The 57,671-nt window shown below is 55.5% G+C and carries 52 protein-coding genes, 1 pseudogene and 1 riboswitch (1 of these 54 only partly in view); of the genes and pseudogenes, 31 read left to right on the top strand and 22 right to left on the bottom strand.

Going from position 1 to position 57,671, the window contains the following annotated elements; translation table 11 throughout:
- The 8 genes from AC2FLJ_RS13445 to AC2FLJ_RS13410 form a co-directional block, all read right to left on the bottom strand.
- Positions 1-559, bottom strand: the 5' portion of a protein-coding gene (locus AC2FLJ_RS13445) for an ABC transporter permease (RefSeq protein ID WP_108859642.1). Its footprint begins 362 nt before the window's first position; only the first 559 of its 921 coding nucleotides appear in the window; the start codon lies at positions 557-559; the stop codon falls past the left edge of the window.
- A gap of 11 nt (positions 560-570) precedes the next feature.
- A complete protein-coding gene (locus AC2FLJ_RS13440) occupies positions 571-1,683 on the bottom strand; it encodes an ABC transporter ATP-binding protein (protein ID WP_058276644.1) in 1,113 nt (370 codons plus the stop codon).
- A gap of 118 nt (positions 1,684-1,801) precedes the next feature.
- Positions 1,802-2,926, bottom strand: coding sequence for an extracellular solute-binding protein (locus AC2FLJ_RS13435; RefSeq protein ID WP_496706236.1), 1,125 nt, complete (start codon positions 2,924-2,926; stop codon positions 1,802-1,804).
- A gap of 457 nt (positions 2,927-3,383) precedes the next feature.
- Positions 3,384-4,466, bottom strand: coding sequence for an ABC transporter ATP-binding protein (locus AC2FLJ_RS13430; RefSeq protein ID WP_282151987.1), 1,083 nt, complete (start codon positions 4,464-4,466; stop codon positions 3,384-3,386).
- Positions 4,467-4,469: 3 nt separating this feature from the next.
- Positions 4,470-6,125: an alpha-glucosidase gene (locus tag AC2FLJ_RS13425; protein ID WP_496706234.1), complete on the bottom strand. Its 1,656-nt coding sequence runs from the start codon at positions 6,123-6,125 to the stop codon at positions 4,470-4,472.
- A 9-nt stretch (positions 6,126-6,134) separates the two neighbouring features.
- Entirely contained in the window at positions 6,135-7,283 is a 1,149-nt protein-coding gene (locus tag AC2FLJ_RS13420) for a carbohydrate ABC transporter permease (RefSeq protein ID WP_496706232.1), read from the bottom strand.
- Positions 7,284-7,287: 4 nt separating this feature from the next.
- Entirely contained in the window at positions 7,288-8,295 is a 1,008-nt protein-coding gene (locus AC2FLJ_RS13415; RefSeq protein WP_170418733.1) for a carbohydrate ABC transporter permease, read from the bottom strand.
- Between the two features lie 66 nt (positions 8,296-8,361).
- Complete coding sequence (locus tag AC2FLJ_RS13410; protein ID WP_058276650.1) at positions 8,362-9,630, bottom strand: ABC transporter substrate-binding protein; 1,269 nt, start codon at positions 9,628-9,630, stop codon at positions 8,362-8,364.
- 216 nt (positions 9,631-9,846) lie between these two features.
- Between AC2FLJ_RS13410 and AC2FLJ_RS13405 the strand changes: the two genes are divergently transcribed.
- The 7 genes and pseudogenes from AC2FLJ_RS13405 (at position 9,847) to AC2FLJ_RS13375 (ending at position 15,775) form a co-directional block, all read left to right on the top strand.
- Positions 9,847-10,878, top strand: coding sequence for a LacI family DNA-binding transcriptional regulator (locus AC2FLJ_RS13405; RefSeq protein ID WP_496706230.1), 1,032 nt, complete (start codon positions 9,847-9,849; stop codon positions 10,876-10,878).
- A 3-nt stretch (positions 10,879-10,881) separates the two neighbouring features.
- A pseudogene (locus tag AC2FLJ_RS13400) lies at positions 10,882-12,183 on the top strand (GH1 family beta-glucosidase); the annotation flags it as partial.
- Between the two features lie 21 nt (positions 12,184-12,204).
- Entirely contained in the window at positions 12,205-13,206 is a 1,002-nt protein-coding gene (locus AC2FLJ_RS13395; RefSeq protein ID WP_496706318.1) for a glucokinase, read from the top strand.
- 37 nt (positions 13,207-13,243) lie between these two features.
- Positions 13,244-14,170, top strand: a complete 927-nt coding sequence (locus AC2FLJ_RS13390; protein WP_496697972.1) for a carbohydrate kinase family protein — start codon at positions 13,244-13,246, stop codon at positions 14,168-14,170.
- A 17-nt stretch (positions 14,171-14,187) separates the two neighbouring features.
- The gene (locus tag AC2FLJ_RS13385) at positions 14,188-14,853 is read left to right on the top strand and encodes a D-lyxose/D-mannose family sugar isomerase (RefSeq protein ID WP_496706228.1); all 666 of its coding nucleotides are present in this window, start codon (positions 14,188-14,190) and stop codon (positions 14,851-14,853) included.
- A 165-nt stretch (positions 14,854-15,018) separates the two neighbouring features.
- Positions 15,019-15,294, top strand: coding sequence for a hypothetical protein (locus AC2FLJ_RS13380; protein ID WP_282151981.1), 276 nt, complete (start codon positions 15,019-15,021; stop codon positions 15,292-15,294).
- A 10-nt stretch (positions 15,295-15,304) separates the two neighbouring features.
- On the top strand, positions 15,305-15,775 hold the full coding sequence (locus AC2FLJ_RS13375; protein ID WP_496706226.1) for a phage holin family protein: 471 nt from the start codon (positions 15,305-15,307) through the stop codon (positions 15,773-15,775).
- A 6-nt stretch (positions 15,776-15,781) separates the two neighbouring features.
- Here AC2FLJ_RS13375 and AC2FLJ_RS13370 read toward each other — a convergent pair whose 3' ends face one another.
- Entirely contained in the window at positions 15,782-16,951 is a 1,170-nt protein-coding gene (locus tag AC2FLJ_RS13370) for an acetate/propionate family kinase (RefSeq protein WP_496706224.1), read from the bottom strand.
- On the bottom strand, positions 16,944-18,338 hold the full coding sequence (locus tag AC2FLJ_RS13365; protein WP_496706222.1) for a bifunctional enoyl-CoA hydratase/phosphate acetyltransferase: 1,395 nt from the start codon (positions 18,336-18,338) through the stop codon (positions 16,944-16,946). Before AC2FLJ_RS13365 ends, AC2FLJ_RS13370 begins: the two co-directional genes overlap by 8 nt.
- 193 nt (positions 18,339-18,531) lie before the next feature.
- A riboswitch (cobalamin riboswitch) is annotated at positions 18,532-18,737 on the top strand.
- A 101-nt stretch (positions 18,738-18,838) separates the two neighbouring features.
- Between AC2FLJ_RS13365 and AC2FLJ_RS13360 the strand changes: the two genes are divergently transcribed.
- From AC2FLJ_RS13360 to AC2FLJ_RS13300, 13 genes are all read left to right on the top strand, one after another.
- On the top strand, positions 18,839-19,195 hold the full coding sequence (locus AC2FLJ_RS13360; protein WP_496697979.1) for a DUF1636 family protein: 357 nt from the start codon (positions 18,839-18,841) through the stop codon (positions 19,193-19,195).
- Positions 19,192-19,977: an ABC transporter ATP-binding protein gene (locus tag AC2FLJ_RS13355; RefSeq protein ID WP_496706220.1), complete on the top strand. Its 786-nt coding sequence runs from the start codon at positions 19,192-19,194 to the stop codon at positions 19,975-19,977. Before AC2FLJ_RS13360 ends, AC2FLJ_RS13355 begins: the two co-directional genes overlap by 4 nt.
- Before the next feature lie 10 nt (positions 19,978-19,987).
- Complete coding sequence (locus tag AC2FLJ_RS13350; protein WP_496706218.1) at positions 19,988-20,938, top strand: ABC transporter substrate-binding protein; 951 nt, start codon at positions 19,988-19,990, stop codon at positions 20,936-20,938.
- A gap of 1 nt (position 20,939) precedes the next feature.
- Positions 20,940-21,953 carry a FecCD family ABC transporter permease gene (locus tag AC2FLJ_RS13345; protein WP_282119344.1) on the top strand — a complete coding sequence of 338 codons (1,014 nt, stop codon included), beginning with the start codon at positions 20,940-20,942 and terminating at the stop codon, positions 21,951-21,953.
- A gap of 101 nt (positions 21,954-22,054) precedes the next feature.
- On the top strand, positions 22,055-22,618 hold the full coding sequence (locus tag AC2FLJ_RS13340) for a ferredoxin-type protein NapF (RefSeq protein WP_496706216.1): 564 nt from the start codon (positions 22,055-22,057) through the stop codon (positions 22,616-22,618).
- Positions 22,615-22,908, top strand: coding sequence for a chaperone NapD (locus AC2FLJ_RS13335; RefSeq protein WP_058276663.1), 294 nt, complete (start codon positions 22,615-22,617; stop codon positions 22,906-22,908). The genes AC2FLJ_RS13340 and AC2FLJ_RS13335 overlap by 4 nt, the downstream gene beginning before the upstream one ends.
- Entirely contained in the window at positions 22,905-25,397 is a 2,493-nt protein-coding gene (gene napA, locus AC2FLJ_RS13330) for a nitrate reductase catalytic subunit NapA (protein WP_496706214.1), read from the top strand. The genes AC2FLJ_RS13335 and napA overlap by 4 nt, the downstream gene beginning before the upstream one ends.
- A gap of 27 nt (positions 25,398-25,424) precedes the next feature.
- Positions 25,425-26,243: a ferredoxin-type protein NapG gene (gene napG, locus AC2FLJ_RS13325; RefSeq protein ID WP_496706212.1), complete on the top strand. Its 819-nt coding sequence runs from the start codon at positions 25,425-25,427 to the stop codon at positions 26,241-26,243.
- Positions 26,240-27,157 (top strand): quinol dehydrogenase ferredoxin subunit NapH, encoded by a 918-nt coding sequence (gene napH / locus AC2FLJ_RS13320; protein WP_109311112.1) that lies wholly within the window; start codon positions 26,240-26,242, stop codon positions 27,155-27,157. Before napG ends, napH begins: the two co-directional genes overlap by 4 nt.
- A gap of 12 nt (positions 27,158-27,169) precedes the next feature.
- A complete protein-coding gene (locus tag AC2FLJ_RS13315; RefSeq protein WP_282119339.1) occupies positions 27,170-27,607 on the top strand; it encodes a nitrate reductase cytochrome c-type subunit in 438 nt (145 codons plus the stop codon).
- A gap of 29 nt (positions 27,608-27,636) precedes the next feature.
- Positions 27,637-28,338: a NapC/NirT family cytochrome c gene (locus tag AC2FLJ_RS13310; RefSeq protein WP_496697988.1), complete on the top strand. Its 702-nt coding sequence runs from the start codon at positions 27,637-27,639 to the stop codon at positions 28,336-28,338.
- 13 nt (positions 28,339-28,351) lie between these two features.
- Positions 28,352-28,609 (top strand): hypothetical protein, encoded by a 258-nt coding sequence (locus AC2FLJ_RS13305; protein ID WP_496697990.1) that lies wholly within the window; start codon positions 28,352-28,354, stop codon positions 28,607-28,609.
- Positions 28,610-28,803: 194 nt separating this feature from the next.
- Positions 28,804-31,191, top strand: coding sequence for a fatty acid cis/trans isomerase (locus tag AC2FLJ_RS13300; protein ID WP_496706209.1), 2,388 nt, complete (start codon positions 28,804-28,806; stop codon positions 31,189-31,191).
- A 316-nt stretch (positions 31,192-31,507) separates the two neighbouring features.
- Here the strand turns inward: AC2FLJ_RS13300 and AC2FLJ_RS13295 are convergent, their stop codons facing one another.
- Entirely contained in the window at positions 31,508-32,119 is a 612-nt protein-coding gene (locus AC2FLJ_RS13295) for a TetR/AcrR family transcriptional regulator (RefSeq protein WP_496706207.1), read from the bottom strand.
- A gap of 745 nt (positions 32,120-32,864) precedes the next feature.
- Between AC2FLJ_RS13295 and AC2FLJ_RS13290 the strand changes: the two genes are divergently transcribed.
- The 7 genes from AC2FLJ_RS13290 to AC2FLJ_RS13260 all read left to right on the top strand — a co-directional run bounded on the left by AC2FLJ_RS13290 (position 32,865) and on the right by AC2FLJ_RS13260 (position 40,563).
- The gene (locus AC2FLJ_RS13290; RefSeq protein ID WP_496706206.1) at positions 32,865-33,929 is read left to right on the top strand and encodes a hypothetical protein; all 1,065 of its coding nucleotides are present in this window, start codon (positions 32,865-32,867) and stop codon (positions 33,927-33,929) included.
- A gap of 208 nt (positions 33,930-34,137) precedes the next feature.
- On the top strand, positions 34,138-35,556 hold the full coding sequence (locus tag AC2FLJ_RS13285; RefSeq protein ID WP_496706205.1) for an MFS transporter: 1,419 nt from the start codon (positions 34,138-34,140) through the stop codon (positions 35,554-35,556).
- A 170-nt stretch (positions 35,557-35,726) separates the two neighbouring features.
- A complete protein-coding gene (locus tag AC2FLJ_RS13280) occupies positions 35,727-35,999 on the top strand; it encodes a hypothetical protein (RefSeq protein WP_496698000.1) in 273 nt (90 codons plus the stop codon).
- A gap of 18 nt (positions 36,000-36,017) precedes the next feature.
- Entirely contained in the window at positions 36,018-36,449 is a 432-nt protein-coding gene (locus tag AC2FLJ_RS13275; RefSeq protein WP_496698002.1) for a DUF2141 domain-containing protein, read from the top strand.
- Between the two features lie 166 nt (positions 36,450-36,615).
- Positions 36,616-38,388, top strand: a complete 1,773-nt coding sequence (locus tag AC2FLJ_RS13270; protein ID WP_496706202.1) for a DUF1800 family protein — start codon at positions 36,616-36,618, stop codon at positions 38,386-38,388.
- A gap of 4 nt (positions 38,389-38,392) precedes the next feature.
- Positions 38,393-39,775 carry a DUF1501 domain-containing protein gene (locus tag AC2FLJ_RS13265; RefSeq protein WP_496698005.1) on the top strand — a complete coding sequence of 461 codons (1,383 nt, stop codon included), beginning with the start codon at positions 38,393-38,395 and terminating at the stop codon, positions 39,773-39,775.
- Positions 39,776-39,972: 197 nt separating this feature from the next.
- Positions 39,973-40,563: a TetR/AcrR family transcriptional regulator gene (locus tag AC2FLJ_RS13260; RefSeq protein ID WP_058276671.1), complete on the top strand. Its 591-nt coding sequence runs from the start codon at positions 39,973-39,975 to the stop codon at positions 40,561-40,563.
- Between the two features lie 26 nt (positions 40,564-40,589).
- Here the strand turns inward: AC2FLJ_RS13260 and AC2FLJ_RS13255 are convergent, their stop codons facing one another.
- The 3 genes from AC2FLJ_RS13255 to AC2FLJ_RS13245 all read right to left on the bottom strand — a co-directional run bounded on the left by AC2FLJ_RS13255 (position 40,590) and on the right by AC2FLJ_RS13245 (position 43,758).
- Positions 40,590-41,651 carry a 2Fe-2S iron-sulfur cluster-binding protein gene (locus AC2FLJ_RS13255; RefSeq protein ID WP_496698007.1) on the bottom strand — a complete coding sequence of 354 codons (1,062 nt, stop codon included), beginning with the start codon at positions 41,649-41,651 and terminating at the stop codon, positions 40,590-40,592.
- An 83-nt stretch (positions 41,652-41,734) separates the two neighbouring features.
- Positions 41,735-42,610: an ABC transporter six-transmembrane domain-containing protein gene (locus AC2FLJ_RS13250; RefSeq protein WP_496706199.1), complete on the bottom strand. Its 876-nt coding sequence runs from the start codon at positions 42,608-42,610 to the stop codon at positions 41,735-41,737.
- The gene (locus AC2FLJ_RS13245; protein ID WP_496698010.1) at positions 42,607-43,758 is read right to left on the bottom strand and encodes an aromatic ring-hydroxylating oxygenase subunit alpha; all 1,152 of its coding nucleotides are present in this window, start codon (positions 43,756-43,758) and stop codon (positions 42,607-42,609) included. Before AC2FLJ_RS13245 ends, AC2FLJ_RS13250 begins: the two co-directional genes overlap by 4 nt.
- Before the next feature lie 326 nt (positions 43,759-44,084).
- On the opposite strand from AC2FLJ_RS13245, the gene AC2FLJ_RS13240 reads away from it, so the two are divergent.
- Positions 44,085-45,263, top strand: a complete 1,179-nt coding sequence (locus AC2FLJ_RS13240; RefSeq protein ID WP_496706196.1) for a patatin-like phospholipase family protein — start codon at positions 44,085-44,087, stop codon at positions 45,261-45,263.
- A gap of 108 nt (positions 45,264-45,371) precedes the next feature.
- Positions 45,372-46,283 carry a LysR family transcriptional regulator gene (locus tag AC2FLJ_RS13235; RefSeq protein WP_109311124.1) on the top strand — a complete coding sequence of 304 codons (912 nt, stop codon included), beginning with the start codon at positions 45,372-45,374 and terminating at the stop codon, positions 46,281-46,283.
- 28 nt (positions 46,284-46,311) lie between these two features.
- Here AC2FLJ_RS13235 and AC2FLJ_RS13230 read toward each other — a convergent pair whose 3' ends face one another.
- Positions 46,312-46,890 (bottom strand): TetR/AcrR family transcriptional regulator, encoded by a 579-nt coding sequence (locus AC2FLJ_RS13230; protein WP_496706194.1) that lies wholly within the window; start codon positions 46,888-46,890, stop codon positions 46,312-46,314.
- A gap of 193 nt (positions 46,891-47,083) precedes the next feature.
- Between AC2FLJ_RS13230 and AC2FLJ_RS13225 the strand changes: the two genes are divergently transcribed.
- Positions 47,084-48,271, top strand: a complete 1,188-nt coding sequence (locus AC2FLJ_RS13225) for an aromatic ring-hydroxylating oxygenase subunit alpha (RefSeq protein WP_496698016.1) — start codon at positions 47,084-47,086, stop codon at positions 48,269-48,271.
- A gap of 174 nt (positions 48,272-48,445) precedes the next feature.
- Here AC2FLJ_RS13225 and AC2FLJ_RS13220 read toward each other — a convergent pair whose 3' ends face one another.
- Positions 48,446-49,996, bottom strand: coding sequence for a class I adenylate-forming enzyme family protein (locus AC2FLJ_RS13220; RefSeq protein WP_496698018.1), 1,551 nt, complete (start codon positions 49,994-49,996; stop codon positions 48,446-48,448).
- A 104-nt stretch (positions 49,997-50,100) separates the two neighbouring features.
- Positions 50,101-50,598 carry a flavin reductase family protein gene (locus AC2FLJ_RS13215; RefSeq protein ID WP_109311127.1) on the bottom strand — a complete coding sequence of 166 codons (498 nt, stop codon included), beginning with the start codon at positions 50,596-50,598 and terminating at the stop codon, positions 50,101-50,103.
- Positions 50,599-50,784: 186 nt separating this feature from the next.
- On the opposite strand from AC2FLJ_RS13215, the gene AC2FLJ_RS13210 reads away from it, so the two are divergent.
- Positions 50,785-52,224: a coniferyl aldehyde dehydrogenase gene (locus AC2FLJ_RS13210; RefSeq protein WP_496706191.1), complete on the top strand. Its 1,440-nt coding sequence runs from the start codon at positions 50,785-50,787 to the stop codon at positions 52,222-52,224.
- Positions 52,225-52,335: 111 nt separating this feature from the next.
- Here AC2FLJ_RS13210 and AC2FLJ_RS13205 read toward each other — a convergent pair whose 3' ends face one another.
- The 5 genes from AC2FLJ_RS13205 to AC2FLJ_RS13185 form a co-directional block, all read right to left on the bottom strand.
- Entirely contained in the window at positions 52,336-53,037 is a 702-nt protein-coding gene (locus AC2FLJ_RS13205; protein WP_496706189.1) for an ABC transporter ATP-binding protein, read from the bottom strand.
- Complete coding sequence (locus AC2FLJ_RS13200; RefSeq protein ID WP_496698024.1) at positions 53,037-53,801, bottom strand: ABC transporter ATP-binding protein; 765 nt, start codon at positions 53,799-53,801, stop codon at positions 53,037-53,039. Before AC2FLJ_RS13200 ends, AC2FLJ_RS13205 begins: the two co-directional genes overlap by 1 nt.
- Entirely contained in the window at positions 53,798-55,084 is a 1,287-nt protein-coding gene (locus AC2FLJ_RS13195) for a branched-chain amino acid ABC transporter permease (RefSeq protein WP_496706187.1), read from the bottom strand. Before AC2FLJ_RS13195 ends, AC2FLJ_RS13200 begins: the two co-directional genes overlap by 4 nt.
- Positions 55,081-56,037 carry a branched-chain amino acid ABC transporter permease gene (locus AC2FLJ_RS13190; protein WP_109311132.1) on the bottom strand — a complete coding sequence of 319 codons (957 nt, stop codon included), beginning with the start codon at positions 56,035-56,037 and terminating at the stop codon, positions 55,081-55,083. Before AC2FLJ_RS13190 ends, AC2FLJ_RS13195 begins: the two co-directional genes overlap by 4 nt.
- A gap of 81 nt (positions 56,038-56,118) precedes the next feature.
- Positions 56,119-57,363, bottom strand: a complete 1,245-nt coding sequence (locus AC2FLJ_RS13185; RefSeq protein ID WP_496706185.1) for a branched-chain amino acid ABC transporter substrate-binding protein — start codon at positions 57,361-57,363, stop codon at positions 56,119-56,121.
- Between the last annotated feature and the right edge of the window lie 308 nt (positions 57,364-57,671).

Genomic DNA, 57,671 nt, shown 5'->3' with positions numbered 1-57,671 from the left:
TCAGCAGGATGTAAGCGTAACCCAGACCGGCATAGAGCGCGATGTCGTTGCGAATAAAGTCAAACGGCGTATCCCAGATGCCCAGCCCCACGAACAGGGTATTCAAAACACCGGTCTCACCAAAGATGATCCGCAGGGCAAAGGCACGTAAAATCTCGTTGATCCAGTATGGGATGATCAGCATGATCGCGAAGATGCGAATGTGGTTGCCCTTGGACTGGCCCAGATAATAGGCAATCGGATAGCAGAGGATCAGGTTGAAGACCGTCACACAGACTGCGGCCAGCAGTGTGCGAAAAAAGACCCTCAGGTCGACTGCATTATAGGACTGACTACCACCTTCGGGGCCATAGATCAGGTACTTGTAGTTCTCCAGCGTATAAACGTCCTTAGGCCCGCCAATCTCGGGCGGTGGCAGGTTCGGACGGAAGGAAAAATCCAGCATCGACAGCTGGGGCAGAATGATCAGGCCAATGGTCCAGAACAGGACAAGACCCAATATTGCGGCGCCCATGCCGATGCCGTTTCGGTTAAAGAATTCTTTCAGGAAGCCTGGCATAGTCGGCCCCCTTATTCTGCGGCCAATTCACCCGCCGGAACCAGAACCGCATTGCGGGTCTCATATTCCAACGTGATGTTTTGGCCTGTGTGGTCATCGAAGGATTGGCCGAGGTTTGGCAAGGACACCTTGATCTCTTTACCGCCGTCACCTTCGGTGAAGATGTTGAAGACGTTACCTTCGAATTCTTCGTGGTTCACCCGCGCGGTGACAAAGTGATCGCCTGACACACCATCGGCGGCGATCGCAAAAGCTTCGGGGCGAATGAACATCATGGCGTCATCACCCACTGCAAGCTTGCCTTGGTTGGCGGTCGAGATGCGTGCAACCAATTCACCAGACCGGTTCGTCGAAATCAGCGCTTCGTTCCCCATAATCTGTTTAATTTTGCCGCGAAATACGTTGTTTTCACCTACGAAAGAGGCCGCGAATGCAGTGTTGGGATCATTATAGATGGTCTTGCCATCGGCGATTTGATCGATCACGCCAGCCCGCATGACCGCGATATTGTCTGACATGGTCAGGGCTTCGCCCTGGTCGTGGGTGATATAGATGAAGGTGATGCCGACGCGCTTTTGAATCTCTCGCAGCTCGGTACGCATATGCTGGCGCAGTTTGAGGTCCAGCGCGGACAACGGTTCATCCAGCAAAAGTACATCCGGTTCTGCACATAGCGCGCGGGCGATGGCAACCCGTTGGCGCTGACCACCGGACAACTCGCTTGGCAACTTGTCACCCTGGTCGGGCAGTGCGATCATGTCCAGCAGCTCATCGGCACGCTTTCGGCGTTCTTTTGCGCTTGCGCCGCTGATCTCCAATGAGAAGGTGATATTTTCCCACACTTTCATCAGCGGGAACAAAGCGAGGTTCTGAAAAATAAGGGCGGTCGGGCGTTTGTTCGGGCCAATGCCCCGCATATCCTTGCCGCCGATCAGAACTTTGCCTTCGCTTGGTTCCAGAAAACCCGAAACTGCCCGAAGGATCGTTGTTTTGCCGCACCCCGAGGGCCCGAGAAACGAAAAGAAATCGCCCCCGTTGATGTTCACGTTTGCATCCCTCACGGCGACAAAATCACCGAAACGGATCCACAGGTTCTCAAGATCTACACCGACCCCTGCACTCATTTTTGGTATCTCCGTCAGGTACGGTCCGTGACCGCACCGAAATAGCGTCCGTCACGCCGTTGTGGCGCGCGGGTTGATAGCCCTCCGCACAGTGGCGGAGGGCACCTTGTCAAAGCAATCAGGCGCTTTTGAACTTGTTGACGAACTCGGTCCGAGTTTCGGCATACCACGGAGCCTCAGCAGGCCATGGGTTCAGGTTTGCCAGAGAGTCGCCCGGATAGGCCTCGGCGAAGTTCTTCTTGTAAGTGTCGCCCGCATATTGGTCGGCGCCCAGAACTGGCGAGTTGTAGCCGTGGCTGTCGATGGCGACACCAGCAGGCTTGGCCTGATAGGCGAAATCGATGAAGGCATAAACCTGGTCGATGTTCTGCGCCCCGGTCGGCATCGACATACCGTCGACCCATGCCATCGCACCTTCGACCGGAGCCTGATAGTGCACCGGCTCACCAGCTGATTTCAGCGCCAGCGGCGGACCATCCCAAGTCTGGCCGACAATAACGCCTTCGTTCAACAGGCCGTTTTTCTGGGTGTCTGCGTCGTTCCAGATCAGCTTGATCCGGTTCTTCCGCTCGACGCACCAGTCGGTGATCTGACCCCAGACCTTGCGCATGGTGTCTTCGTCGCCGTACGCGGCCCAGACAGAGCCAGGCTCCATCTCACCAGAGGCTTCCATATACAGACCCGCACCCAGCATCATCGAATGCGCGCGGCCCATGGTCTTGCCTGCGTTTGCTTCGGACCAGACGTCCCCATAGGACGGGGCATCTCCTTCGGGCAGCCACAGGTCGGTGCGGTAGGCAATACCTTCTGTACCCCAGATATGCGGCAGCCAGTGCACTCCGCTGTCACCAAAGTTCCAAGCGTCGGTGCCGATCTGCGCCATCGCAGGGTTCACCAGATCAATCGGAACCTTGTTCATGTCGAAGGGCTGCAACAGTTCCAGCGGCCCCCACTGCAGCGAGCGGTTGTTCGTCGGCGATACGATGTCAAAGCCTTGGCCTTTGGTGGCCTTCATCTTGTTGATGATTTCTTCGTTCGACCCGATACCGGTATAGTTCACCTTGATTCCGGTCAGAGTTTCAAACTCTTGCAGGAATGCGGGCGGCAGATAGTCCGACCACATCAAAATGTTGATTTCACCCGAAGATGCCAGCGCGCTTTTGCTGTAAAGCGGTGCTGCCAGTGCTGCTGCGCCCGCGCCTTTCAGGACCGAGCGTCTGGAAACGGTTTTCCGTTCAGCCATATTTTAGTTCTCCCGTTATTGGACTGTGTTGTTTTGTTATTATGGTTGCCACGCTAGAACTTTGCGGGGGCATTGTCAGGCCAAAAGTGACGGATTGGCAATTTCGTATGTCCAGATTGCGATTTAATCTAGCAAATATGGCTAGTTAACCCCTGGGTCCGCAGTCACATATTGAGACCGAAGCAGCCTATTTCTGCAACGTTTCTTAAGAAATTAACACAGTTGCCCGTCCGGTCCGGGACCAGATTTTGGGCCGCAATCCAATTGGGGAAAAGCGGGTTCTGTCATGCCAGACCGAAAGAACTCTCGTCAAAAACAGTCAAAAACTGCATGCATTTGGTAATGCACACAGACCTCGGGACTTACCACTGCGGGGCACAGACAACGTTCCAATCTGTGCAGTAAGTGGCATTCGCGCACTGTGCCGCACTTTTCGATCATCATGCGCCGCTCGCGGTCATTTCCTCATAGACAGGCCCTGGTGAAACAAGTGAACCTTGCCCGGATCTGCCGAAACGGCAACGGTTTGGCCCCGCATGTTTTTTTGGACCCCCGGCAGTTTTGCGATTGTGGGATCCTCCCCGTCTTTGGCGGCAAAATACAACAGCGTGACCTCGCCAAGGGCTTCGGTAAAGTCCACAATCCCTTCCATAATCGGATTGCTTTCAACGGGGTGAAAGTCTTCGGGACGCACTCCGATATTTACCTGTTTACCCTCGTCAGCTGCATCGGTTGGGATGCTGGTCACCGCGGTCCCACCACCATCCAGTTTTACGACGGTGCGCTCACCAGTCTGCGTGATGACACCCGGCAAAAGGTTCATTGCAGGTGAGCCAATAAATTGCGCGACAAACTCATTGTCAGGCGTTTCATACAGTTCGAGAGGGGTGCCGACCTGCGCGATCCCCTTGTTGGCCAGGACGACAATCCGGGTGGCCAATGTCATCGCCTCGACCTGATCGTGGGTGACGTAGACCATCGTGCTATCCGGCATCGCCTCTTTCAGGCGTGCGATTTCGATGCGGGTCGCGACGCGCAGCGCCGCATCAAGATTGGAAAGAGGCTCATCAAACAGATAAACTTTTGGGTCGCGCACGATCGCCCGGCCGATTGCAACCCGTTGCCGCTGACCACCGGAAAGGGCCTTAGGAAGTCGGTCCAGAAACGGTTCCAACTGTAGGATACGAGCTGCGCGGTCAACTGCTGCGTCGACCTCGTCCGATGGCATTTTGGCGATCTTCAATGCAAAAGCCATATTCTCGCGCACCGTCATGTGCGGATACAGGGCATAGCTTTGGAAAACCATCGCAATGCCCCTTTGCGCGGGCGGTACATCGTTCATCACCTGACCTTCGATCTCAAGCGTTCCGCCCGAAATCTTTTCTAATCCCGCAATCATGCGCAGCAACGTAGATTTTCCACAGCCAGAGGGCCCGACAAAAACGATCAGTTCACCGCGTTCGATGTCCAAGTTGATGTTTTTGAGCACATCGACGTTGCCATAGGTCTTTGCCACATCCGTGAGATTGAGTTCCGACATGGCTTACTCCTTTTCGCGCATCATCAAACAGAATTGAGCCGCGTCGAGGGTGATTGTCCCCGCCCCTTCGACGCCGCCCAACTCTTGCCCGATTGCCTGCCAGTTACCGTCGGGCAGTGTGATTTCCGCGCTGTCAGATCCAAGATTGAATGCGCAGAATATCTGTTGGACATTGTCCTCACGCAGGAAGGCAAGGATCGGTCCAGACTGCGCCATCTCGCGCTGTTGGCCTGACATCAATGCGGAATGCGCGTGGCGTAGCGCAATGGCACGGCGATAATGTTGCAGCATGGAGTTTGGGTCTTGCTCTAACCTGTCTACTGCACGCTCGGCCTGCGTTTGGCTGACGGGCAGCCAGGGGGCACCAGTACTGAAACCCGACTGTTCGTCCTGCGCTGCCCATACCATCGGGGTACGACAACCATCACGGCCCTTGAACTCCGGCCAGAATTCTATGCCGTAAGGGTCCTGCAGATGTTCAAACGGTACGTCCGCCTCGGGCAGACCAAGTTCTTCGCCCTGATACAGGCAAGACGATCCGCGCAGGCACATCATCAGCACCGCGTGCTGACGGATGGCCGCATCGTCCAGCGCCCACCGTGTCGCGTGGCGCTGGACATCATGGTTCGAAAATGCCCAGCAAGGCCATGCATCGCCAGCCTTTTCTTCCAACTGATCAAACACCTGCTTGGCGTACGCGGCGGTCAAAGCGCGTTTTTCGAGAAACTCAAAAGCATAACACATATGCATGCGTTTATCGCCGCTGGTGTACTCGCCCATGATCTCAAGACCGCGCTGCGCGTCGCCAACCTCGCCCAAACAAGCGCGGCCTTCGTATTCGTCCGTTAGTGCACGCAACCGCTCGAGGAAGGCGATGTTTTCCGGCTGGCTTTTGGAATGAAGGTGATCCTGATGGTTATAGGGGTTCACCATCGGCGCGATCGAGGCATTTCGCTGATCCATCGGCAGGCCAGGGTTGTCGCGCAGTTGTTTGTCGTGGAAATAGAAGTTGATCGTGTCCAGACGGAAACCATCAACGCCCAAGTCCAGCCAGAACCGTGCAACATCCAGCAATGCATCCTGCACGTCCGGGCAATGGAAGTTCAGATCCGGCTGCGACGTCAGAAAGTTGTGCAGATAATATTGCAGGCGTCGGGAATCCCACTGCCATGCGGACCCACCAAAAATCGACAGCCAGTTGTTTGGCGGCGTGCCGTCGGGCTTGGGATCAGCCCAAACATACCAATCGGACTTGGCATTTTCGCGATTGGATCGGCTCTCCTTGAACCATAGGTGCTGATCCGACGTGTGCGACAACACGAGGTCGATCATCACCTTCAGCCCAACTGAATGCGCCTGATCCAGGAGATACTTAAAGTCCTCCATGCTGCCAAACATCGGATCAACATCACGGTAGTCGCTGACATCGTATCCAAAGTCCTTCATCGGCGATTTGAAGAATGGCGAGATCCAGATGGCATCGACGCCAAGCGAAGCGATGTAACCAAGCCTTTGGGTGATACCCCTGAGGTCTCCGATACCATCGCCGTTGCTGTCTTGAAAGCTGCGCGGATAGATCTGGTATATCACTCCGCCCCGCCACCAATCGGCGGACGCTTTGGTTGCTTTATGTAGTTCTACGGTGTTCTGCACGTTCATCAGACGCCTCTACTTGACGGACCCGGCCAACAGACCGCGGACCAGATATTTTTGCATTGCGAAGAAAACAATCAGCGGGACGATGATCGAAACAAAGGCCGCTGTGGCAAGGATTTCCCAATTCCCACCGCGCGTGCCTAAAAGCTCAACGATGCGGTTGGTCATGACAGTGGTCTGTCCGGATGCGTCGATCAGGAACACCTTGGCGACCAGCAAGTCATTCCACGTCCAGAGAAACTGGAAGATCGCAAAAGACGCCAACGCTGGAAAGCTGAGCGGCAAGATCAACTTGATAAAGATCTGAAACTCGGTCGCGCCATCGACCCGCGCGTTTTCGATCAGATCGCGGGGCAGACCCGCCATGTAGTTACGCAAAAGATAAATCGCCAGCGGCAACCCGAACCCGGTGTGTGCCATCCAAACCCCCAGATATCCTTTGCCAATCCCGATATTTAGGTGGAATTTCAGCAACGGGATCAGGGCCAGTTGCAGCGGGACAACCAACAGGCCAACGACAGCCGCAATAATCAAAGCGCGCCCGGGGAAATCCATCCAAGCCAGCGCGTAGGCTGCAAAAGCCGCCACGAGAATCGGAATGATCGTTGCCGGTATCGTCACGGTCAACGTGTTGAAAAATGCGCGTCCCATACTGTCGGTGCTGTCTTCTGCCAGAAGAACCTTGTGATAATTGTCTAAAGTAAACTCAGGCGGCAATTCTGCAGTTACAAAAACACGCGATCCGCGGCTGCCGGTGAACTCGTCCGGGTTCTCCATGCGGTAATTCCCTGCGGCATCTACGGTGATTGTGCCGCCCTTTCGCAGCTCAGCTGTTTCGCCGGGGGCAAAGGCATCAATCGCGCGAGAGCTGATCCCCCATTTTGAGATTGTCGCCTTCGTCCCTTCGTCAAACAGATTGCCTTCGATCACGTACAGCCCGTTTTCGAGTACCTGGGTATCCGGGGCAGCGCTGCGCAGTGTCAGGTTCTGCTCGGACGGAAACAGCGACCGCCACCAGCCGCTGGTTGCGATTTGATCCGCTGTCCGAAAAGACGAGATCAAAAGACCCAGAGTTGGCACAACCCACAGCACCACCAAAAAGAGGACCGAGGCATGGACGACCCAGCGAAGGGCGGGTTTGGTTCCTGCAATATCGCTCATGACCCTACTCCATCTCTTTCCGCGCGTTGCGCACATTCCAGACAAGGATTGGAGCCACTAAGAGCATGATCACCATGGCCGAAGCCGACCCGACGCCCCAGTCGTTGGCGCGGAACAGCTTGTCATACATGTAGTTGGCCAAGACCTGCGTTTCCCACTGGCCATTGGTCATTGCAAAAACGATGTCAAAGACCTTGAGGACGGTGATCGTAATCGTGGTCCAGACGACAAGGATAGTGGTTTTGATCTGCGGCACTTTGATCCGGAAAAATATCTGAAACGGATTAGCCCCATCCAGAATTGCGGCCTCAATCGTTTCCTCGGGGATTCCGCGCAGGGCGGCCGATAGGATAACCATGGCAAAACCGGTTTGGATCCAGATGAGGACAACCATCAGCAAAAAGCTGTTCCAGAACGGTATCGTCAGCCACGTCTGCGGCTCGGTCCCGCCAAAGAAAATATAGAGCGCATTGAGCATGCCAATCTGATCTTGTTCAGCCGGACGAGTGTCATAGACCAGCTTCCAGATAACCGATGCGCCCACGAACGAGATCGCCATTGGCATAAAGATCAGCGACTTGGCGAGATTGCCCCAACGAATGCGGTCAGTCAGCTGTGCCACCAACAGGCCAAAGGCCGTCGACATTGCAGGCACAATGATCAGCCAGAACATGTTGTTGCGCATCGCTTCCCAAAACTTGGGCTCTTTGGCCATCTGGATATAGTTGTCCAGCCCAACCCATTTGTAGCCGCCGCCCGGGACACGATCAGTCAGTGACAGGCGCAGGGTTTCGACAACCGGATAGGCCAGATACAAGCCCAAAGCAGCCAGCGCTGGGAACAGAAACAACCAAGGCCGGATCATGTTCGCGCGGTTGATATTGCGGCCAGCATTCGGCCCCCGAGGCGGGAAAAGAACTCTGTCCAGAAACTGATTGGATAGATAGAAATAGCCCACGCAACCTGACACGCCGATGGCGATGGTCAGCAGGCCTTGAAATGCCGGATGCATGCCGCTCTCCCTTGCGACGATGGGTTCGGGCAACCCGACAGAGCGGGTTGCCCAATCTCAGACGCTTTAGTCCAGCGCGTCCCACGAGGACTGGATTTCGTCGGCGACGTCCTGGGCAGGTGTTCCGCCCGTATAGTCGACCATTCCAGTCCAGAAGGTGCCTGCACCCACGCCGCCCGGCATCAGGTCGGAGCCGTCAAACCGGAAGGTGGTGGCCCCCAGAAGAATGTCGTTCATCTTCTTCAGCGTTGGGTCTGAGAAGACCGAGGTATCGACGCCTTTGTGCGGCGTCAGGAACCCGGTCAGAGCCATCCAGGCTTCGTGCGCCTCGGGCGTTTCCAGGTATTTCATCAGCGCATGCGCGCCTGGGCTGTCATTGGTAATGGCCCAAACTGTGCCGGCCCCAAGGACCGGGCTGCCGAGGTCTTTGCCTTCATAGGCCGGGAAGTAGAAGAAGTCAGCATCCTCGCCCACAACCGTACCTTCGGGGAAGAAGGCGGGAATGAACGAGGCCTGACGGTGCATGTAACACTGCGGAGGCGAGCTGAACATGCCCTTCGGGCTGTCACGGAAGTCAGTCGTTGCAACCGCACCGGCTCCGCCGGCCACGTAATCATCGTTGCGCGCAAACGCTCCGAATTCTTCAATAGCGGCGACAACCTTAGGGTCGTTAAATTTCAATTCGTTGGCGACCCAGGCGTCATAATCTTCGGGCGGCAACGTGCGCAGCATCATGTCTTCAACCCAGTCAGTCGCTGGCCAACCGGTCGCTCCGCCGGACCCCAGCCCGATGCACCATGGCGTTTCGCCATCCGCAACGATCTGATCAGTCAGCGCCTTCAGCTCTTCCATTGTGGTCGGGATTTCATAGCCGGCGTCTTCAAAGTTCTCCGGCACAAACCAAACCAGCGATTTCACGTCGACCTTGTAGAAAAACCCATACAGATGGTCTTGCCCGTCCGGGCCCTGATAGGTTCCCAGATCCACCCACGACTGACCGGCCGCATAGTTGTCGCGAATCCAATCCGCAGTTCCTTCACTCAGGGGTGTCAGGAATCCCGCCTTGGCCATATCTGATGCCAGACCGGGTTGGGGAAACACTGCTACGTTGGGCGCCGATCCGGCTTCGGCATCAATTCTGATCTGCTGCTCAAAGCTGTCCGAGCCGACATAGCTGTACTCATGCCCGGTCGCTGCGGCAAAGCCGTCCAAAACCTTTTCGACATTTTCCTGATCAGGCCCCAGCCACGGACCGAACACGGTGACCTTGTCGGCATACGCCGCGCCCGCCATCAGGGCGAACGTGGCCGCGCCTGCATAAAGCGAGTGTTTCATGAAGTTTCCTCCCAACTTTGCTCGCGCCTTTGAGACTCATTTTCAAAGCGCTTTGGATGACGCACTTTATCCGCTAACATTCAATTTTTGTCAATAATCTGTTTACTGATGCCCATATTATTAATATTCAGGGCTGTGTCAGAAAGATATGGCAGTCGGGCGGGAAGCGCCTGCAAATCTGCAAATGATCAAATTTGAAGGCGCTTTGAGGCGAAGATGAATCTAAAGCAGCTCTCAGAAATCCTTGGTTTATCTCAAACCACTGTCAGTCGCGCGCTGAATGGTTACCCCGAGGTGAACGAGGATACGCGCCTGCGCGTCCAAGCCGCCGCTGCCAAGCACGGGTATCGGCCGAACAGCCGGGCCAAGGGATTGGCAACAGGGCGCTCGATGGTGATTGGGCACGTGATTCCCTCCTCATCCCAGCATGAAATGGTAAACCCGATTTTTGGTGATTTTGTCGCCGGTGCTGCACGCAAGTATTCGGATCATGGATATGACATGATGTTCACCAATGCAGATGACACCTCGATCGAGGAAGCTTATCGCAGTCTTTTCCAGCGTGGCGCGGTCGATGGTATTGTTTTGCAAGGCCCCAAAGTCAACGAGCATCGGATCGAGGTCCTGACCAGAATGGGCGTGCCCTTTATCGTTCATGGCAGATCGACCGGGGTAGACGTGCCCTATGACTGGATCGACGTGAACAACAAAAGTTCGTTCCTGCGCGCCACCCGGTTTCTGATCGACCTTGGGCATCGTCGCATTGCCCTGATCAACGGGCTTGAGGATATGGATTTCGCTCAACGTCGCCGCGACGGATATCTAGAAGCCTTGCATGAGGCAGGTCTGTCCCCCGACCCGGAATTGATGCGCAGCGCCGAGATGACCGAGGTTTATGGTCACCATGAAACCCGCGATATGCTTCGCCTGGATGACCCGCCTACGGCCATCCTGACAGCCTCCATGATTTCCGCGATTGGTGTGCGCCGTGCACTCAACGAAGCGGGGTTGAAGATGGGTATGGATGTCTCGGTCATCGCCCATGACGACGACTTATCTTACCTCAAGAACGGTCAGGACGTACCGATTTTCACCGCTACACGATCGTCTGTACGTAGGGCCGGAGAAATGGCGGCTGAAATGCTGATCGAACGTATCAAATCTCCGGAAGACCCGGTGAAAACTAGATTGCTGGAGGCCGAACTGGTAGTTGGCGGCTCAACCGGCCCCGCCCCAAACAGGTTCTGAAAAATGAAATATACACGCTCAGACTTCCCCAAAGATTTTCTCTTTGGTGTCGCAACCTCGGCTTATCAAATAGAAGGCCACGCACAGGGTGGCGCGGGGAAAACCCATTGGGATAGCTTTGCCGCTTCACCCGGAAACGTGGTGCGAAACGAGAATGGAGATCTGGCCTGTGACCACCTGAACCGTTTTCCACAGGATTTCGATCTGGTGCGGGACGCGGGTTTTGATTGCTACCGGTTCTCGACAAGCTGGGCGCGCGTTTTGCCTGAAGGGCGTGGCCCGGTAAATCAGGCAGGTCTGGATTATTACGACCGGCTTGCCGACGCCTTGTTGGAACGCGGCATTCGGCCCTGTGCGACCCTTTATCATTGGGAATTGCCTTCTCCGCTTGCTGATCTGGGCGGCTGGCGCAACCGGGATATCGCAAGCTGGTTTGCCGATTTCACCGAGGTCATCATGGGCCGCATCGGCGACCGTATGTACAGCGTCGCCCCAATCAATGAGCCATGGTGTGTCAGTTGGCTGAGCCATTTTGAAGGACATCACGCGCCTGGAATGCGCGACATCCGCGCCACGGCTCGCGCGATGCACCATGTTCTGCTGGCTCATGGTCGCGCGACCGAGGCGATGCGGGGCCTCGGGATGTCGAACCTGGGCGCTGTGTTCAATCTGGAATGGGCCGAGCCCGCTGATGCCAGCCCCGCCGCGCGCAAGGCGGCTGAGCTTTATGACGGGATCTACAACCGGTTTTTCCTAGGTGGTGTGTTCGAAAAAGCCTATCCGCAAAATGTTCTGGAGGGGTTGGAACCTCATCTTCCATCCGGCTGGCAAGACGACTTTGACACCATTGGTGCACCCGTCGATTGGTGCGGTCTGAACTACTATACCCGCAAACTGATCGCGCCTGCCGATACCGCATGGCCAAGCCTGGAAGAAGTACCCGGCCCGCTTCCCAAAACACAGATGGGGTGGGAGATTGAACCCGATGCCCTGACGCGCTTTCTGACCCGTACGGTGCGCGATTATACCGGCGACTTGCCGATTTATGTCACCGAAAACGGCATGGCGAGCCCGGAACGCCAGCAAGATGACGACCGCATTGACTACCTCAACAAACACCTTGGTGCCGTTCAAAACGCGCTGGACGACGGCGTTCCAGTCAGGGGCTATTTCATCTGGTCCTTGTTGGATAACTACGAGTGGTCCTTTGGCTATGAAAAGCGGTTCGGGTTGGTTGATGTAGATTTCAATACGCTCGAGCGGACGCCAAAAGCCTCGTACAACGCGCTGAAATCGGCCTTGTCCGGTGGGCCTGTTTCTCTGCCGATGGCTCAGCCTGCCGGAACAATGCACGAGCACTGGAATCTTGTCGCGGACATCGGTGGCACAAACACGCGACTGGGTGTCATCTCGAATGGGCAACTGACGGACCTTCGCAAATACCCAACCGGGTCGCTGCCAGAGCTTCTGGATGCTTTCCACAGCCTGCGCGACGAGATTGGCACCGACCCACGCGCCGTCGTCGCGGCCGGAGCAGGTCCGGTCAAAGACGGGACAATCCGCCTGACAAATGCGCATCTTGATTTGTCCGAAAGCGACATCGGCAAGGCAACAGGCGCGCAACACACCTTTGTTATCAATGACTTCACCGCGGCCGCCTGGTCGGTCGCCGAAATCACCGGTGACCATGTCGAGGTCCTGCAAGGGGCTGAGACACCGCCGGTCGGAACCCGGCTGGTTGTGGGCCCCGGCACTGGCCTAGGCGTAGGCGCATTGCTGTATTCCCAGGGGCGATACCATACCGCGTCGGGCGAAGGAGGCCATGTCGGACTGTCCCCACGCCACGAGGATGAGGTCGAAGTCTTCAAAGCGGCGCGCCATATTGCGCCCGAATGCTTCTTTGATGACAGCCTAGTGCTCGAAGCGGAAATGTTCCTTAGCGGAACCGGCCTTCCCATTCTGTACCAAGCCGCCAGCATGGCCGCTGGACAGTCCGATGCTCCAAGGCGCAGCGCCAAGGATATACTGCAGGACGCGCTGGCGGAATCCGACCCGATTGCGGTCAATACTGCGCATATGTTCAAAACCCACCTTGGGGCTATTATGGGCGATCTGGCTGTCGCCTACATGCCGACAGGAGGTGTTTTCCTTGTGGGTGGCGTCGCCGAGAAAAACCGGTGGCTGTTCAAGGATGCGTTCCGGGATGCCTTTAACGCCGGTGGGCGTTTCAGTGACTTGCGGCGTTCAATGAACCTGTATGTGTCCGAGCAAGATGAATTTGGCATTGTTGGCGCTAACAATTTCTGTAAAAGTGCGCTCGCGCGGTAAACTGGCCGCCTGACCTGATTACAGAAAGGACCACGGCATGATTTTGTGCTGCGGTGAAGCCCTGATCGACATGATCGCCGAGCCAACCGTTTCTGGGTCGCGCGGTTTCGTACCCCATTCCGGTGGTGCCGTCTTCAACACAGCCATTGCTTTGGGTCGGCTGGGCGCGCCGGCAGGTCTGTTGACAGGCTTATCGACAGATATGTTCGGACAGCAACTGGCAGACGCGCTGCAAGCCAGCCATGTGGAAGCAAGCCATTTGATCCGATCGGATCGCCCCACGACACTGGCCTTTGTGCAGCTAGTGGACGGCCATGCCACCTACAGCTTTGTCGACGAAAACTCGGCTGGGCGCATGTTGATGCCTGAGGACATGCCAAAACAGCTGCCTGCTGTATCCGCCTTGTATTTTGGTGGGATCAGTCTTGCTTGTGAACCCTGTGCGGACGCCTACGCGGCCCTGCTGGAGCGCCACGGATCAGACCGGGCAGTCATGTTGGACCCAAACATCCGACCCGGATTTATCAAGGATCAATCACGGTATCGTACACGATTGAACCGTATGATCGCTCAATCTGATATCGTGAAAGTCTCGGACGAAGATCTGGACTGGATAGTTCCAGGGCCTGAAACACTGGCCGAGAAAGTCCCACTACTCCTGCAAGCAGGACCTTCCGTAGTTATCGTAACACGCGGCAGTGATGGGGCGTCGGGATATCTGGTGGACGGGTCCGAAACTTCGGTGCCTGTCAAAGCGGTCGAGGTGGTCGATACGGTGGGTGCCGGTGACACGTTCAACGCCGGTGTCCTTGCTGAATTGGACCGAACAGGTCGATTGACCAAGTCCAATCTGCGGACGTTAGGCCAGGACAACTTGCGCGCGGCGTTAGCCAAAGGTGCAGACGTCGCCGCCATCACCGTTTCCCGCGCTGGCGCAAACCCGCCCTGGGCGCATGAACTTTGACCCCCTGAGGGACCGAGATGAAAAGATCAGATATCAACAACATCAAAACCGAAGCCGAGGCCTTCATTCGCTCGTTCGGGGCCGTCCTGCCCCCCTTTGCCAACTGGTCGCCGGAACAAATGCGCAGCGCACAGGCACAAGGCATCCGTGACCGCGGTCTCGGGTGGGACATCACCGACTATGGTCAAGGCCGTTTTGATGAGCTCGGCCTGTTCCTATTTACCCTGCGCAATGGCGATGTGCAGGATCTGAACAAAGGTCGCGGGATGCTTTATGCAGAGAAGCTTTTGGTTTCTCGGGACAAGCAACTCTCCCCGATGCATCGCCATATCATTAAGGCCGAAGACATCATCAACCGGGGCGGCGGCGATCTGGTCATGGAGATTTATGCCTCGGACCCGGACGGCGGTATAGACCGGGATAACCCGGTGGTTGTTCCCAGCGACAACTGCCCTGTCACCATCAAACCTGGTGAGTTGCTGCGGCTGAAACCCGGTCAGAGCGTAACCCTGATGCCGGGTATCTGGCATGCATTCTGGGCGGAACAGGGCGACTGCCTGATTGGCGAAGTGTCAACTGTCAACGATGACCGGACCGATAATGTATTCGAGGATCCCATTCCGCGCTTTGCAACGATTGAAGAAAACACAAAGCCCGATTTCTTGCTGGTATCAGACTATTGATAAACGGATAGCGCGTGCGCCGGCTTGATCACATCCGGGCCGGGTGCTGATCGCTGCATCGGGATAACACCCTTTCCCGAATTCAAAAAATCGAATTAACATGGCCCTCGACAAAGGAAAAAGTCGCGAGCCTGATTTTTGCGCGACCATCGAAGGACCCAAGTGATGGTAACCAAAGCACAGCTAGAAGCCGAAGTCGCAGAGTTGCGGCGTCAACTGGCCGAACAATCCAGCGCACGAGAAAGCATCTCAGATTCGAACAACGGCAAACAAGCTGATCCACACAAATCGATGACGGACGGAATTGTCGAAAGCCTGGATGAGTGGTCAACGCAATTAGAAGAAGTCATGACAGAGCTTGAGGAGTTTCCACATAAAAGGCCGATCCTATTCGCCCTTGGGATTTTCACACTTGGCTATCTTCTAGGCCGTTCCCGGTAGGAGCCCGAACATGAACCGCATTTCACGCAACATTTCGATCATCCTGCGAGCCGAGCGTCTTATTGCTCAAAGGCAACTGTCCGTCGCGGCGAAACGCACAGGCTTTTACGCTGCTGCCGGGTTAGCCGTTGGGCTTGCCGTAATCATGCTGAACGTCGCCGGGTTCTTTTGGCTGTCCGAGACCATGTCAAAGTCTCTGGCCGCGATCATAGTGGCCGGGGTGAACCTTGTTCTGGCCGTGATCCTCGCACTGGTCGCAAGTTCCATGACCGCCGAAAGTGACACTTCGGCTGCCGTCGAATTGCGGGATATGGCGCTGCACGACATCGAGGACGAAGTCCGGGACAACTTCGCCGAAGCGCGCAACACAATCGTCGGCCTAAAGCGCGATCCGATCGGGATGCTGTCACCCGATATTATCAGCACGGTTCTAGGCGTTCTGCTCAGATACGCGCGACGTGGAAAAAACAAACCGGATTAGAAGCGATCATGCCATTCTCGCCGCTGCACGCGCGATCACCATCTCTTCGTTTGTGGAAATAGCCAGAATACGCACCCGGCTGAAATCAGTGGACAGAACCGTAGCGTTGTCGGCATTTCGGTTCGGGTCCATATCAATCCCGATCCAGCGCATCCCTTCGCAAACCATCTGACGGATACGGGCGGCATTTTCACCGATGCCTCCGGTAAAGACCAAAGCGTCGATGCCTTCCAGTGCGGCAGACAAGGCGCCCAGTTCACGGCGGATGCGGAAGACATAATACTCAATCGCCTTGCGCGCGTCCGGAGTGTCAGCAGCCAACAGGGTGCGCATGTCCGAGGACATGCCGGACAGGCCAAGCAAGCCGGACTTTCGATAGAGAAGCTCAGCGATTTCGTCTGCCTCCATCCCTTCTTGCTGCATCATGTAAAGCACGACCCCCGGGTCCAATTGCCCGCTGCGGGTGCCCATGGGCAGACCGTCGAGCGCCGAAAATCCCATGGTCGAGGCCACGGCCCGGCCACCCGACACCGCACACATCGACGCGCCATTTCCCAAATGCGCAATGACGACGCGACCGTCGTACAAACCCGGCGCAATTTCTTTCAGCTTTTGCGAGACGTAGTCATAGCTCAGCCCGTGAAACCCGTATCTGCGAACGCCCTTTTCGTAGAATCTTTGAGGCAATGCGAAGGTATCATTCACCCAAGGGTGTGTCCTGTGAAACGCGGTATCGAAGCACGCAATCTGGGTGGTACCCGGAAAGGCTGCCGCGGCCGCCTTGATACCCGCAAGGCTGTAGGGTTGGTGCAAAGGCGCGAAGGGAATGAAACCGCTTAGCGTATCAAAGACGTGCTCGTCCACCACGACAGGTTCCGAATAGACTGGCCCGCCGTGAACGACGCGGTGGCCCACGGCCCGGACGTGAATGTCCGGCAGGTATTCGCGGGTAAGTTCAAGAAACGCGCTGATGGCCTCGTCATGTGTTTTGGCTCCAGACAACTGACGGTCGACAGACCGCCCCCCTGCTGATTGGGCCAACAAGCGCGGTGCATCCCCCAACCGCTCGATCTGACCGCGCCAGCGCATACTGGGACGTCGGTCCTCGACCAGTTCGTAAAGCGCGAATTTCAACGAGGACGACCCGGCATTCAGCGCCAAAACATGTTCAGCCATGGATTTTGCTTTCATTAGCAATTGCATGCAGCGCCGCGACAGCACAAGACGCCAGCCGCGAAGCATCATCATCTGCCCGAGATGTCAGGATAATCGGTGCCGCAGCACCTATCACAACGCCGGCAGCCTCGGCATGAGAGATATATGTCAGCTGTTTGGCTACCATGTTGCCGGCTTCGATATTCGGAACAACCAGAATGTCTGCGACCCCCGCGACTGGTGAGGTGATGCCTTTTGTCCGCGCCGCGTTCAGATCAACCGCGTTGTCCATGGCCAAAGGACCATCGACCAGCCCGCCGGTGATCTGCCCACGCTCGGCCATTTTCGACAACAGCGCGGCATCGACAGACGACGGTAAATGCGGGTTGATGGTTTCAACCGCTGATAAGACACCAACCTTGGGCATCTCGATGCCAATAGAATGCGCAAGATGGATGGCATTCTGAACAATGTCGGCCTTGGTTTCGAGATCCGGAGCGATATTCACCGCCGCATCAGTAACCATGATGGGCCGGGACATGCCCGGCACATCCATAACGAACACATGCGACAAGCGTCGCCCGGTCCTCAGGCCGTTTTCGCGGCGAAGAACGGCGCGTAACAAGACATCCGTGTGCAAATGACCCTTCATCAGCATCCGGGCCTTACCTTCAACGACAAGCCCGACCGCGCGTTGGGCAGCCACTTCGTGGTCTCGCGCTTCAATGATTTCAGCTCCGGACAAATCGGCCCCAAGCTGGGCGGCAGCGGCGGTGATTTTGTCCGGATCGCCAACCAAAATCGGAGTAATGATGCCGTTTTCCAACGCGAGTAATGCCCCGCCTAGCGAATTCGGCTCTTCCGGGGCGACGATCGCTGTGGGCATCGGGTCCAAAGGACGTACCCTTTCCAACAAAGCGTCGAAATGCCGGTGACGCTGAACGATCAGTCCCGGCACCTCGACCGAGTCGAAGGTCAAATGCCGCGACGGTGGCGTGACCTGTACGGTACCGCTCAGGATCAATGCGTTATCCCCGACCCGGCGCACCTCGGCGGAACAGGTCAGGTCGCCGTCTTCACGCTTTTCGGTAACAGCCACAAAGGCGGTCAGTTCTTCGCCCGCCATAACCGGAGCATGAAAACTCAGGTCCGCCCGACGTGTTTGCGTACCGGCCCCCGGTAAGATGTTTCCAATGACTGCAGCCACCAGACCCGCGGGCCACAAGGCGGGCGCGACAGCCTCGGGGTGTCCATCTCCATCTCCGTCATAGGCCGCCAGATTCAGCGGGTTGTGGTCACCCGAAGCCGAGGCAAACGCGTACAAGTCGTCCACGGTGCACAATCGGGTGACCTGCGCCTTGTCGCCTACTTTCAATTGAGAATAGGTTCTGTTTTCTTGAATTTTCATCTCGTCCGGCTTTGTTTTTGAATGCGTGTTCGTCGTTTCAAACATTGGATGTGCGGCCCCCCGGAACCAGAACATATCCACCTTTGCCCCTACATTTCTGCGACGCAGCGTAGTCAGATCGTTGGCAAATGACAAATGACCTCTGTGCGTGGGGCGCTGAGTATTATCGCTTGACCCAAAATCGGAACTCGGGCAAGCATCACCGCGATGGTTCCCTGTGGTTCGCCAAGGGATGAAAAGGGAATACGGTGAGGTAGCCAACAAGCGCCAAGTCCGTGACTGCCCCCGCAACTGTAAGCGGTGAGCGACGCCAAATACCCACTGACCCCAAATGGGTCGGGAAGGATGGCCAAGCCACGACCCGCAAGTCAGGAGACCTACCATCCGATGTTCAACCAACCCGGGGCGGGGCGTCCTGGAAGGAGGCTTTATGACACGTCTAAGACGTGATGGCATGATTGGTACCTTCTGTCCGCGCTTGGCAACAGGCGGAGTGGGCCATGTCGATCAGTCCTGATCATTTCCTTCTGATTTGCGAGACCTGCGAGGGTTCTGACCGGGCGGATTCATTGCGCGCTGCGCTTGCAAACAAGCTTCCATCCAGTTTTGACATCCAAAGCGTTTCCTGTATGGCCGGTTGCGGTCGTCCCACAACCGTCGGGTTTCAGGCATTAGACAAAGCGCAGTACCTTTTCGGTGACATCCAATCGGCTGAGGACGTGGATGCTTTGGCCGAATTTGCACATCAATACCATCGCATCGCGGATGGGTGGACCAACGCAACGCAGCGCCCGCCTGCCCTTCTTGAAAAGACTCTGGCGCGCCTGCCGCGGCTAAAAGTGGAGACAAGCGCATGACCTGCGGAGCTTTCCTTGAGGCGCGCGGGCTGGAATTTTACGCCCTGAACGGCGACGTACTGCTGCAAAACGTCAATTTCGAACTGAATGAAGGGGCAACTCTGGCAATTGCGGGCCCAAACGGTGCGGGCAAGACAACGTTGCTGAATCTTTTGTGCGGCGGTGAAGAGATTGTGCTGGGGGACGTTTTGGTAAAGGGGCGCAGTCTTCGGCAGCTTTCGGCGATGGACCGCGCCCGAATGATCGCCGTAGTCAGTCAGCAGGAATCGCCGGACGGGCGTTTGTTTCTGCGCGATTATGTGGCCCTTGGGCAAATCCCGATCCTTGCCGATCGGTCTGCCGCTGAACACGCCTTGGAATTGGACCGAATCCTGAAACTGACCGGACTCGTCGCCCTCGCCGACAAGCGGATGGCCGTGTTATCCGGCGGGGAACGCCAGCGTGCTCATATCGCAAGGGCGCTGGCGCAGAACCCGTCGTTGCTGTTTTTGGATGAGCCGACGAACCATCTGGATCCGGACGCCAAGGGACGCATGCTGTCGCTGGTCGCCGAGCTGGGCATTACGGTGGTCATGATCGTCCATGATCTGGTCATGATCCCGGAATTCGCGACCCATGTCGCGTTGATGAAATCCACGCGCCTGACCGGTTTCGGCCCGGTGCACGAAGTGCTGACACCCGAAAGGGTCCGTGAAACGTTTGGTGTCGATTTTCTTAGCTTTCAGCACGAAGGCCGCATGATCCCGGCACTGGATATCCGAAGAACCACTACCTCAAACTAGGAAAAACAACATGAACAAAACTCTCTGGTGCGCAGCACTGATCAGCGGCATTGCAAGTGCCGCAACAGCGCACGAGATCACCGTCGACAATTGCGGCGAGCCGATGGTGTTTGAAACTCAGCCCGAGCGGCTGGTCGTGCACGACATGAACATGACCGACATGGCCTTTGCGCTGGGTTTGCAGGACAAGATCGTGGGCCTGACGGGCATCACCGGCTGGTACAAAACCAGCCCCGAGTTTGACACCCTGCGCGGCGACATCCCGGAACTTGCGCCTAAGTATCCGACGGTTGAAAATCTGGTCGCTGTCGAACCCGACCTTTTCTTTGCGGGCTGGTACTATGGCATGAAGCCGGGCGGTGACGTGACCCCGGACACGCTTGCGCCGTTTGGCATCAAAACGATGATCCTGACCGAAAGCTGCGTACACCTGGATAAGGATCGCCCCGAAGCCAGTATGGACCTACTGTTCACTGACGTCCTTCGCTTGGGCAAAGTCATGCACGTTGAAGACAAGGCGGAAGAGCTGGTTTCCGGCTGGAAAGAGGAACTGTCCGCGATTGAGACACAGACAGCCGACCTGCCGAAACCCCGCGTTTTCTTGCTGGACGGCCCCGCCGATGCCCCGTTTACGGCTGGTAAGTTTGCCATTCCCGACGCGATGATTGCTGCCGCTGGCGGCGAGAACGTCACCCATGACATGGACACCAGCTGGGGTCGTTCTTCGTGGGAGGCTGTCGCCGCTTCGAACCCGGAATTCTTGGTTTTACTTGATTATCAGACCGGAAATGGCGCCGCGGATACGTTCAAGTTCCTGCAGGACCATCCCGTGATGTCACAGACGGACGCGGTCAAGAACGAACGCTGGATTGGTCTGCGCTACGAGGAACTGACACCCGGACCGGCAAATATCGAAGCAATTTCGAAAATGGCCAAAGCCATGCACCCGGGCCTGAACTGATATGGGCCGACTTGGCCTTACACTCTTGCTGGGGGCGGCTGTATTGGCCGCCCTTTTGCTGACCTCGACGGTCTACGGGACCACATCCATTCCGGCCTCTGACGCACTGGCCGGTGTCTTGTTGGGCACGGGAATGGTGGAAGGAGAAATGTCTCCGCTCCACCGCATCGTGTTTGACTTGCGCTTACCACGCGCACTGTTTGCCGCCGTGATCGGTGCCGGGCTGGGCATCGTCGGCGTTGTCCTGCAAACCACCACACGCAACGATCTGGCGGACCCGTTTCTGTTCGGCCTGTCCTCTGGCGCTGCAGCGGGGGCTGTCTTTGTCATTACCGTAACCGGAGATGTGCTGGGCTTTTGGACCCTGCCACTGGCCGCGTTTTTCGGAGGGCTTGTCGCATCAGGCATTGTACTGGCTTTGGTTCATGGGCTGCGCACAAGCGCGCCCGAAAAACTGATCCTCGCGGGGCTTGCGGTTTCGTTTTTGTTTTCCGCTATTACAAATTATCTGATTTTCGCGGGCGACAGCCGTGCGGCGCATTCTGTTATCTTCTGGATGCTTGGGGGTTTGGGTCTTGCCCGGTGGGAGACATTCCCGCTGGTCTGCGCAGGTTTAGCATTGATCCTCGCCTATGCAATGTACCGTAGCCGCTGGCTTGATGCACTGCTGACTGGTGATTTGACGGCCGCCACCCTGGGTGTGCCCGTTCAAGGCTTACGGTTCCGAATGTTCTTCGTCGCAGCTCTTGCAACCGCTGTATTTGTGTCCGTCGCGGGTGTGATCGGTTTTGTCGGCTTGATGGTTCCCCACATCGCACGCGGTATCGCGGGGCCTTTGCACAGCCAGCTCGTGCCTACCGCCGCCATTGTCGGAGCAGCTTTGCTTACAGGCTCGGATATCCTGAGCCGTCTGTTGCTTGCCCCGCAAGAGCTGCCTGTTGGGATTGTCACGACATCGCTGGGATCGGTTTTTGTTTTTCTTCTACTAATCCGAACCGCGCGCCCTCGCAGATGATCTCAAAGGGTCGCTTCGGCAAAAAAATTAAAGTTTCCTAAATGACTAATATTTAACAGGCCAAATGACCTAAATCAAAAAAGGCCCCCACAGATCACGGTATGCGATACACTCGATTACAGGAATCGAGTGTAGCCAGGTCGCATGCAATGCAACAAATGACCAGCCGACGCGCGTTTCTAAGCGCCAGGATTAGACCAGAGGACGGCAATATCGCCAGACCTCCGGGCTCGGTTGAGCTGTGCTTTGTTGAAACATGCAGCAAATGTGGTGATTGCGCAGATACTTGCCCCGAAGATGCAATCGTCATCGGGACAGATGGATACCCCCGGTTCCAGCCCACTGACACTCCCTGCACCTTCTGCAGCGACTGCGCCCGGATTTGCCCAACCGAAGCGTTAATGATTGACCGTTTGCCAGACTGGCCATGGCGCGCAGCGCTTAAAACTGACACCTGCCTATCTATGAACGGCGTCAGTTGCCGCATCTGTCAGGACAATTGCGAACAAAGCGCGATCCGTTTCAAACTGATGACCGGCGGCCGCGCAGAGCCGGTGCTTGACCTTGATACATGCAACGGCTGCGGGATTTGCCCAAGTTTATGTCCCGCAGATGCCATTGCGCTGAAACGCCAACCTCAACCACAAATGGAAACTACTCAATGAACATCTGCGGTTGTCTCGCCCATGTCGCACCTGATCACACGAGCGCAGCAGCGCGCGTGATGAAGGGCACGCCGGGTGTCGAAATTCACGCTGAAACGGAAGATGGCCGATTTGTTGTCGTCGTCGAAGACACTCCAACCCGTCTTGCATCCGAAACCATCATGGATCTGCACCAGATCCCAGGCGTCATCTCTTTAACCCTGACTTATCACCATTTCGAGGATCTCGCGGACGCCCATCCGCAGCCCGATGCCCCAAGCCCAACCACCAGCCGGAGGCCCACGCAATGACACATTCTGAATCCCGTCGGACTTTTCTCAAGGCCTCTGCGGCCGCAGCAACGGCGTCAGCCGCTGGTATTCCGCTGGCGGCCGGTCAAGCCAATGCCCAGGCCGGAGCGCCAGACATCCGGTGGGACAAGGCGGCTTGCCGGTTCTGTGGTACAGGCTGCTCTGTTCTGGTTGGCACCAAAGAAGGTCGTGTCGTTGCGACGCAAGGCGACCCCGACGCACCTGTGAACCGGGGGCTGAACTGTATCAAAGGCTATTTCCTGTCCAAGATTATGTACGGCAAGGATCGACTGACCACGCCTTTGCTGCGCAAGACCAACGGCGAATACGACAAAAACGGTGAGTTCGAGCCGGTCAGCTGGGACGAAGCGTTCGATGTCATGGCCGCAAAATGGAAAGAGGCGCTGGCCAAGAAAGGCCCGACCAGTGTCGGTATGTTTGGTTCCGGTCAATGGACGGTTTGGGAAGGCTATGCGGCCTCCAAACTTATGAAAGCCGGGTTCCGGTCAAACAACATCGACCCCAATGCGCGGCACTGCATGGCATCAGCCGTTGTGGGCTTTATGCGCACCTTCGGCATTGATGAGCCGATGGGGTGTTATGACGACTTTGAGCACGCGGACACCTTCGTGCTGTGGGGCTCGAACATGGCTGAGATGCACCCGATCCTGTGGTCGCGCCTGACAGACACGCGCCTGACCAAGCCGGGATGTGAGGTGCATGTGCTGTCCACTTTCGAACACCGCTCGTTCGAACTGGCGGACAACGGCATTGTTTTTGAACCGCAAACCGATTTGGCGATCCTGAACTACATCGCCAACTACATCATTCAAAATGGCGCGGTAAACGAAGACTTCGTGAAGAAACACGTTAACATCACCAAAACCGCCACCGATATCGGCTATGGCTTGCGCGACAGCAACGCGCTGCAGCAAGAAGCCGAAAATCCGAACTCGGGCAAAATGGAACCGATCAGCTTCGAAGAATACGCCGAAGCCGTCGCACCCTACACGTTGGAATACACTTCTGAACTTTCGGGTGTTCCCGCAGACAAGCTGGAGAAATTGGCCCAGCAATATGCCGACCCGAATCGTAAAGTGATGAGCTTGTGGACCATGGGCTTCAACCAGCACACCCGCGGGTCCTGGGTGAATTCGCTGATGTATAACGTGCACTTGCTGGTGGGCAAGATTTCCGAACCCGGCAACTCTCCCTTCTCGCTGACGGGTCAACCGTCGGCCTGTGGCACGGCGCGTGAAGTGGGGACCTTTGCCCACCGTCTGCCGGCGGACATGGTTGTTACGAATGATAAGCACCGTGAAATCTGTGAAACCGCATGGAACATCCCCGAGGGCACTATCCCGCCCAAGCCCGGCTTCCACGCCGTGTTGCAGCACCGCAAACTGAAGGACGGCGAACTGAATGCCTATTGGGTCCAGTGCAACAACAACATGCAAGCCGCGCCCAACATCAACGAAGAAGGCTATCCTGGTTACCGTAACCCGGAAAACTTCATCACAGTCTCGGATCCTTACCCAACTGTCACCGCAGTTTCGGCCGATTTGATCCTTCCCACGGCGATGTGGGTTGAGAAAGAAGGCGCCTATGGCAACGCCGAACGCCGTACGCAATTCTGGCGTCAGCAGGTGCAGGCACCGGGTGAGGCCAAGTCGGACCTGTGGCAGCTGATGGAATTCGCGAAACGTTTTACCATCGAAGAGGTCTGGGGCGAAGAGCTGCTGGCCAAGATGCCCGAGCATCGCGGCAAGACCATGTATGACGTGCTTTATGCCAACGGCAAGGTCGACCAGTTCCCGCTGTCGGAAACGGCGGAAGGGTTCCACAACGACGACGCCGAGCATTTCGGATTCTACGTTCAGAAAGGTCTGTTCGAAGAATATGCCGATTTCGGACGCGGCCACGCGCACGATCTCGCTCCGTTCGAGATGTATCACGAGGCCCGTGGCATGCGCTGGCCTGTCGTTGACGGCAAGGAAACACTCTATCGCTTCCGCGAAGGGTATGATCCGTATGTGCCGGAAGGCGCAGACGTTAAGTTCTACGGCTACGAGGACGGCAAGGCCAAAATCATCTTTGCCCCCTATGAGCCCGCCGCCGAGGTACCGGATGAGGAATTCGATCTGTGGCTATCCACCGGTCGTGTGCTGGAACACTGGCATTCGGGTTCGATGACCCGCCGCGTGCCCGAACTGCATCGCGCGTTTCCGTCAGCCGTTGTCTACATGCACCCGGAGGACGCCAAGGATCGCGGTCTGCGCCGTGGGCAAGAGATCGTACTCTCCACCCGCAGGGGCGAAGTAACCAGCCGGGTTGAAACGCGCGGCCGCAATAAGGTGCCACGCGGATTGGTCTTTATGCCATGGTTCGACGAGCATCAGCTGACCAACAAGCTGACGCTGGACGCAACCTGCCCGCTGTCGAAAGAGACCGACTACAAAAAATGCGCCTGTAAGGTCGAGCGCGCGTAACGGACAAGCGAGGCAAAGACCGTCCCCATGCCCTTTGAAGGTAAACCTCTTTCGCCGCAACGGCGTCGCTTCCTGCAGGATGCGGCGCGTGCGTCGGGTGGCTGCGTGGTCGCCGGGTCAATGTTGGCCTGGCTCGCCCGCGATGCCCGCGCGTTACCGGCCGAAGCGTTGCGCCCCCCCGGCTCGCTACCAGAAGAGGCGTTTCTGTCTGCATGCATTCGCTGCGGGCTTTGCGTGCGGGATTGCCCTTACGACACATTGAAACTGGCAGAATTGGGCGTGGATGCGGTTGCTACCGGGACTCCCTATTTCACAGCGCGGGATGTGCCTTGTGAAATGTGTGACGACATCCCTTGCGTGGCCGCCTGCCCCACCGGTGCATTGGATCCAGCCCTCGACAATATTGATGATGCCAAGATGGGCGTTGCCGTCCTTGTCGATCAGGAGAACTGCCTGAACTTCCTTGGCCTGCGCTGCGATGTCTGCTATCGCGTCTGCCCCGTGATTGATGAGGCAATCACGCTGGAAACGGCCCATAACGAACGTTCAGGCCACCACGCACTGTTCATCCCGACAGTTCATGCGGACCACTGCACAGGCTGCGGCATGTGCGAGAAAAGCTGTGTTCTGCCCGAGGCTGCGATCAAGGTCCTGCCTGCGCGCTTGGCCCGCGGCAGCAGTGCCGATCACTACCGCAAAGGCTGGGAAGAGAAAGAGGCCAAAGGCGGTCCCCTTGTTGAAGGCCTCATCGATCTGCCGGACCGACTGCCCGGACCGGGCACCGACAACCTTGCCGCACCGGGCGGGTTCGCACCAGCATACGATTTGCCGGGGGTCGGACAATGAGTGCACGCACACATATGCCGGCCGGAATGGAGGCCATCGAAGAAAAAGGTTGGGTGCGCGCCCACAAATACCTGCTGCTGCGCCGCGCAAGCCAGTTGCTCTTTCTGGCTGTGTTTCTTCTGGGACCGTGGTTCGGCATCTGGATCGTGCAAGGCACGCTCGCGGGTTCTTTGACGCTGGGCGTGCTACCGCTGACCGACCCATTTATCTTACTGCAAAGCGCGATCGCCGGGCATTGGCCGGAATTGACGGCCCTGATCGGCGGAGTGATCGTTCTCGCCGCTTACGCTCTGATTGGTGGGCGCGTCTATTGTTCATGGGTTTGTCCGATCAACCCAGTCACCGACGCAGCCAACTGGTTGCACAGACGTTTGGACCTGCCGAAAGGCTGGCAGCCCAAGCGCAGCACCCGCCTTTGGATATTGGCTACCGTCCTAATCGTCTCGGGCGCTACAGGCATGATCGCATGGGAGCTGGTCAACCCGATCACCATGCTGCATCGCGGGCTGATTTTTGGCGCGGGGTTCGTGTGGGCCATGATCATTGCCATCTTCGTGTTCGACCTGTTCGTTTCGCGCCACGGCTGGTGCGGTCACATCTGTCCGGTTGGCGCATTTTACGGCCTGATTGGTGCCAAAGGTTTGCTGCGGGTCAGCGCCTCAAATCGCGCAGCCTGCGATGATTGCATGGATTGCTATGCCGTTTGCCCAGAAAATCAGGTCATATCTCCTGCGCTGAAGGGTAAGTCGGGTTCCACACCACTGATCCTTTCCCCTGACTGCACCACCTGCGGTCGTTGCATCGACGTGTGCGCCGTCGACGTCTTCAAATTTACTCACCGGTTCGACGACAAGGTCGCCGCACCTACTGATCCAGTTCCCGCGCCCGATCCGCGCGCAGCCAGACCTATCTGAGGGAGTGCCAAGATGAACAAGCCAACCCGAACAGGCCTTATAGCCCTTATCCCCGTTTTACTCTTGGGCGGATTCGCCCTTGCGCAATCAGCTCAGGTAGAATCCCTGCGGGGTGCCGATGTGGATGAACTGATCCCTCTGGAACAGATCCACAAGAACGTCGAAGGGCGCATGCAGCGCAACTATCGCCAACAACCGCCGCTGATCCCGCACTCGGTCGAGCAATACCAGATCGACACGCGCACAAATCAGTGCTTGTCCTGCCACGACTGGACCAAAGCCGGCGAACGCAACGCCCCGACATTGTCGATGACACACTATCTGGATCGCGACGGCAACGAGTTGGATCACATCGCAGGCACACGTTATTTCTGCAACCAATGCCACGTACCGCAAGCAGACGCGCCGCCATTGGTTGACAACGTCTTTCAACCGTCCTCGGGCAATTAATCCAACGCAAGAATGAAAGGAGCACCAACATGGCAGACTCTCCTGAAAAACGCGGGTGGATTGGCCGCATCTGGAACTGGATCTGGACCCCGGCGGTTGCCTTTAGCTCGGGCTTTCTGATCCTTGCGGGTTTTCTGGCTGGGATCCTGTTCTGGGGCGGCTTCCACTGGACGCTTGAGCTGACGAATACCGAGGAGTTCTGTACCTCATGCCATACGATGGAGACTAATCTGGGCGAGTATCGTGAGACGATCCACTACAACAACCACTCCGGTGTGCGGGCCATCTGTTCCGATTGCCATGTGCCGCATGAATGGAACCACAAGATCAAAGCCAAGATCATGGCGGTCAAGGACGTCTATCACGAGCTGGCAGGCACGATCAGTACGCCCGAGAAATACGAAGAGCATCGTCTGAGCATGGCGACCGCCGTCTGGAAGAAGATGAAGGCCTCCGACAGTCGCGAATGCCGGAATTGCCACAACTTCGACTATATGGATTTCACGTTGCAGGAAACGCGCGCTGCCTCTGAGCACCAACGCGCCATTGATGAAAGCATGACCTGTATCGATTGCCACCAGGGCATCGCCCATAGCCTGCCACCCGGCTATCAGGAGCGGTATCAGGAAGTGACCGAAACTCTGGCCAGCAAAGCGCAGGGTTCGTTGCAACAACAGGCCGCAGCTGACGGCGATGACATCAAGTCATTCCTGAGTACTCGGGCAGACTGAAAAGGGACACGACATGCTGGAAATTCTGGGAACAATCGGGGCCAACGTCATCAGTCTGCCGGGTATCCTTGGGCTGGCCCTGGGAATGATGACTCGCCGCGTTTGGCTGGGCGCATTGATGGGGGGCATTGTCGGGGTGTTGGCAACCTTCGTATTCGCTCATGGTTCATTTGCCACGGTCGATACATTTGAGCTGTTGGTCGCAATTGGCATTGGCCTTTGCGCTGGTAGCGTGGGATCGGCCATACGCATCAAGGGTGCAACGGTCTGACATTATTGGCGAACTAAGCTCCTAATAAATTTACTTTGCCGCATGTGAAATTGCGGCAAACACGCCCAACGATGCCTCAACGTAAAAGTTCAGGAAACGCGACAAACGATATCAATTCAGTAGTATAACCCTGTTAAAGCCTTTGGGCTTGGCGTGATGGTCAATGAAAACAAACCATTCAGACGGGGGCATCTATGCTGCGAACATTACAAGATTGGTGTTTTTTCACCCGTGTTTTAGCGGCTTCGATTGCATTTTTGCTTGCTGATCAGGGTTTGGCCCAGTCAAACGCAGAAGCACCCGGCGCGACCATTGACGACAAGCTGGAAAATGCGGACTGGGCTAACGTGCAGGATATCCTGAACCACCGCTGCGTGGTGTGCCACAGCTGCTACGACGCACCCTGCCAACTCAAGCTGACATCCCCTGCCGGCCTTTTGCGTGGCGCCAGTAAAGAGGCGGTCTACCACTCCGAACGACTAAAAGATGCGCAACCAACACGGCTTGGCATCGACGCGCACACAATTCCCGGGTGGTGGGATCTTGGTTTTTTTCCCGTTCTTCCGTCATCCGAGGTGACCGGCACGGGCGGGTCGGTGTTAGAGCTCTCTCTTAACCTCGGCAGGCAAGCCCGTTTGACGGCTAACGCACCTGTCCCAACCCAACTTGGTTTGTCGATTGATCGCCCCTTGACCTGCCCTACAACGCAGGAATTCGACGCCTTCAGCACGGCAAACCCAAGGGCGGGAATGCCCTACGCCACAGCCCCACTGAGTGAGCAAGAATACCAAACCCTCATGTCATGGCTTAAAAATGGTGCGCCCTTGCCATCGGCCACACCACAAATCCCTCAGGACATTCAGGATCAGATCACAAATTGGGAGGCCTTTCTGAACGTGCCCGACCTGCGCCATCAATTGATGAGCAGATATGTATACGAACATCTGTTTCTGGCGCGTCTCCATTTTCCATCCGACAATCCAAGACAGTTTTTTCAGCTGGTGCGGTCCGCCAGCCCACCAGGATCAAAGATTGAGATCATCGCGACACGCCGTCCCTTCGATAGTCCCGGCCCAAGGCCGTTCTACTATCGCCTGCAGGCATTCGACGAAACGATCGTGCACAAAGATCATCTGGTCTATAGTTTTGGTATGGATCGTCTGGCGCGATACCAGCAGCTATTCCTTGATCCGGCCTGGTCCGTCACCGACTTGCCTGCGTACGGAGAAGACGAAGGCGGCAACCCCTTCAGCACCTTTGCCAACATACCGGCCCGCAGCCGTTATCAGTTTCTTTTGGACGACGCATTGTTTTATGTACGCAGCTTCATCCGCGGACCGGTCTGTCACGGCGAAACCGCTGTTGACGTGATTGAAGATCGGTTCTGGGTCAGTTTCCTTGATCCGGATGCCGATCTGTCCGTCACAGACCCCAGCTTTTTGGCGGACGGGGCGGCCTTTCTGGAATTGCCGGTGAGTACTGCAGATATAGGGTTCTTGGGGGACCTTCACGGAATGTCGCACGAAAACCAGATCAAATACCTTGAGTTTAGGGATGCCCGATATCGCAATAGCGCGGCGCACAAAAACGGGTTTGGATATGACGCAATCTGGGATGGCGAGGGCACCAATCCCCAGGCGCTGATTACCGTGTTTCGGCATTTCGACAATGCCTCTGCTATGACCGGGTTCCACGGCGGCATCCCCGAAACCGCATGGGTTATCGATTATCCGGTGTTCGAACGTATCTATTACGACTTGGTCGCCGGTTTTGATGTTTTCGGTCGCCTCGAACACCAGCTTTCAACCCGGTTATACATGGACGAACTGCGGATGGAGAGTGAGGATAATTTCCTGAACTTCATGCCGCGCGGTGACAGGCAAAGGATACACAAAACCTGGTACCAGGGGGCACTGGCCGAGCTACACACCTTTTGGCACCGGCGTCGTGTCGATGACAGTTTTCCGACTGGCATAGATTTTAAAACGGACACGCCTAAGCAAGAGTTCCTCCTGGAACTTCTAATTCGCGGCAACGGTCTTTGGGCTGTCGAGGACACGATCAACAGATGCAAAAGCGACGACTGTTCGAATGGGAGTTCAGAAGTTGTGGATAACTTGCGGGCACTCGCGGATCATACAGGCGATTGGGTCAGGTATCTGTCAGATGTTTCCCTGCTTTTGGTGGACAACGAAGATGGTTCCACGTCTCTCTATTCGCTGCTCCACGATAAGGCCCATTACAATGTGGCGTTCTTGTTTGAAGAAAAAGATCGCAGGAATCCGCGAGCCGACGTGCTGACCATCCTGCCGGGGGTGATCGGAAGCTATACGAACTTCTACTTTCGAGTTCAGGAAGCCCAGCTGGCGTCTTTTGTTACCGACCTCAAATCAGTGCGGTCGCAGACCGAATGGCTCGATTTCGTAACCACTTATGGGCTGCGCAGGACAAGCCCGGGGTTTTGGGCAACCAGCGATCAGGTGATGAATATGTTTCTGGCAAGCGACCCTATTCAGGCAGGCGTGCTGGACCTGAACCGGTATAAGGACCCTAGATCCGATAGCGATCCTGAAAACAACTAAGTCAGCCCGTTGAAACAGGAGCGCCTGATCATTCGCGCTCTATCAACTTGACGCAGAAAGAAAGCCTAATACCTAGGCCACGTCATCGGGCCAAACTGAAGTAGCGGTAAGCACTGAAAACACGGTTGATGCAGCATTTTTCAAAGCCAATGCGGCTTCGTTAGTTTTATTTTCACTAATGACATTATATTGCATGCAAGAGCTCCGTCAGCCCCAGATAATCGGCGGGAAACCTTGTCTGTAACCCGAGCGGAAACAGAACGAAATACACACCTCGGCAAGCGAATTGCGAGATGGCGGAATATTGGTCCGCAACTTACTTTTCACCCGTCAGGTAGCCTATAATGCGTTTTAAGTGCCGCGCGATGTCCTCGGCGGTGAGTGGCATCCCGGCAATGCTTTGCTGAATGTAATACCGGTAGGCGCCGTCCAGCATCACATAGATGTCCACACCACGCACATCATTGATCGCAAACTTCTTTCCAAGCTCGTCACAAATTGCGATATACCGGGCCTCGACGTCAGCTACTCGCGGCCTGAGCAAACCATCGAACATAGCCTGATTGCGGATATCATACCAAAGCCTGTGCAGATGCGCATAGTTGATGATCGAATGGGCAAACAGATCGATATAGGCGCTGCGCGCCTCGCGCGGGCTGAGTTCTGCATCAAGAATTTCGTTCAGCTGTGACGTGAACCGGTCGACCGACAGATCTACGCAATACAACAACAATCCCTCTTTTTCGGGAAAATAATACTGTATTTTGCCCAGCGATACGCCGGTAGAGGCCGCGATATCCCGCAAAGTGGTATTGGCATATCCAGCACGCGCAATTGTCGCAATCGCGTTCTCGGCAAGATCGCGTCGCTTCTGTTCTCGGTTCCTGTCGCGCTGCTTGGCCCGATTCTCTGTCAAATTTCGCGTCATCTGCCTTTCCTAGCGCAAATCCCGCAAAAGTGTGAGCGGAACCCTGGTGTTTGTGGGAACTGGATCAAAGCCCTGAAAATACAACGTTTGGCGCGAAATACTATTACAATTCTGACGTACAATACAAACGTATTGAAAAGTTGTCAGCTATGTGCAACAAATAACTGTCATAATCGACAAACAAATAACCAACAGGCAAGCAACAGGAGCAAATCCGTGACCTATCCAGAATACGTTCGGGTCGTTGGTAGGGTTCGCGCAGAACAGTTGTTCCGTAACGCGGCGCAGACCCAAGAGGAGCGTGCCAATCAAAACATCTAAACAACGAGGAGGTGTCAGCCCGGGGATACTCGCACCGCAATAATCAGATCAAAACCCGGCCTAAGACTGGGCTGCAATAAACGACAGGGACTATGAAAAATCGCGCAATCGGCTTGTTTGCCGAACCAATTGGTATTGCCTGCTGCAAAGCGGCCCACATCAGGGTCGAGGCATTGCATTCAACGGAAAACAACGTTCCGCCATCGCACCTAATTGCGACGGCCTCACGCTGCGCGCCTCCCTGCTGCACCACAAACAGTTTCACAGGCCGGAAGCGCAATCATTTGAAGACACGTCATTCGATGGTTGCACGACCATGCGCAAACCACGGCGCTTTCAACATGCCGCCGCGCCCTAGCGCCACGGTCACATCAGGTTCCCTCGGCACAATCAAAGACACAAAGCCGAGGAAAGGGAGGGAAGAATGAATAAAATTGCAACATTGGCATTGGGCGCGGGCTTGATTTCAAGCCCAGCATTTGCCGGCGGAATCGAGGGGTTTCCATCGGTAAACCGGTTCCTTTTTGAGCAGGGCCGTTATGTCGAAATCACCGGAGGATGGGCCGATTCAAAAACCGAAGGCACTGAGTTTGGACAGCCAACAGGTAACGTCACCCCCAGCATTAGCGGCCTGTCCCTGGCTTACAAACAGGATGTAGGCGACAAATGGGCAGTCGCAATCCACGGCTTCAACTCGGTCAACTATAAGCTACTGTACCCAACCGGTACCGGCGCTCCGTCAGCTGGCACCAACGTCCGGTATCGCGGCACTGAAGTCGCCTTGATGGCGCGGTACAAGTTCAATGAAAACTTCAGTGCCTTTGCCGGGGTTCGGTTCGAAAAGATTAACGATTTCAGCGGTGCGCTGATCAATCCCTCTCTCAGCTACTCGCTGGATTCCGAGGGTGACTTCAACCCCGGTTTCCTTGTGGGTGCCGCGTATGAGATCCCGGAGATCGCGTTTCGCGCCGACCTGACATACTACTCGGAAATCGATCACGATCTGGATGGTGTCGAACAGCTGCAACCCCTTTCGCCATCTGACGTGACGACGCAATTGAGCACCCCTCAGACAGTCGCGCTGAACGTGCAAAGTGCGATCAAGGGCCCTTGGGGTGCCTTTGGATCGATCCGCTGGAGGAACTGGGATGATGTCGCCGTAGAATCTCCGGTTCTTGGCGGTCCGCTTGCGGAATTTGCGGAAAACTCGGTCGACTACCAAATTGGCGTCGGCTATTTGCTGAACCCGAAATGGTACTTCTACGGCATTCTGTCCCGCTCGGAACCTGAAGGCGGTTTTGTTGGCTTTGACTACGAAGGCGGCGGCAAAGGTATCACGCTGGGTGCCGTTCACTCGATTGGTCAGACCCGAATTCTGGTTGATGTCACATATGGTACGCTTGGCGAAGTGAACGAACCTGACGCGGGCCTGCAGATCCGGGATGTTTCCGGCACCGCTGTACGTGTGAGCCTGTCGCATAACTTCTGATCAAGCACCCGACTGCGAACGCGGTCGGGACTTGCACTCCACTACGCGAATGGCCCCTGCTTGTTGCCTGTTGAATCGGCGGTCATTTGCTTCTCAAACGCGGTCGTTAGGCACCTTTTCTAACACCTTTGACAAAAAACGATCCTTGTGATCTGCTTTGAGTGATCGATCACTCACCGTTTTGCTGCAAGAAGATCCGGAGGAGAAAATGAACACCAGTACTGAAAGCCCACCGGTCAGCATGCAACTGTTTTACGGGGCGGGCGGCATAGCCAACGGCATCTTGTCGAACGGGCTGAGCTTTTTCCTGCTTATCTACTACAATCTGGTCATCGGCCTTCCGGCCGAGACGGTGGGGTTTGCGCTTTTCATTGCTCTGATGTTCGACGCTGTGTCCGATCCTGTTGTCGGTTACTTGTCGGATAACACGCGTTCTCGTGCCGGCAAGCGCCACCCGTTCATCTACGCGGCGATCATACCTGTCGCGCTCCTTTTCTGGTTAATTTGGAACCCACCTGCAGCACTGACCTCAGAGACCCAGCTGTTCTGGTTCCTGCTGATCACAACGATCCTTCTGCGGACGGCGATGACGTTGTTTGATGTACCACACAACGCGATGGTGCCAGAGTTGACCAAGGACTATGGCGGACGAACCATGTTGTCTGGCCTCAAGGTCTCGGTCACTTGGATTGCTGGTCAGATCATGGTCATCGCGATGTATGTGATCTGGTTGGTTCCGACTGACACGATGCCTTACGGCATCCTCAACCAGGCCGGCTATCAGGAAGCAGGCCTTGTCGGCGCAATCCTCATAGCGCTGGCTATCACTGTCACCGCCTTGGGCACGCGCAAATGGCAGAATAGAATGCTGGATATTTCGCATGTGGCGACTTACAGCATCTCAGGGTTCTTCAGACAGTTTTTCGCGGCGTTCAAGCTGCCCGCATTACTTGCCATATTTGTAAGCTCGGCCATTTTCGCTGTGGGCGCCGGGATCGGAGCAGCTTTGTGGACCTACCTGACCTCGTTCTTCTGGGAGCTGAACAATGACCAAATAGCTCTGATCCTGATGGCCAACCTGATCGGCGCTTTGATTGCGGGCGTAACCCTGAAACCCATCGCAGGATCCGGCGACAAAAAGTCGAGCGCGATCTACCTGTCGATCCTCTCGGCAATTGTGGGTGTTGCCCCTTACGTGCTGCGTGAAATCGGGTTCTTCCCTGCAAATGGCACCGAGCTTTTGATCTGGCTGCTGTTTGTTCACGGCATTCTGCAAATCATCCTGATTGTCTGGACCACGTCCCTGTTGACGTCGATGACCGCAGACGTCGTTGAATTGGGTATCAGCCAGAACGGCTTCCAGAACGAAGGGATCATCACATCGGTCATCACATTCGTGCTTAAGGCAGGGACGGCTGGCGGGTTAGCGATCTCAGGAATGTTTCTGGCATATGTTGGCTTTCCGGAATCGCCAGATCAATCGAACCTGACCCCCGAGGTCACCCGTGCACTGGGATGGAACTATGCCTGCCTTAGCCTCGTCATATACATGGCCTCGATTGTTGCCCTGATGTTCTACCGGTTGGACAAGGCGCAGTTCGACCAGCTTCAGGCAATCCATGACTAAACAGCTGGCAGGTCGCCCGCGTGGACGGAACTTCAACTGATCAGCAATGGCGGCAAGCCAGAATATTACACAGCCTCTTCAAAGCCACGCAGTTTTTTGAGGCATAGGTAACCCATCGTCGTGCCCACTTTGATGCGGGCACAAACCCCGAAAATAGATAGAGAAGTTCAATGCAATACCTCAAATCCCACCCCCTTTCTTGGATCATCTTCTTATGTTTGCTGTTGGCCACATGGTTTCAGGTCTACGCGATCTGGGGGTTGCTGTTCATGTGGTGGGCCGCCTCATCCTTCATGACCGGCCAGGCCTTTTTGATTGAAACAATCGACAGCCGAGAAAACCCGCCGCTTTTCTACGCCATCACGATCATGTGGTTCACCTTCGGGCTGCTTTACGTCGTGCAGGATCTCGCATGGCGTCTGTTTGGAATTTACATCGGTTAACTGTTCAGGAGAAACTCAATGACCAAAACTGCATTCATCGCTGGCCTTATGGCTCTTGCAGCATCTCAGGCGGCGGCCGGGGATATACAGATCGATATCTCTGGTGTCGATTCTAGACGCGGAGGCGTCCTTCACATCCTGGCCTTTGACGATAAGACCGCGTTCGACCAAAGCCAGATGGCGAAAATCGTAGGCTACGCGAAGATCCCCGCCTCAGGTAGCACAGTTTCCGGAACGCTCGAGAACCAGAAACCCGGACAGCTTGCGATCATGATACATCATGACCAGAACGACAACGGCCAGTTCGAGATGAAAGGGCCGATCCCGCAAGAAGGTTGGGCATATTCCAAGGGCGCAGGCGTCAGATCGTTGCCGGCGTTCGAAGACGCAGCGATTGAATACGATGGCAATACCTCATCGCTTGGTTTGAAAATGAATTACGCAAACTAAAGCTACCTTTCAAATTTGACCCCAACTGCCCCGGAAACGGGGCATTTTTTTTGCGGATATCGAATTCTTCGAGTTGAAACGGCGGGGCTAAGTTTTATTTTGTCTCAAATGACATCTTATGCCAATCCCAGTTACTGTCGTAAGATCTAAAGGACCGCCATCCACCATGAAGTCATCCTTGGAAGACACCAGTCAATTCTTGATGCAGGCCACGCTTGGGGCCGATCAGAGATTACTGCATCAGGTCAGCAAGACCGGCCCGGAACGCTGGTTGGATGATCAGCTAAACGCCTCGATCGGTAACAAAGGGCCGTTCGAAAAGTCCACTCGCAAGATTTGGAAGAGCTTCCGAAAGCGCCTAAAACGCGCGCATGGCGAATGGGCGATCAACGGCGACGGCAACAACCCCGCCCTACCCTATAAATGGTATTTCCACATGGCCTGGTGGAACCACACGCTGACGCAGCGCGACGACCTGTTGCGTCAGCGTGTTGCGCAGGCGCTGTCCGAGATTCTGGTTATTTCGGACGCATCTTCGCTGGAGCTGGATGCCATCGGGATGGCGAATTACTATGACCTGCTCTATAAGCACGCGTTCGGCAGTTATTCAGACCTTCTGTACGATGTGTCGATGCACCCGATGATGGGTATCTACCTGTCGCATATGACCAATCAAAAGGCGAACGAGGCCAAGAACATCCATCCGGATGAAAACTATGCGCGTGAGATCATGCAGCTGTTTTCCATTGGCTTGTTCGAACTGAACCCCGATGGCACGGAAAAACTGGATGCCAGTGGGGATCCGATCCCGACCTATGACAATCGCGACATCAAGGAACTGGCTCGGGTCTTCACCGGCTTGCTGCCCGCGGCCTATGAATACGAGTGGAACACATCGTTCTGGGAAGACAGCTATAATGGTTATCCAGTTCAGTTCGATGATGGGGTCGAAAAGGCCTATAAGACAGTGCCCTTCATTGACGCGACCAAACCGATGATCGTGGAAGAAGCCTTTCACGACCGTGGCGCAAAATCCCTGCTGAACGGTCGTCTGACCTTGCCCGGCGATCAGTCCGGCCCAAAAGAAATCCGTTCGACCATCGACCAACTGGTTGCCCACCCTTCGACCGCGCCGTTCATCGCAACCCATCTGATCAACCGGCTGGTCACCTCCAATCCCTCGCCCGCCTATGTCGAAGCGGTGTCGCAGGCATTTGGCCCAAACGGAGATCTGAAAAGCGCAGTTCGCACAATCCTGACCTACCCATTGACCAATGAGGTTGCCGCTAAACGTCTGCCGTCGGCATACAAATCCCCGACAAAAATAGTACAGTCCCAAAAGCTGAAATCGCCCCTGCATCGCGTCACGCAGGTTCTGATTGCGTTTGGAGCGCATAACCAGACCGGCAAGCTGTGGCTGCTGGGTGATGACATTCAAGAGGCGCTGCAGATGCATCCACTGTCCGCGCCCACTGTGTTCAATTTCTACAAACCCGATTTCACCCCTCATGGCGCATTGCAGAAGATGGGCCTTCGCGCTCCCGAGTTTGAGCTGCACACGGCCGCAACCTCGGTCGCTTATGTCAACAACATCTACTACTGGTTCTTTGGCGGCTATCTCCCGCTGGTTTCGACCCAGATCGGCGCGGGTCCCGAGCAGATGATGGTGATGGAGTTTGACCCCGATACGCTATGGGCCAATTCCAAGAACGCGCTGAGCTTCGATCTGAGCGAAGAGATCAAAATAGCAAAGAACCGAGGCCGTCATGATGAGCTGATAGATCGGATTTCGGTCCTATTGACCGGTCGGACTGATGCCGTAGTGCGCAAACGGATCAAGCAAGCCTATGTGCAGTATGCGGACAATCCCGAATGGGTGGTGCAGACCATCGCCTTCATGATTGCCGTTTCCCCAGAATTCACCGTGCAGGAGACCTGAGCCCATGCTGACCAAATCCTTTACGCGCCGGCAGTTTTTGGCCTCGACCGGTGTTGCCGCAACTGGCGCATTGATGGGTGCCGCCCTGCCCGGCTTGGCGCAAGCTGGGACGGGAATGATCAAGCCCGCCCGCAGGGCGCTTGTTTTTGTTATGCTGGATGGCGGCAATGACAGCTTCAACATGCTGGTACCAAAGGACAAAATCGCGCATGGCCAATACTCGGAAACGCGGGCGAATCTTGCCCTTTCGCGAGGTGAGCTGCTGGACTTGGATACGCCCAAAGATCGGCTGGGCCGCAGCTTTGGCCTGCACCCGTCGATGCCCGAAATGGCCGAGCTGTTCGATCAAAGGCGCCTCTCTTTTGTCGCCAATGTTGGGCCCTTGGTCGAACAGGTCCGGAAAGAGCAGTTCTATGACGGCTCGGCCGCACTCCCCCTAGGACTGTTGAGCCACGCAGACCAGTTCAAACATTGGCAAACCTCGCGCCCGGATCTGCGTGTGAATGTCGGATGGTTCGGGTTCTTTGCCGACGACCTGCAGCCCTCAAAGTCGGCGCACGAGATCGGAATGAACATCTCATTGGCCGGAAACAACATTGCGCAAAACGGCAAGATCGACTTGCCATATTCAATCACAGACAAAGGCAGCGTCGGTCTGTATGTGAAAGAAGAGAAGAGCCCACTCAACGATCTGCTTTTGGACAGTTTCAACCGAATGATGAACGCCGATCAAAACGGCGATCCCTTCCGCGCGACATATCTGAACCTGACCCGCGACGCGCAGTCCAAACACGAGACGTTCAAATCAGCGACCCGCGGGATCAAGATACCCCGGTCCTTCCCGTCTTCGGACCTTGCACAGCAATTGCGCATGGTCGCCAAAACGATTGCTGCCTCGGACCGGCTGGGTCACGAGCAGCAAACGTTTTTTGTGCGCTATATCGGCTGGGACCATCATGATGAACTGTTGGCGAACCATGCCCGTATGCTGCGCGTTTTGTCCGAAGCGTTGGGAGCGTTTCAGGCAACGCTTGACGATATGGGCTTGGCGGATCGTGTTGTGACGTTCACGGGATCAGATTTCGGCCGGACGCTGACGTCGAATGGCAACGGTACGGATCATGGTTGGGGGGGCAATACCCTCGTTATGGGAAATTCTGTCAAAGGTGGGCAGATTCTGGGGGACTACCCCGAACTTGGCCTAGCCAGCGACAACGCGCTTGATGTAGGCGACGGCGTTTTGATTCCAACGACCTCGACCGATCAACTTTATGCTGACCTGTCTCTTTGGTTTGGTGTGCAACCTTCGGCATTGAACACTCTGTTCCCAAATCTCAACAGATTTGCGGATGCGGCGGGCGGAGAAAGGCTTGGGCTTTTCGCCTAGACCCACCGCCCCAAACAGGTCGCCCCACCGGGAAGCTTGAACACTGCTTGCGTTTGATTATCGTCTGGAACGATGGGCACTAATGTAGAAAGCGCTGAAGAGTGGTAGACACTCTAAACTTAAATTGACTGTCAGTATTGACAGTCAATTTCAACTAAGATATCTCTAAAATTCCGTTTCTGTGTAAGGGTAATCGCATGGGTCGCCCCTCGGTACAAGATCAACGTAAAAAAGAAGTCCTCGATGCCTTTATGTCGTGCGTCGTTCGCTACGGCGTCGAAGGGGCCACACTTGAACATATCGCGGCACAAGCCGGGCTGAAGCGCCCACTGATCCGCCATCACCTTGGCAACCGCAAAGCCATGGTTCTGGCGCTAGGTGAGCATGTCGTCGAAACGTTCAGCAAACAGACCGAAACATTGCGCGTTGCGCTGGACGAACATCCCGATGTCCGCAATCTGATCGAGGCCCTGTTCAACTCTGACGGTGAGATGGATCCCCGGATAAACATTTGTTACCAGGCACTCGTCAACTCGATTGAGATCTACCCGGAGCTTCGCAAACCGTTGCTGGAATCGATGGAGGCTTTTTACAAGGTCGCGATAGATATTGTTCTTGCCTCACACCCAAAAGCCGACAAACAAGCCTGCGAGATCGTCGCACACGGAATCATAAACCTTTTTATCACCACGGATGCTTTCGTTCCGCTTAAACCGCCAAAAACATGGGGTTATTCGTCCTACTTCGCCGCGCTGAAACTGGCTGAAACATTGGAAGAAAAAACCTGACGGCGACGGCCAGGCCAACGGCCGGGTTAATCATAACTAACCGCAAGCTTGTCCGTCGTGGCAACCGCCTGGCAAGACAGGACCGCACCTTTCGCGATCTCATTATCATCCAAAGCGGTTCGCGCCCGCATATGAACTGCGCCCTTTTTCACCTGACACCGGCACGCGCCGCAGACCCCAGACTGGCAGGAATATGGCGGCTCCAACCCCGCCTGTTGAGCAGCTTGTAAGATCGTCTGACCGGATGCCATCTTAACCGATTGTCGCTGACCGTTCAGCGTTATGTCCACAACAGCATCAACGCCCTTGATACTGTCATCGGTCTCTTGAACGCCGCCGTAGCTTTCCATGTGAATCCGATTGGCAGGCACATCCAAAGACATAAGCGCGTCTCGAACCGCTTTGTTCATCCCGCCGGGACCACAGATGTAGTACTGGGCATTCTGGGCATAAGGCGGATTTTCTGTGGTCAGCGCCTCGATCGCATCCTTGTCGATGACACCCCGGCGCCAATAAGCGAAACTGGACCACATTGAGGGTTTGGACAAAAGGTGATGCACCGTCAGGCGTTCAGAAAAAGCCTGCTGGTATGCGGCAAACTCATCTTTGAACAGGATACTGTCTGCGTTCGCATTACCATAAGCCAGATGTGCAACCGACCAAGGTTCGGCCAAAAGCACGGACTGAAGCATGGAATGCAACGGGGTGATGCCACTGCCAGCCCCAAAGAAGTAGTGTGTGCGCCGTTCCTCCGGGTCTGTATCCAGACAAAAACAGCCAAATGGCGGCATGACGTCGATCACATCACCCTTTTGAACCGTATCGTTGATATGGTTGCTGACGAGTCCCTTTTTCACCCGTTTGACGGTGATACGCAGCGGATCCCCTGAGACGGGCGAAGACGAGATCGAATAACTTCTGCGCACCTCTTCACCTTTAATCCAAAAGCGAAGGGTCAGGTGCTGACCGGCACGCCAGGCAAAGTCTTGGGCCAGATGTGGCGGCACGTCGAACATGACGGATTTGGCCTGCCCGCCGATCTCGTTGCGCGTTTCAAGCACCTCAAGCGGGTGAAAATCTCTGGTCATTTAAGCCTCCGAAATTCGTGCCAAGCGAATGGGCGGGATGTGTGATGATACCCGAAATGGGCCGGGTGTTTGAATTGAACGGTTTAGGCATTGGCACCCTGTTTTGATGCTGGCGCGTTGATCCGCTCGGTAATCTCGGACAAGCGCGCGAGGCTTTGCAGGACCATCGGCAAAACCACGACCGATTGCACAAACTCGAACGAATAGGTGACAACCGAGAATATCTGCCCTTCCGTCGCCCCGCTTTGCGTCGCCGCAAACCACAGATTGAAGGCCAGCATACTGAGCAAGACAGCAAAAATCGCAGCGTAGACAAGTGCCTCGGAATCCGACAACCGAACCTCATGCGTGCGCAATCGAAACAAGTGTTGGCCGATCTTTTTCAGATCCATGCTTTGCAACGCAGTCACCTGTCTTTCTGACTGGTGGTTCAACAGCCCATTCAGGCGGAAGAAGCGACGCGAAAACAGGGTAAAGATGATCAGGATAATCACAGCAGCGGTCCCTGCGGCGGTGGCAAGTGCCCCGTGAAAGGACATCAGAATACCGACCGAGACCAGAACCTGCACAACTGCACCCATCGATTCAGGGGCCTCATTTTCCAGAAAATCAACCAACTCGCGGGCCATCAGAACACGCGCATTCAGCACCGAGACTTCGCGCCCCGCATCCCGTTCGGCCTGCGCCTTGCCCAATTCGACGCGGATCGTACCATAGGCCCGCGTGTCGTAAACACGCCGCAACGTCGACACAACCAGCAGCGCTGCCATCGCAACACCGAAATGGATGAACGACGTGTAGTCCCCATTCGACAGGCCGTCGATCGAATAGCCGATCAACAGGGGAAGGAAGATAAACAACCCCGTTGCAACCAAGGTCAGACCCCAGGTCGTTGCGATCTTTGTGCGGAAGACCCGCAGCAAGGTCGCAATCGACAACCGGTCGTCGGAGTTGATCATTCTTCTTGCAACCAATCGCGAACGACCCTTTGGTGTTGAACCACGGGGCTTTCCCCAACGGCGGCTGGACCGACCTCAAAATAGGGCGATGTCAGGGATTTCTGTTGCTGTTCACAGGCATAGATGTCCTCTTGCGTGAAATCGCCCGAGGCCATCGGATCGTTTTCATCATACGCATCATCACCGTCATATTTGCCTTTGATACCAAAATTGTTCCAGAAAGACGCCGACCGGGTGGCCTGTTTCGAAAACTCCCAGCCCGAGGCATTGGCAACACGCGTCCGGTTCAGAATCCGCGTCCTGTCCGGAGCAAGCGGGGTAATGATAAAGACGTTCCACACGTCCTCAGACGCGCCAATTCCAACCCCTGGAAACAGCATCGGCACCCATGCACCATTCTGATCTTCAGGAACGACCCGAGGCATCTGAAGCTTTTTGTTCTGATCTTTGGCGAACTCTTCGACCGGCGGTTCCCAAAAGATGTAGTGCGGCCCGTACCAACCATATTGCGCATTGGCGTGGTCATACATTTGTAGGGTGTTCGAATGAAGGTGGCTCAGATGGTAGACGTCGATGTAATTCTCGACAACGATCTTCCAATTGGCTTTGATTTCATAGGTGTTCGAGGTGTCCTCGTGTTCCACCAGCTCTTCTGGCACGTGTGGTCCAACCTTATCGTCCACGTCGCCAAACCATTTCATGATCGACCCTGCGTTCGGGTCGGGATGCACAAACAACATACCCTTCCAGATATCGACCGAAGCAGGTTTCAGGCCAAGGCAGGATTTGTCGACGGACTTATATTCGCGATGCTCATCCGGGACCGAGATCAGGTTGCCCTCAAGATCATAGGTCCAGTCGTGATAGGGGCAGGTCAGCGCTTTTTGGGTCTTTCCCACAGCGCGGATCAATTGGGTGCCCCGATGTCTGCAGATATTGTGGAAGGCCCGCAGCCTGCGATCCCTCCCCATGACGATGAACAAGTTGTTCAATCCCGCCTGAACCGAAAGATAATGGCCTGGCTCGGGCAAATCTTCCATAAAACCAGCAAAACGCCATGTTTTTGAGAATATCTCTCGCTGTTCTCGGTCGAACCACTCCTGCGATGTATACGCCTCTGCAGGTAACTCATGGTACATTTGCGGCATGCTGTCCCCTCCTAGGGCCGTCGTCTTCACGGTTGGCAAGCTAAACGTTTTGACCTCAGCAACAGTGGTTAACACATGCCCGATCTTACGGTGCTTTGAAACGAGATAGGCAAACAGCAAACGACTGTCAATGATGACAATTTAAAGAATGAAATCAGCCGAAACATGTAAGCAATTTTTTGCGATGTCCGCTGTTTCGATCGGTGTCATCTCGCATATTACCTAACGATACAATTGGATTAAGGCGCCTGCAGAGATTTGGCACTCAACAAAATATGCTTGGCAATATACAGAACGGCACCACTTTCAAAACAGACAATTCACCGATGCCCTCATTCAAGATTTGTGTCAATTTCGCCCTCGCGCTGATGCTAACCGCATGTGCCGGCAGCTATGATCGGACAGCACTTACGCCGACGCCCGAGAATTACGAGACCTTTCTGCCGGTTGGAATAACCCCGGACAGCCAGTATTTCGAGGATGATAGCCGCGACCCTCTGGCAACTCTCAATGCGGAAATGCGCAAGACGCTAGCACAGGTTCCAAGGGGGCAAGGTCTGAACATTCTTGCGCTGTCAGGCGGCGGCCAGCACGGCGCTTTTGGAGCCGGCGTTCTAAATGGTTGGACCGACAAGGGCACCCGCCCTTCCTTTGGTGTGGTCACCGGAATCTCCACCGGCGCGCTAATTGCGCCCTTCGCATTCCTCGGCCCGGATTATGACAGCCGCCTGAAGCGGTTCTACACCGAAACCGCGACCCGGGATGTCGTGCGATTAGACGTTTCGGGTACCGTCTTTGGGCGCGGTTTTCTGACCAAAGCAACGCCACTGAAAGCGGCAATCAAGCAAGAACTGACCGACGATCTGATCCGCGAGATCGCGGAGCAGCACAGATTGGGCCGCCAGCTTTTGATCGGCACCACCAACATCGACGCGGAACGTCCGGTGCTGTGGAACATCGGAGCTATGGCCCAAACCGACACACCGGGCGCACGGGAGCTGATCCGGGATGTAATTTTGGCCTCGGTCTCGATACCTGTCGTATTCCAACCAGTTACAATCAAGGTGACCAATGGCGAAGTTCAACGCGAAGAACTGCATGTGGATGGCGGTCTGACCCGCGAGATTTTTGCCTACCCATACGACTTGCAGATGCGTCAGCTATTGCGGGACGCTGGGCTGAGCAACCAAAAAAACCGCATTTGGTTAATCCACAACAAAACGCTGGAACCGAGTTTCGATCCCTTGCCCGGAAATGCAACCGCAGTGGCTAACCGCGCGTTCGAGATGCTGATCCGTTCGCAAAGCCTTGGCAATATCGAAAGCATCCTGACCCTCGCGAACCGGGACGGGTTTCAAGCCAATATCACCTATATCCCCAAGGAACTTCAAAGAAAGCCGCAGGAACCCTTCGACCCCGAATACATGACCGAACTGTTTGCGACCGGTTATTGGGCCGGACAGCATAAGGAAGGGTGGATCTATGATGCGCAGCAGTGGCAGTGACGAGGACTTAAGGCCCGGCCAATTACTGAAGCAGACAATCAACAAGATGTTTGAACAAAGCGCAAATAACTGCAAGATAACGGGGCAATTCATGAGCAGATCGCATAGATGGTAACGCCACGCCGCCTCTTCCCCTCAATTTCATCACTCCGCGCCCTTGAAGCGCTGGATCGCTTAGGCTCGGCTTCTGCGGTCGCTGATGAGCTTGTCCTGACCCAAAGTGCCGTCAGCCGGCAATTGCAAACATTGGAAGCCCAGCTAGGTGTCGATCTGATCCGTCGGGATCGCAAACGCCTGCTGCTGACGCCAGTTGCGCAGGAATATGTTGCCGAGGTTCGGCAAGGCCTGAACCAGATCGCTCAGGCCTCGCTAAAGCTGCACATGGCTCCTATTGGTGGCACCTTGAACCTTGCGATTTTGCCGACGTTCGGAATGCGGTGGCTAGTGCCCAGATTACCCGAATTTGCCCGAATGCACCCGGAAATAACCATCAACATGTCGACCCGCCTGCGTCCGTTCAGTTTCACCGCTGAACCCTTCGACGCGGCGCTGCATTTTGGAGAACCCGATTGGCCCGGCACGGATCGGCTGTTGCTGCGTGTGGAAAGTGTATTGCCGGTTTGCGCGCCATCCCTGCTGCCCAAAGGCGCGCCGCCATCACCGCGAGATCTGCTGAAACTACCATTGCTGCACATCCAGACCCGGCCCCACGCCTGGCAAGAATGGTTCAGTCATATGGGGACAAGCCATCCCGACGCATTGCCCGGAACGATTTACGATCAATACACAACGATCAATCAGGCGGCGGTTCACGGTCTTGGCGTTGCGTTATTGCCCAATTATTTGATCGAACAGGACCTCGCGACAGGCAAACTGATCGCAGCCTTCCCGGACGCGGTTGAGATGATGGGCGCCTACTATCTTGTTTGGCCGAAAACCAAGTCGGACGACCCGTCGCTGCGCAGCTTTCGTCACTGGCTGTCCACGCAGGCCCAAACCGAAGAGGGCCTGCCGCGCTGACGTCGTCGGATGCGACCCGACTTGGCAATCACAAAGTTTCCGTCAGCAATGAAGCCGCCCGCCTCAATTCGGTGCGCCAATTTGACGGCGCATCAAGTGCGGCCAGTGAATCGAGGGACAGGAAGATCGTTGAAATGCCCTGCGCCACGGCCTTCACCCGTTCTGGTGTGGCGTCGGGCGACACGCGAGCAAGGAACTTCTCAAGAACCGCCACAAAACGTGCCAGGACTTCCAGCAACGCCTCCGCAAGTCCGGGATGATCCCCGACTGATGCCGATAACCCCTGCCACGCAGCAGCAAGCCGCGGATCGATCTCTTCATCTTCGGCAAATAGGATTTCCAAGAACTGATCGCCTGTTTCGATCTGTGTAAGATGACAATCCAACTCCAATGTCAGATTGTTGAACGCGTCTGCGACATGCTGATTTAGCGCACCAATCATCTGGTCACGATTGCCAAGGTAGTGCCGTAACAAAGGTCGCTTCACACCCGCCTCGGCCGCGACACGCTCTTGAGTGGCGCCATCAAGCCCGTACCGGGCCACGCAGGTCATATAGGCATCAAGGATTTCTTCTGACCGTTGCGGTTTTAAGCTCGGGCGCGGCATAGCGTTTCCAGTCTCTTCATCAGGCTCAGGACAAGAGCCCTTGAAATCGTGATTATCCGCAGTTTTTGCGGCCAATTTCTTCCAAATCGTCAAAATTAGTGAACGATCACTTTGCATTGACTTATGCCGCGCTCAAGGTTACCTGTCAACGTTGACAATAATGAAAACTTAGCAGCCATTTGTGAGATCCTTCATGCAACAGCCAAACCAAATGCCAGAGGTCGCTACCCAGGAATTGCCACCCGAAGCCTACACATCAGATGAATGGCTGGCGCAGGAAAACAAGAAGCTGTTTTCGCGCAGCTGGGTGTTTGCTGGCGTCGAGTCAAAAGTTGCCAATGCGGGCGATTACATGACGACCAAGGCAGGGCACTTTACCCTGGTCGTAATCCGCGGAAACGACGGCGAACTGCGTGCGTTCCACAACATTTGCCGACATCGCGGAACCGAACTGTTGGACCACGGCTGCGGCAATGCGGGCAAGACGATCGTGTGCCCCTATCACTCGTGGACTTTTGGCCTGGATGGCGCGTTGCGTGGTATCCCCGACCAGCAAGCCTGTTTCCCTGACATTAACAAAAAAGAAAACGGCCTGCACAGGGCTTCGGTCGCGGTCTTCAAGGGCATTGTCTTTGTCAATCCCGAACCCGATCAGGACTTGTCAGAATGGCTCAGCGGATTGGAAGATGTCGTCTGGCCGCACGACATCACCAGCCCTGAACTGATATCTTACGGTGAACTTGTAACCTATGAAATGCAGTGCAACTGGAAAGTGTTCTTCGAGAACGCCATCGACGGATACCACCTGGCCTATCTGCACAAGAACACACTGGGCGGCCCAACTCAGGACAAGAACATCTGGGACCCTTATGGCGACAATCAGGTTTGGTACTCGACTGAAAACGAAACCGTGCGTTCGCGTGTTCCGAATTTCGTGTCAACGCGAATGGACAAATGGAACGCGAAGAAAATCCCGCATGCTGAGAAAGAAGGCTATGGCGGCGTCTACATGTTGTTCCCGACAACCCTGATCGTGGCAAGCCCGTGGTCCTACTCGATATCCGTGATGGAACCTGTAAGCGCCGGTGTGACACGGTTGCATGCTTATGTCTGGGCCGCAAAATCATGGATGTCGAGCCGCGGTTCCGTCAAGGATATCCCCGGCTATGACAAAGTATCCGGCATGATCAAAAGCTCGCACTGGAAAGTGCATCCGCTGGAAACGCAGGACTTCCAGACCGAGGATGTATATGTCGTCGAGAAAATGCAGCGTGCGATGATGTCGCCCAAATACACGGTCGGCAAAATGGCCTCTGGTCCGGGGGCTGAATCTCCGCTGACCTACTTTCAGAGATCGGTTCTGCGCCACATGGAAGCGTAGGTACACGCGGCAAGCGACAGAGATTTCACTGGGTCACTTTCTCAACCGGATGGCCTGCTTCATTTGAGGTGGGCCATTGAAACGACGAGGCTTGACCGCATTTCAACGATCAAGCCTCACACTGTTTTTCGAACTTTCATTTCCTGACCAAGAGCATTCGGTCAGGAACGGTGCTTATGCCGCACCGCTTTGGTCGTCGCGACTGCAAATCTCGATGATCTCGCGTTTTTGAATTTTACCTGTCGGGCCTTTGGGCAATGCATCCCAAATCTCGATATCTTTCGGGATCTTGAAGTTGGCAATCTTACCCCGGCAGTACTCACGCAGTGCCGCGCCGCTAACAGCGGTATCCGAGTTCAGGGTGACAACGGCATGAATCCGATCCCCCCATTTTGGATCGGGCAAGCCGAACACACTGACTTCGTCGATTGCATCATGTTCAGCCAGACAGTTTTCGACCTCGATCGGGAACACGTTATAGCCGCCGGACTTGATACGGAACTTTGCCCGGTCCTTGAGATGCACGTAACCCTCTGCATCGATCACTGCGATATCCCCGGTATGCAACCAACCATCGCGGACAGTTTCCGAATACTCCACCGCTTGGTTCCAATAGCCAGGTATCACATAGGGCGAGTGTATCAGCAGCTCACCCGCCTCACCGCTGGGAAGATCATCGCCCTGCTCATCCACAACACGGACGTCCACGTAGTAAAGTGGTCGACCCGCGCTTTCCAGACAGTTGTGCCCGTCTTTCAAGGCGCGTTCGTGATCGGTTGCGGTCAGCATCATACCCATGCCCATCAGCTCGGTCGTGCCAAACATCTGCAGGAATTTGCACCCGAAAGCCTTGAGCGCATCCCGCACCGTCGCAGGTGGAATTGGCGCAGACCCATACCCCAACTGCCGGATCGACGAGCAATTGTATCGCGTGATCAGCCCGGAAGACAGCAGGTCATTCAGCATCGTTGGCACCAGAACGCAGATCGTCGCCTGCTCGCGGTCAATAAGCTTAAGCGCCGTTTCGGCATTCCATTCGCCGACAATAGCGCATTTGGTGCCGTGGAACATGTTACGCAGCAGGTGAATGATCGGAACGCCCGATGCCGGCATCGCGTGCAGCCAGACATCATCCGGACCCGCACCTTCCGTCAGAGCGATTACACCCATCGACTCGATCATCAACGCGTGAGGATAGATCGCACCTTTCGGCAAACCGGTTGAACCGGTGGTGTAGCAGATCATCAATTGCTCATACGGGGTATGGATGAAGGCTCCGCGATCAGATGCTGATGCGATCAGGGTTTCATAATCCCGCTCCAGCGTATGCTGCGCACCAACTCCCACCAGCACCGGCTGGCGTTTGCTGAAGGTCAGTGCCTCTTGGGCGATTGCAACTTTCGTGTCCTGCACGATCAGAACATCCAAGCCTGCGTCGTCAATCAGCGCGCCAATCTCGCGCGGGGCAAGGCGATAGTTCAGACCCACTCGAATCGCACCGGCCTTGGCGCAAGCGCCTATGGTTTCCGCAACCTCGATGCAGTCAGGCAGGATCACCCCGACCCTGTCACCCTTGCGGACATCCAGCGGCCGCAACGCATGCGCCAGCGCATCTGTTCGCTGGCCTAACTCGCGCCAACTGCAACGGCGGTCCAGTTCCACATAAGCATCTTGATCCCCAAAGCGGTCTGCGTTTCGGTCGATCAGCTGTCCAAGCGTCGGCATTGGTGTCTCCTCCCGGGCATCACGGCAATTCTTAAGTTACGTGATTGTCGTTTTTGGTGGTGTGGGGCGTGCGAGGTCAGGTGAAAATTCACTTTGACCCTACATCAGCCTTCCAGCGGTGTGAGTTTGTGAAATCCCTTGCGCCCATAAATAAGCGCCGACTTTTCCGGGTTCAGGTGAACTTCTTTCACCATACCGAAGAACACCGCATGTGTCTTCGTGTTTGCCCAGTTGTCGACCACGCATTCAAAGGACACGACGGACTCTTTCAAAACAGGCAGACCCAGATCTCCTTTGATCCATGTCCCGGCTGCCTGGAACTGTTGTTCCTTGTCCATTTTCGACGAAAAGGCACCGACAACCTCGGTCATGTCATCAGGTATGAGGTTTACGGCAAACTTTCGGCTGTCCATGACGACGCCATATGTTCGCGCTGTTCGGTTGATGCAAACCAACAAAGCTGGCGGATCGGCAGTTAGCGAACATACCGCCGTCGCCGCCATTCCAGCGCGCGAATCTTCGAATTCTGAAGTGATGATGGTCGTTGAGGCCGCCAGCAACTGCATGCCGGTCTTGAACCTGTCTTCTGTGGTCAGGGTCATACTGCGCTCTTGCTAATTAGTGAACGATCACTTACCTTCCACATCACCGGATAAATGTCAACGCAGACTTCGCAGCCCGGCGACAAAAAAACGAAACCCGACCCTTGTGACCAATGGGACAGAACGGGCACACAGACCAACGGGAAGGCGGTTGCGCACCGCAAAACCAACCGCAGGAGACGCGTATTGGACCAGCATAGACCCAACCCCGCCGAGAGCCTCGCGACGCTTTTGGAGACACAAAAAGCCCATCAGGCCGAAAATGGCGCGCCAAACGCGGCTGAACGTACGGATCGCATCACGCGGTTAATCGACCTGGTACTGGATAATCGCGATGCCATGATTGACGCGATCTCAGCCGATTTTGGCAATCGGTCACAACATGAAACGATCGCGGCAGACATCGTTGGCACGGTAAAACAGTTAAAATTCGCGCGGGACAACCTTGATCGCTGGATGCGCCCTGAGAAGGCAAAAATCGAGTTTCCCCTGGGATTGCTGGGCGCGCGCGGTCGCATCCATTATCAACCCCTGGGTGTCATTGCTATTGTCAGCCCCTGGAACTTTCCGATCTATCTGGCCATCGGCCCAATGGCCGAAGCCTTTGCGGCAGGCAACTCGGTCATGCTGAAACCGTCAGAGTTCACACCCCGCACATCCGACCTTTTGAAGTCGCTGATAGAAGCAAACTTCGCCCCGCACGAAGCCGTGGTTGTGACCGGAGGCGTCGACGTCGCACAGGCGTTCACTGCCCTTCCTTTTGACCACCTGCTGTTTACCGGCGCCAGCAGCATTGGCCCGCACGTCCTTCGCGCAGCAGCTGAACATATGGTGCCGACAACACTGGAGCTTGGTGGCAAGAACCCCGCCATCATCGCCCCCAGCGCAGACATGAACCTTGCGGTCGCCCGGATTGCAGCGGGCAAAGGATTCAATGCGGGTCAGGTTTGCCTGGCACCGGACTATGTCTTGGTCCCACGCGCAAAGATGGAAGAATTCGCCACCCAGCTTGCGGCAAAACTTGCCGAGGCCTTCCCGACCCTGTCCGGCAACCCGGATGTCACCCATATCGTGACCGACCGCCAATTCGACCGGCTCAAGGGCCTTGTGGAGCAGGCACGCTCGGCAGGGGCGCGAGTCGTTCAGGTCAATCCCGCCAACGAAGATCTCTCAGCCACGAATGAGAAAATTCTGCCCCCGACACTGATCGTCGACGCCGATCCGGCGCTGGACGTCATGCAGGACGAAATATTTGGGCCGATCCTTCCCATCCTGCCTTACGACTCGTTGGATCAGGCCATTAGCTTTGCCAACACCCGTCCGCGCCCTCTAGCGGCTTACGTATTTGCTAAAGACGCGGGCGAGCAGGAGCAGGTGATGGAAGGCACCATTTCCGGCGGAGCGTGCATCAACGAGACCATCATGCATTCGACCCAGAACACCCTGCCCTTTGGCGGTGTCGGAAACAGTGGCATGGGCGCTTATCACGGCCTGCATGGCTTCCAACGGTTCAGCCACGCAAAAGCTATTTTCAAGCAGATCAATATGGATGGCGTCTTCAAGGCTCTTCGCCCGCCCTATGGCGAGAAGTTCTTTAAGACAATGGCGCCGTTCCTGAAAAAATAATCTGGTGCACCAAAAAAGAAGGGAGCTCTGCATTTGCGGAGTTCCCGTCAGTCGTTTTGCGGTAATGCCGGCAGCGCGGCTTGTTATAAGCAAGATGCCTGCGGCGATACCTCAGACCTCCAGCCATTCCTTCCGGATTTCGTCATTTTCGCGCAATGCCTGCGGGGTGCCTTCGTAAACCATGTGCCCGTGACCCATGACGTAAACCCGGTTGGTCACACGCAAAGCGATGGTCAGCTTTTGCTCGACCAACAGGATCGAGACGCCACGCTCGGCAATCTGCAGCAGCAGATCCCCCACTTGCTCAACAATCTTCGGGGCCAGACCTTCGGTCGGCTCGTCGATCATGATGAAATCGGGGTTGCCCATCAAAGCGCGGCAGATGGTCAGCATTTGCTTTTCGCCGCCCGACATGACCGAGGCATCCACATCCGCACGATTGCGCAGGTTCGGAAACATCTCGAACATGTCCTCGATACGCCAGCGGCCATCGCCGTCCTTTTGGCCGGGTTTCAGCCCCAGCATCAGGTTCTGGCGAGTTGTGAGACCGGGAAAGATATCCCGATTTTCAGGCACATAACCAATCCCGGCCTTGGCAATCTCAAAGCTCTTGCGGCCAGCGATCTCCTGGCCGCGGAACTGGATCGACCCGTGCGGGGCGACCTCGCCCATGATGGCCTTGCAGGTGGTAGACCGCCCAACCCCGTTCCGCCCCAACAGCGATACGATTTCGCCCTCGCCCACCTTAAGGTTAACACCCTGAAGAATGTGGCTCTTGCCGTAATAGGCGTGCAAGTCGGTGACCTGAAGCATTACACAGCCTCCTCTTCCAAACTTGCGCCCAGATAGGCTTCTTTCACTTTCGCCGATGCGCGTACAACATCCGGCGTGTCGGATTCGATCACTTCGCCATAAACAAGGACCGAGATCTTGTCCGCCAAATCAAAAATCACGCCCATGTCGTGCTCGACAATCAAAAGCGTCTTGTCCTCGGTCACGTTGCGGATCAGGTCGACGATCAGGTCGGTTTCCGAATGGCTCATCCCGGCGCAGGGTTCGTCCAGCAGTATGATATCCGCCCCGCCTGCGATCGTGATCCCGATCTCAAGCGCGCGCTGCTCGGCATATGCCAGCGTGCCAGCCAGTTCATTCCGGCGCGAACTCAGATTGATCTGCGTCAGAATACCGTCAGCCTTTTCGGTAACGTCCAGCTGGCGGCCAATCATGTGCCAAAAAGAATACCGATACCCCATTGTCCACAACAACCCACACCGAATGTTTTCGAACACGGTCATGTTGGGAAATATGTTGGTGATCTGGAAAGATCGGCTGAGGCCGCGGCGGTTGATCTCGAAGGGCTTCAATCCGGTGACATCTTCGCCGTGCAGAAACACTCCGCCCGAGGTCGGCGCGAACCGCCCGGTGATCAGGTTGAACAGGGTCGATTTCCCGGCCCCGTTCGGCCCGATGACCGCGTGGCGTTCACCCTTGGCGATCTGCAGGTTCACGCCTTGGATAATCTTGGCCAGACCAAAGCTCTTCTCGAGGTTTTTTAGCTCAATAGCAGGAGCGCTCATGCCCGATCCTCCGCATGGTTCGCATTGTCCCAGGCTTCACGGGTTTCCGGCAAAACGCGCGACACTAGGAAGAGGGAGATTGCGGCGATGATTGTTGCAAACGCTACGGCCTGATAGCCGCCACTATCAAAGGCAATGCCATAGAGATGCATCTCGTGATCGCCACCGTATCCGTGGCGCTTGTGGAAAAGGATTTCCAAAATGGCGGCCAGGGACAAGACACTCGTGATCGTAGGGATTGCCACTTTGAGATACGGCTTGATCAGCAATTTCAGTTTACCCAAGGCGAGCGGGCGTCGATGCATCGCGATCAACCCGGCAAAACCAGACGGGAAGAACATCACACAGGCCACGAACAAAATGCCCAGATACAACGCCCATAATTCGGTATGCAGGCCAAGAACCGTTTGCAGCAAGGTGAACACGACCGCCCCGATAATCGGCCCGACAAAGAAGCCAGCACCACCAATGAAGGTGATCAGCAGGATCGAGCCGGACGTCGCAAGGTTCAGGTTTTCCTCGGTCAGAATCTCAAAGTTGATCGCGAACAACGACCCGGCAACACCGGCAAAAAAGCCCGAAGCACAGAAGGAAATCCAGCGAACGTTGCGCTGGGAATACCCCAGAAACTCGGCGCGTTCTTCGTTGTCGCGCACAGCGTTGGCAATCCGCCCGATCGGCGTGCGCGAGAACAGATACATCAGCAGCGCTGCCACCAACAGCCACACGACCGTAAGGTAATAAACCTCTTGCTGTGTAAGGAATTCATACCCGAACACTGGCGGACCCATGGTCCGGTCGCCCGAGATGCCTTCTTCGCCGCCAAAGAACACGACGATGATGACGGAACAGGCGGCGATCAGCTCTCCGACACCAAGCGAGATCATAGCGAATACAGTGCCCGCCCGGCGGGTCGAAAAACTACCGATCAGGAAGGCGAAGATCATGCCGAACAAGCCTCCGACTATCGGAAGAAACGGCAAAGGCAACCACAGCCCGTCCTCGACCATGTTCATCACGTGCATGGCGAAGAACCCGCCAAGACCCATATAGACCGCATGACCAAAGGACAGCATGCCGCCCTGTCCCAGCAACATGTTGTAGCTCAGCGCGAAGACGATGGTGATTGCCATCTGGTTCATGATCGTCAGCGCCGAACTGGACTGGAACACAAACGGCAGGCACAACAAGAACAAAGCGGCAAAAGCCCAGGGCATCACGTTCGATAGCGATATCAGCCGGGTAGTCCCCGCAGTTAAGGGCGTCTTACTAGCGATACTCATGATTCACGGTTCCCCATAAGACCCTGCGGGCGCAGAACAAGGACGATGATCATCAACAGGTACGGCAAGATCGGACCAAGCTGAGGCAGCGTCAGTGTCCAAAGGTCCTGCAGCGGATGATCCCAGATCATCTCTGGCTTGGTAAAGCCGATCGCGGTCAGCACTTGTTCGGCCGTGACGTCATAGGCGGTGGCAAAGGTCTGAAGCCAGCCGATAATCAGGGATGCAACCAGGGCGCCCCAAAGCGAACCCAGACCGCCGATCACAATGGTCACAAAAACGATCGAACCCAGCTGCAAGGCCATGCCAGGGAAAACCCCCAGAACCGGACCAGCAATGACACCGGCCAGCCCGGCCATCGCGGTTCCCACGCCAAACACGCACATAAAGACCAGCGGTACGTTGTGACCCAGATTCTGCACGGTTTCGGGATAGCTGAGCGCGGCCTGAATGGTCATGCCAATACGGGTTTTGGTCAGAATGTATAGCAGCGTCAGGAAGATCCCCATCGCAACGGCGATCATAAAAACCTTGTAGGCAGGAAAAGCATTTCCAGCGATAGCAAAAGCTGCAAAATCCAGCGCGGCAGGTTCCGAGAATGGAAGCTGACTTTTGCCCCAGAAGAATTGAATCGTTTCTTCAATCAGCAGCGCAAGACCAAAGGTAAAGATCAGTTCTGGCACATGCCCGTATTTGTGAACTCGCCTTAACCCGTATCGCTCGATCAGAGCTCCGATCAAACCGACAATCAATGGCGCGACAAGCAAGCCGACCCAGAACCCGGTGACGAGGCTGATCTGATAGGCGAAATAAGCACCCAGCATGTAAAAACTGGCATGAGCAAAGTTCAGAACGCCCATCATGGAAAAGATCAGTGTCAAACCGCTGCATAGCATGAAAAGCAACAAACCAGTTACAAATCCATCCAACACGTTCACGAGGAACAGCGCCATTACGTGTCTCCCTGCATATTATTGAGTGGCAGACTGGTGGCCCGCCCGAATTTCAGACGGACCACCAGAGTGGTTAGAGGGTTATGGGCGCTTCATCTCGCATGTGGTGGACGAGTCATTGGACGCCAGTTCGACAACAGTTTCTGCAACCATACCGCGGCCAGACTTGTCGTATTCAAAAGCGACCTCGGGCGTCTGGCCCTGCACGGTCACAGTCTGGATCGTCTGGTGATCGCTTTCACGCATCACGGTCTTGCCAGTGACAATACTGTCGTATTCCATACCTTCCAGCGCATAGGCGATCGCCTTGATATCCGTGGCGTTGCCAACTTCGTTGATCGCGGCTGCCAGCATCGGTGCAACATTCGCCATCTGAGGTTGACCAAAGTCCAGATCAGGGAAGCTTACATAGAAGGCTTCGATGAATTCCTGCGCTTCAGGTGTTGGGGCCGGATTGACCTGACCTGCGCCGACCAGTTTGACGATACCGTCGCCTTCTTCACCAAAGGCCGCGGTGATGCCTGAGGTCGCGCCATAGTAGGTGTAGATCGGCTTGTCGAAACCGGCACCCATGACCGCTTTTCCCAGGCCGACCATATCGCCACCCCAGTTACCGGTGATCACGGCATCTGCGCCCGAACCAACAATCTTGCGCGCGAAGGGCGTGAAGTCTTTGACTTTGCCGATTGGGTGCAACTCGTTCCCGACAATCTCAATATCGGGGCGCTTTTCCTGAAGGAACCGCTGAGCGGCAGCAGCAACAGCCTTACCGAACGAATAGTCCTGACCGATCACATAGACTTTTTTGATATCCGGGTTGGCTGCAATGTCATCGGTCAACGCGTCCATTTTGATGTCAGCATTGGCGTCAAAGCGGAAATGCCAGAACTGGCATTTGTTATTGGTCAACGCCGGGTCAACGGCCGAGTGGTTGAGGAAGATAACCGGATCATCAGGATTGCGACGATTGTGCTTGGCAACGGCTTCGGTCAGCGCGTTCGCCACACCGGATGATGCGCCCTGAGCGATGATGCGAATGCCCTGATCCATGGCAACCTGCAACTGGATGAGAGATTCCTTTGCGCTGATCTTATTGTCGAAAGGCACCATCTCAAATTCGGCATTGCCATCCAACAGCCCGCCAGGTTCGTTCACCAGCTCTTTGACGCTGTGGCGATAGATTGCCAGGCCTTGTGTGCCCGTCGTCGCAAATGGCCCGGATAGCGGATCAATGAAAGCGATTCGTACTTTTTCCTGTGCCGCAGCGGCCCCTGCAACAAGACCAGCAGCAAGTGCGGTCGCCATCATCAAATTGAACTTGTTCATTTCTTCCTCCCTATTGACACCAGGCGGTAGGTTTCAGCCCGTTGTAAGATCCACACGAGGGTGAGTGATCGATCACTATATTCATGACTGTTTGTTAGTGTGTCAACGAATTACTGACGTAATTTGGAACTTCTGGACATTCGTGAAACAAAATCGGCAATGCGCCGTCACATCGCCCAATTTCATCTCGCCTAGAGTGACTGCTCCTCAATTAGCCCTGAAAATAAGGGGAATGATCAATCGACTGAATATCCGTGATCCAATTTCCCGCCCGCGCTCATGATAAACAAAACTGGCCAAAACAAATC

Source organism: Ruegeria sp. CDSA034 (assembly GCF_059612275.1).
Note: the sequence above shows the minus strand (reverse complement) of the source record. Positions and strands in the feature narration are given on the sequence as shown.

Excerpts from the sequence above, each read along its gene's own strand:
- AC2FLJ_RS13310 (WP_496697988.1), top strand. The coding sequence starts at position 27,637 with ATGGCAGACTCTCCTGAAAAACGCGGGTGGATTGGCCGCATCTGGAAC.
- AC2FLJ_RS13345 (WP_282119344.1), top strand. The coding sequence starts at position 20,940 with ATGGGCCGACTTGGCCTTACACTCTTGCTGGGGGCGGCTGTATTGGCC.
- AC2FLJ_RS13205 (WP_496706189.1), bottom strand. The coding sequence starts at position 53,037 with ATGCTTCAGGTCACCGACTTGCACGCCTATTACGGCAAGAGCCACATT.
- AC2FLJ_RS13245 (WP_496698010.1), bottom strand. The coding sequence starts at position 43,758 with ATGCCGCAAATGTACCATGAGTTACCTGCAGAGGCGTATACATCGCAG.
- napH (WP_109311112.1), top strand. The coding sequence starts at position 26,240 with ATGAGTGCACGCACACATATGCCGGCCGGAATGGAGGCCATCGAAGAA.
- AC2FLJ_RS13270 (WP_496706202.1), top strand. The coding sequence starts at position 36,616 with ATGAAGTCATCCTTGGAAGACACCAGTCAATTCTTGATGCAGGCCACG.
- AC2FLJ_RS13295 (WP_496706207.1), bottom strand. The coding sequence starts at position 32,119 with ATGACGCGAAATTTGACAGAGAATCGGGCCAAGCAGCGCGACAGGAAC.
- AC2FLJ_RS13215 (WP_109311127.1), bottom strand. The coding sequence starts at position 50,598 with ATGACCCTGACCACAGAAGACAGGTTCAAGACCGGCATGCAGTTGCTG.
- AC2FLJ_RS13395 (WP_496706318.1), top strand. The coding sequence starts at position 12,205 with ATGGCTCAGCCTGCCGGAACAATGCACGAGCACTGGAATCTTGTCGCG.
- AC2FLJ_RS13385 (WP_496706228.1), top strand. The coding sequence starts at position 14,188 with ATGAAAAGATCAGATATCAACAACATCAAAACCGAAGCCGAGGCCTTC.
- AC2FLJ_RS13230 (WP_496706194.1), bottom strand. The coding sequence starts at position 46,890 with ATGCCGCGCCCGAGCTTAAAACCGCAACGGTCAGAAGAAATCCTTGAT.
- AC2FLJ_RS13440 (WP_058276644.1), bottom strand. The coding sequence starts at position 1,683 with ATGAGTGCAGGGGTCGGTGTAGATCTTGAGAACCTGTGGATCCGTTTC.
- AC2FLJ_RS13255 (WP_496698007.1), bottom strand. The coding sequence starts at position 41,651 with ATGACCAGAGATTTTCACCCGCTTGAGGTGCTTGAAACGCGCAACGAG.
- AC2FLJ_RS13235 (WP_109311124.1), top strand. The coding sequence starts at position 45,372 with ATGGTAACGCCACGCCGCCTCTTCCCCTCAATTTCATCACTCCGCGCC.
- AC2FLJ_RS13315 (WP_282119339.1), top strand. The coding sequence starts at position 27,170 with ATGAACAAGCCAACCCGAACAGGCCTTATAGCCCTTATCCCCGTTTTA.
- AC2FLJ_RS13195 (WP_496706187.1), bottom strand. The coding sequence starts at position 55,084 with ATGAGTATCGCTAGTAAGACGCCCTTAACTGCGGGGACTACCCGGCTG.
- AC2FLJ_RS13380 (WP_282151981.1), top strand. The coding sequence starts at position 15,019 with ATGGTAACCAAAGCACAGCTAGAAGCCGAAGTCGCAGAGTTGCGGCGT.
- AC2FLJ_RS13415 (WP_170418733.1), bottom strand. The coding sequence starts at position 8,295 with ATGCATCCGGCATTTCAAGGCCTGCTGACCATCGCCATCGGCGTGTCA.
- AC2FLJ_RS13185 (WP_496706185.1), bottom strand. The coding sequence starts at position 57,363 with ATGAACAAGTTCAATTTGATGATGGCGACCGCACTTGCTGCTGGTCTT.
- AC2FLJ_RS13220 (WP_496698018.1), bottom strand. The coding sequence starts at position 49,996 with ATGCCGACGCTTGGACAGCTGATCGACCGAAACGCAGACCGCTTTGGG.
- AC2FLJ_RS13290 (WP_496706206.1), top strand. The coding sequence starts at position 32,865 with ATGAATAAAATTGCAACATTGGCATTGGGCGCGGGCTTGATTTCAAGC.
- AC2FLJ_RS13240 (WP_496706196.1), top strand. The coding sequence starts at position 44,085 with ATGCCCTCATTCAAGATTTGTGTCAATTTCGCCCTCGCGCTGATGCTA.
- AC2FLJ_RS13340 (WP_496706216.1), top strand. The coding sequence starts at position 22,055 with ATGCGATACACTCGATTACAGGAATCGAGTGTAGCCAGGTCGCATGCA.
- napG (WP_496706212.1), top strand. The coding sequence starts at position 25,425 with ATGCCCTTTGAAGGTAAACCTCTTTCGCCGCAACGGCGTCGCTTCCTG.
- AC2FLJ_RS13265 (WP_496698005.1), top strand. The coding sequence starts at position 38,393 with ATGCTGACCAAATCCTTTACGCGCCGGCAGTTTTTGGCCTCGACCGGT.
- AC2FLJ_RS13365 (WP_496706222.1), bottom strand. The coding sequence starts at position 18,338 with ATGAAAATTCAAGAAAACAGAACCTATTCTCAATTGAAAGTAGGCGAC.
- AC2FLJ_RS13335 (WP_058276663.1), top strand. The coding sequence starts at position 22,615 with ATGAACATCTGCGGTTGTCTCGCCCATGTCGCACCTGATCACACGAGC.
- napA (WP_496706214.1), top strand. The coding sequence starts at position 22,905 with ATGACACATTCTGAATCCCGTCGGACTTTTCTCAAGGCCTCTGCGGCC.
- AC2FLJ_RS13275 (WP_496698002.1), top strand. The coding sequence starts at position 36,018 with ATGACCAAAACTGCATTCATCGCTGGCCTTATGGCTCTTGCAGCATCT.
- AC2FLJ_RS13225 (WP_496698016.1), top strand. The coding sequence starts at position 47,084 with ATGCAACAGCCAAACCAAATGCCAGAGGTCGCTACCCAGGAATTGCCA.
- AC2FLJ_RS13405 (WP_496706230.1), top strand. The coding sequence starts at position 9,847 with ATGAATCTAAAGCAGCTCTCAGAAATCCTTGGTTTATCTCAAACCACT.
- AC2FLJ_RS13300 (WP_496706209.1), top strand. The coding sequence starts at position 28,804 with ATGCTGCGAACATTACAAGATTGGTGTTTTTTCACCCGTGTTTTAGCG.
- AC2FLJ_RS13305 (WP_496697990.1), top strand. The coding sequence starts at position 28,352 with ATGCTGGAAATTCTGGGAACAATCGGGGCCAACGTCATCAGTCTGCCG.
- AC2FLJ_RS13260 (WP_058276671.1), top strand. The coding sequence starts at position 39,973 with ATGGGTCGCCCCTCGGTACAAGATCAACGTAAAAAAGAAGTCCTCGAT.
- AC2FLJ_RS13425 (WP_496706234.1), bottom strand. The coding sequence starts at position 6,125 with ATGAACGTGCAGAACACCGTAGAACTACATAAAGCAACCAAAGCGTCC.
- AC2FLJ_RS13375 (WP_496706226.1), top strand. The coding sequence starts at position 15,305 with ATGAACCGCATTTCACGCAACATTTCGATCATCCTGCGAGCCGAGCGT.
- AC2FLJ_RS13420 (WP_496706232.1), bottom strand. The coding sequence starts at position 7,283 with ATGAGCGATATTGCAGGAACCAAACCCGCCCTTCGCTGGGTCGTCCAT.
- AC2FLJ_RS13190 (WP_109311132.1), bottom strand. The coding sequence starts at position 56,037 with ATGGCGCTGTTCCTCGTGAACGTGTTGGATGGATTTGTAACTGGTTTG.
- AC2FLJ_RS13285 (WP_496706205.1), top strand. The coding sequence starts at position 34,138 with ATGAACACCAGTACTGAAAGCCCACCGGTCAGCATGCAACTGTTTTAC.
- AC2FLJ_RS13410 (WP_058276650.1), bottom strand. The coding sequence starts at position 9,630 with ATGAAACACTCGCTTTATGCAGGCGCGGCCACGTTCGCCCTGATGGCG.
- AC2FLJ_RS13250 (WP_496706199.1), bottom strand. The coding sequence starts at position 42,610 with ATGATCAACTCCGACGACCGGTTGTCGATTGCGACCTTGCTGCGGGTC.
- AC2FLJ_RS13355 (WP_496706220.1), top strand. The coding sequence starts at position 19,192 with ATGACCTGCGGAGCTTTCCTTGAGGCGCGCGGGCTGGAATTTTACGCC.
- AC2FLJ_RS13370 (WP_496706224.1), bottom strand. The coding sequence starts at position 16,951 with ATGGCTGAACATGTTTTGGCGCTGAATGCCGGGTCGTCCTCGTTGAAA.
- AC2FLJ_RS13390 (WP_496697972.1), top strand. The coding sequence starts at position 13,244 with ATGATTTTGTGCTGCGGTGAAGCCCTGATCGACATGATCGCCGAGCCA.
- AC2FLJ_RS13435 (WP_496706236.1), bottom strand. The coding sequence starts at position 2,926 with ATGGCTGAACGGAAAACCGTTTCCAGACGCTCGGTCCTGAAAGGCGCG.
- AC2FLJ_RS13280 (WP_496698000.1), top strand. The coding sequence starts at position 35,727 with ATGCAATACCTCAAATCCCACCCCCTTTCTTGGATCATCTTCTTATGT.
- AC2FLJ_RS13360 (WP_496697979.1), top strand. The coding sequence starts at position 18,839 with ATGTCGATCAGTCCTGATCATTTCCTTCTGATTTGCGAGACCTGCGAG.
- AC2FLJ_RS13430 (WP_282151987.1), bottom strand. The coding sequence starts at position 4,466 with ATGTCGGAACTCAATCTCACGGATGTGGCAAAGACCTATGGCAACGTC.
- AC2FLJ_RS13350 (WP_496706218.1), top strand. The coding sequence starts at position 19,988 with ATGAACAAAACTCTCTGGTGCGCAGCACTGATCAGCGGCATTGCAAGT.
- AC2FLJ_RS13200 (WP_496698024.1), bottom strand. The coding sequence starts at position 53,801 with ATGAGCGCTCCTGCTATTGAGCTAAAAAACCTCGAGAAGAGCTTTGGT.